The following is a 57,671-nucleotide window of genomic DNA, read 5'->3' as shown; positions in this document are numbered from 1 at the left end:
GCGAGGACGGCGAGCTGCAAGGGAGGGTGTGAGATGGATCTGGGCACAGTCGCAGTGATCGGCGGGGGCATCATCGGCTCCCTGGTGGCCAGGCAGATCATCCATCGGCACCCGGCCGGCACGGTGCTGCTCCTCGACCGGGACTCGGTCGGCTGCGGCGCCAGCAGGCGTTCGGCCGGACTGCACTTCCCGCGCGGCGCGAGCGAGCGGGTGCGCCGGATGTCGGGATACAGCCAGGAGTTCTACGAAAAACTCAAGGCCGACCGGCCCACTTCACCGATCTATCCCGTCGGTATGTCGGTGGTGTCGCAAGCCGGCCAGGGCGATCTGGAAAGGATCTACACCGAGCCGGTCCGCCGCGACGATTCCCCGATCGCGCTGGATGCCTGCGGCGTCGAGGTCCGTGTGCCGCCGCACCTGTCGGTGTGGGACGTCAAGGGCGCGCAGTACGCCGATGTGCACCGCCTGGTCCAGGCGCTCGTCACCGATCTGCGCCCGCGTGTCGGCGTACGTGAGGGAGTCCGTGTCACCGCGCTCGATCCGGGCGGCCCCGGGGTGGGGATCTCGCTGAGCACGGGTGAGCGGTTGACCGTCGACCGGGTGGTGCTCGCGCCGGGACCGTGGCTGAACGCGCCGGCATGGGCCGATCTGGTCGCGCCGATCGGAGCGCGCATCAAGAAGATCGTCGCGCTGCACATCGACCAGCCCGCGGACGAGACCGACCGGGCGCTCGTCTTCCACGACGAGGACGCCTTCCTGCTTCCCCTGGCTTACCGGGGGCACTGGCTGTTCAGCTACACCTGCCAGGACTGGGACGTCGACCCCGACCAGGTCGATGCCGATCTCGTCGCGCACGACGTGGAGCGGGCCCGCGCGTGCCTGAGCCGTTACGCGCCCTCGCTCGCGCTGCGCTGCACGTCCGGGCGGGTGTTCTGCGACGCCTACAGCGTTTCCGGGCAGCCGCTGGTGCGCCGGCTCGACCCGGATGGCCGGGTGGTGTTCGCGGGCGCGGCCAACGGATCCGGCTACCGCCTCGCCCCGGCCATCGCGGCCGAGGCCGTCCAGTTGTTGGGCACGAGCGTGAAAGGGAGTGTGTGATGAGGATCGACACCTTCGACCCCGCGTCGCTCAGTGACGCCTTCGGCATCGACATGAGCACGATCGATCTTCCCGGTGTCGTCGGGCTGGGGGCGGGCTGGGGCCGGGTGGCGCCGGGCAAGCGCTCCGACGCGCACCAGCACGACGAGATCGAGATGTTTGTCTTCGTGTCGGGCAGCGGCGAGGTCGTGGTGGACGGCGCGCGGCATCCGGTGGGGCCGGGCACGGTCATCAAGTTCGACCCGTTCGAGACGCATGTGATCGACAACACCGGTGATGCCGATGTCGTGTTCGTGACCTGCTACTGGCGTGAGCCCCGGCACGCCGGGGAGGTGGCCGTCCGTCCCGACCGGCGGCGCTTCGCCGAGCGGCCGGTGTTCGTGTTCTCCACCCCGCCGACCCCCAATGGCGACCTGCACCTCGGGCATCTGTCCGGGCCGTATCTCGGCGCGGACGCGTTCGTCCGGTTCCAGCGGATGAACGGGGTGCGGGCCTGGCACCTGACCGGCAGCGACGACCACCAGAGCTATGTGGTCGCCAGGGCGGCGCAGGAACAGAGCACGCCCGAGCAGGTCGCCGCGCACTACAGCGCCGAGATCGCCAGAACGCTTGAGCTGATGGACATCCGGCCCGACCAGTTCACCGTGACCAGCACGGATCCCCAATACCGCGAGGGCCTGCGCGACTTCTTCGCCGGCCTGGAGGCGTCGGGCAAGGTGGCCCGGCACGAACTGCCCGCGCTCTTCGACGAGGAGACCGGCCAGTACCTCTACGAGGTCGACGCGGCCGGCACCTGCCCCTCCTGTGCGGCCGCCACCAACGGCAACATCTGCGAGGAGTGCGGCGAGCCCAACATCGTCGCCGACCTCGTCGAGGCGCGCAGCAACATCTCGGGCTCGGCCCGTACGGGCAGCCTGGCGCGGCTCGCCCTGCCGCTGCACGAGTTCCGCGAGGCCGTCGCCACGCACCACCGGCTCGGCCGGGTGCCCGCGCGACTGCGTGAACTGGCCGAGCGGGTGTTCGCGCGGGAGACCTTCGAACTGCCGCTGAGCCACTGTGCGCAGTGGGGGGTGCCGCCGCGCGGCGTCGACGACCAGGTGATCTGGGTGTGGCCGGAGATGTCCTACGGCTTCCTGCACGGCATCGCCGAGCTCGGCGCCCGGATCGGCGAGACATGGCACGCGGACAAGCCGGAGCAGGACTGGAAGATCGTTCACTTCTTCGGCTACGACAACAGCTTCTACCACTCGATCCTCTACCCGGTGCTGTACGGGCTCGCGTTCCCGGACTGGGAGCCGGACATCGACTACCACGTCAACGAGTTCTACCTGCTGGACAACCAGAAGTTCTCCACCAGCCGACGGCACGCGGTGTGGGGCAAGGACATCCTCGCGCCGGAGACGGTGGACGCGGTGCGCTTCTACCTGTCCCGCACCCGCTCCGAGGGCGAGCGCACCAATTTCGAGCGGGAGGCCTACACCGCGACCGTGCGCGAGGTGCTGACCGACGGCTGGCAGGGCTGGCTCGACGGCCTCGGCCGCCGGCTGAACACACGGTTCGGCGGCGTGGTTCCGGACGCCGGAATCTGGACCCCCGAACACACCGCGTTCTATGCCCGGCTCGGCGGGCGGCTGGCGGCCGTGACCGGGCACCTCGGCCAGGACGGGTTCTCCTTACGGGCGGCCACCGCCGAACTGGAGGGCATCGTCACCGACGCGCGCGCGTTCGCCGAGCGCGAGGAGGTGCTCGCCGGCGCGACCGGGTGGCAGTCGGAGAGCCGGACGGCGCTGGCGCTGGAACTGGCAGCGGCCCGTTTGCTGTCCAGGGTCGCCACGCCGGTCATGCCGCGCTTCGCCGCCCGCCTCGCCGCCCTGCTCGGCGAGAGCGAGCCGGCCTGGCCGTCCACCGTGGACCTGGTGCCGGCCGGGACCAGGGTGGACCTGGCCGGCCAGGTGTTCTTCGCCTCCGAGCCGGCGGCCCACCGACCGCAGGAACCGGCGGCCCCCGAACCAGACGAAGCCGCGCCGGATCCGCTGCCCTGGCTTGCCGACCTGGTCCGCAGCACCCTCGGACTGCCGGCACAGGCGGCGGTGGCGGACAAGACACTGCGGGAGCTCGGCGCCTCCTCGTTGCAGGCGGTCGCGGTGCAGTACCAGATCCTGGAGCGGCTGGATCTCGACGTGCCGATGTCGGAGCTGCTCTCCGAGCGGAACGTCGCCGAGCTGAGCCGGCACCTGACCGAGGCGGTGGCCCGGTGACCAGTTACCTGACGGTGTTGGAAGAGATCAGCGCCCGGGGCCTGAGCATCGTCGCCGCCGGCGCGGATCTGCGGCTGCAGGGACCGCGCGAGCGCGTGGACGCCGAGCTGGTCGGCCGGATCAAGGCCGTCAAGTCCGAGCTCATCGCCCACCTCACCCCGGATCCCGGGATCGCGCTGACTCCGTTGCAGCAGGGCTATCTGGCCGGCCGGGACGAGGTGTTCGAGCTGGGCAACGTGGCCAGCTACGTCTACCACGAGATCGAGGGCCACTGGGACGTCGACCGGCTCCAGGCCGCGCTGAACGCCGTGGTCGCCCGGCACGACTGCCTGCGTACCCGGTTCACCCAGGCGCAGACCCAGGTACAGGAACCGCGGGTCGAGGTCCGGATCAACCGGGTCGACCTGCGGGACGACGACGGCACCGGGCTGGTCGCGCAACGCGCGCGCTGGACGCACCGGATGCTGCCGGCCGACCGGGCGCCGCTGCTGGCGGCCGAGGTGTCGCTGCTGGCCGGGGACCGGATGGTGCTGCACGTCGGTCATGACGGCCTGGTCATGGACGGGATCAGCATGTTCCTGTTCTTCCGTGACTGGTGGGCGCGGTACGCGGGAGAGCAGCAACCGGCCGCTGAGGAGGCCTCGTTCGAGTCGTACGTGGCCAGTCTTGAGGTCGCCCGCACCCGTAAGCCGTACGCCCGGGCCAAGGCGTACTGGCAGGAGCGGCTGGACAGCGGCAGCCTGTGGGGGCACCCTGAGCTGCCGCTGGCGAAGAGCCCGTCCGCGATCACCACACCACGCTTCTCCCAGCGCGTGGTCCGGGTGCCGGCACAGCGGTGGGCGGCGCTGAAGGAGCACGCCGCCGCGGCCGGTGTCACCCCGTCCGGCCTGCTGTTCGCCGCGTACGCCGAAACCCTCGCGTGCTGGGGCGCCGGCCCCCGGTTCACCCTGACCACCACGGTGGCCAACCGGCCGCCGATCCATCCGCGCATCCTGGAGTCGATCGGGCAGTACAGCGACCCGATGCTCGTCGCGGTCGACCTCGACCGCGGCGTGCCCTTCGCCGAGCGGGCCAAGGCGGTGCAGGAGCGGCTGCGGACCGACCTCGACAACCGGCATTTCTCCGGCATCGAGGTGCTGCGGGAACTCGGCCTGCGCAGCGGCGGGCAGCCGCGTATGCCCTTCACCTTCAACAGCGCCCTCGGCTATCCGCTCGCGGATGTGGACGGCTCCGCGCTGGAGCTGTTCGGACCCGAGGTGCACACGATCAGCCAGACACCGCAGACCTGGCTCAACGTGTTCGCCATGGAGCAGCACGGCGGCGTCGTCGTCCAGCTCGACGGCGTCGACGAACTGTTCCCGGACGGCCTGCTGGACGATCTGGCGCAGGGGTATCAGCGCCTGCTCGATCTGCTCACCGACGCGAGCGAGTGGCACAACCACCGGTTCGACCTGCTGCCCGCCGAGCAGCGGGACCGCAGGCGCGCCGCCAACGACACCGACCGGCCGCTGCCGCAACAGCTGTTGCAGGAACCGTTCGTGGCACAGGCGCGACGCAGTCCGGCGGCGCCGGCGGTGATCACCTCGACCGGTGAGCTGAGCTATGCCGAGCTGTACCGGCGGGCCCGCGTCGCGGCGAGCCGGCTGCGTGCCAATGGGGCCGGCCGCGACGAGCTCGTCGGGCTGGTCATGACCCGAGGCCCCGAGCAGATCGTCGGGATCATGGCCACACTTCTGGCGGGTGCGGCCTATCTGCCGGTCGACGCGGACCTGCCCGCCCGCCGGCAGCGGGAGCTGCTCGACGCCGGTGAGGTGCGGTGCGTACTCACCAACTCCGGCTGGAGCGACCCGGCCGGCCGGTGCACGGTGCTGGCGCTGGACTGCGGCACCGAACTCGACGGCGGTGGAGTCGACGAGGGGCCGGAGCCCGGGCCGATCGCCGGGGCGGACCCCGACGACCTCGCCTATGTGCTGCCCACCTCGGGCACGACCGGCACGCCGAAGGGCGTCATGGTCAGCCACCGCAGCGTGGCCAACGTCGTCGCGGACTGCACCCGCAGGTTCGGCGTCGGTCCGCACGACCGGCTGTTCGCGATCAGCGCGTTCAGCTTCGATCTCTCCGTCTACGACGTGTTCGGCGCGCTGTCCGTCGGTGCCGCGATCGTGCTGCCCGACCACGACAAGGCCGCCGACCCGGCGCACTGGCTCGAGATGTGCGCGCGCGGCGGGGTCACCGTTTGGAACTCGGTGCCGCAGATCGTGGCGCTGCTGCACGAACAGGCACGCGCGGACGGTCTTTCCCCGCTCGCCGACCTGCGGCTGGTGATGATGAGCGGCGACCGCATCCCGCCGGAACTGCCGGCGGCCCTGCGGGCGAGCCTGCCCGGGCTCGACGTGGTCTCGCTCGGCGGACCGACCGAGACGACGGTCTGGAACATCGTCCACCCGATCGGTCCGGACGAGGACGGCTCGCGGAGCATCCCGTACGGGCGGCCGAACGACAACAACAGGGCGTATGTGCTCGACGAGGACGGACTGGACCTGCCGGACTGGGTGACCGGCGAGATCTTCGCCTCGGGGACCGGCCTGGCCCGCGGGTACTGGAAGGACGAGCAGGCGACCGGAGAGAAGTTCCTCTTCGACCGCCGACGGGGCGTACGGCTCTGCCGAACCGGCGACCTCGGGCGCTACCTGCCGTCCGGGGAGATCGACATCCTCGGCCGGGCGGACTTCCAGATCAAGGTCAACGGCTACCGGATCGAAGCCGGCGAGGTGGAGACGCGGCTGGTCGCGCTGCCCGGCGTGCGGCAGGCAGCGGTGGTCCGCCGGCCGGGCAGCCGGGGCGACCGGCTGGTCGCGCACCTGGTTCCCGGCGAACGGGATCAGCCGGCACCGATGCCGGACGGCGAGCGGCGGCGCCTGGAGGACGAACTGCGTGCGGCGCTGCGCGACCAACTGCCGGAGTACATGGTTCCGTCCGTCGTGGTGTGGCACGACAGCCTGCCGTTGACCGCCAACGGCAAGGTCGACCGGTCGCGGCTGGCCTCGGACGAGGTGCCCGAGGCCGAGGCCGCCCCGTCCGGCGACGCCGTACCGGTGGAAGGCATCGAGCGGGAGCTCGCCGAGCTGTGGGCGAGTGTGCTCAAACTGCCCGATGTGGACGCCCTGACCCCGCTGACCGACATCGGCGCCGACTCGCTCGCCGCGGCGCGCATCCTGGCCGGAGTGCGCAAGCGGTACAAGGTCACCATCCCGTTGTCCGAGCTGGTCCGGGTGAACACGGTACGGGCGATGGCCGCCCGGATCGGTGGTGCGAAATGAGCGTGATCAACCGGGTGGTCAGCGGCCCGCCGCGGCCGGGCAACCGATTGTCCGTCGCCCGGCTGGGCGCGGCTGAATCGTGGGACCTCACCGAGGTCTGGGAGTTGTCGGGCCGGGTCGCCGGGCACCTGCTCGGCCTCGGCGTCCGGCCGGGTGACCGGATCGGCATCCTCGCGGCGAACTCGCTGGAGTGGGTGCTGCTCGATCTGGCCGCACTGCGGATCAAGGCGGTAACCGCGGGATTCGACCCCGGCAAGTTCGACGCCACCGGGGCGGAGCTCGTCTCCCGTTACGGCCTCGCGGTGCTCTTCACCGACCAGGACGAGACCGCCGACCGGGTGCGTCCGATCGCCGCCGTGCGCGAACTCCCGCCGTCCGACGCGGTGTTGCCGAACGTGGTGTGGGAACCCGGCGAGGCACCCGCGCTGAAGTTCACCTCGGGCAGCAGCGGCCCGGCCAAGTCGCTGCTGGCGAGCGCGGGAAGCATCGACAGTTCGCTCGCCGCGGTGCAGGAGATGTTCGCGCACGGCCCCGGTGACGACATCTTCGTGTTTCTGCCGCTCTCCCTGCTCCAGCAACGGTATTGGGTGTATTCGGCGCTGGTGTTCGGTCACGACGTCACGATCAGCACCTACGAGGCCGCGTTCGCCACCCTGCGCACGGCGCGGCCGACGGTGGTGATGGGCGTGCCCGGCTTCTACGAGACGACCGGCGCCCATCTGCAGGCCAGGGTCGCCCGTACCGGGGCCTCCCCGGCCGAGGTGGCCGTCGAGGTCTTCGGCGACCGGATCCGCTACCTGTGGACGGGCTCCGCGCCGGCGAACCCGGCCACATTGCGCTACTTCACCGATGCCGGCCTGCCGATCTTCGAAGGCTACGGGCTCAACGAAACCTGCATCGTGGCCAAGAACCACCCCGGCGCGCACCGGCCCGGCAGCGTCGGCCGGGTGCTGCCGGGAAAGGAGGTTCTCATCGACGCGGACGGCGTGATCAACGTCCGTAGCGAGCGTCCCGTGGCCACCCGCTATGAGCACGCGGAACCGGGCGAGTCGGAGGCGATGTTCCGGGCCGGGGGGATCGTGCGCACGGGTGACCTCGGCCATCTCGACGAGGACGGCTATCTGTTCGTGCGCGGCCGGGCCGACGACGTGATCGTGCTGGAGAACGGCAAGAAGATCATCGTGCGGCCGATCGAGGAACGTCTCAAGGCCTGTACGGCGATCGAGGACTGCGTGGTGACCAACCCGTCGCAGCGGCAACTCGTCGCCATCGTCTCGCCGGCGGCCAACCCGGTGGACACCGGGCTGATCGCGGCGGCCCTGCGGCAGGCCAATGCCGCCCTCGACCACGACGAGCAGGTCGCCAAGGTCGTCCTGGCGGACCGGTTCACCGTCGACAACGGGCTGCTCAGCTCCCAGTTCAAGCCCCGCCGCAAGCAGATCGAGGCACGCTACCGCCGCCTCGTCATCGACCCCGAGGAGGGAATCCGTGCCTGACACCATCGAGACAACGGCCCGCGCCGCGCTGGCCGAGGTCCTGCCGCAGAGCCTGCCACCGGAAGCCATCGACCCCGACGTGGAACTCGACCACCTCGGCCTCACATCGCTGAACAAGGTGCTGTTCCTGACGTCGGTGTGCGACCGGACCCAGGTCGGGCTGCACCACTTCACCGAACACGACCTCGCCGCGATGCGTACGCTCGGGCAGGTCGTCGAGGCGCTGTCCCGGCATGCGGAGGTGCGTTGAGATGAGCTGGTCCGAGCACGCCCCGGCCGTACTGGACAACGGCGTTGTCCGCCTGCGGCCCATCACCGCCACCGACCGGGAGCCGATCCGGTCGGTGGCGATGGACCCGGCCATCTGGCGCTACTTCGTGGCGCTGGTCAGCGACGAGGCATCCTTCAAGACCTTCTTCGACACGATGATCGCCGACCACGAAGCCGGTCGGCGGGTCGTCTTCCACATCACCGACCTGGCCACCGGCCGCACCGCCGGGTCGATGAGCTACGGCAACCTGTCCGAACCGGACGGCCGGCTGGAGATCGGCTGGTCCTGGCTCGGCCGGGACTTCCGCGGCGCGGGAGTCAACCGCCATGCCAAGTTGTTGTTGCTACGACACGCCTTCGAGCAACTCGGCGCCGAGCGCGTCGAGTTCAAGACCGACCGGCGCAACGAGCAGGCCCGCCGTGCGCTGCGCAACATCGGCGCGACCGAGGAAGGAATCCTGCGCAGCTTCAACCCGATGCCGGACGGTACCCGCCGCGACGCCGTGTACTACAGCATCCTGCGTGGCGAATGGCCCTCGGTACGCAAGCGGCTCACGGCCAAGGCGGACGCTGAGTGACAACGACCTTCGCGGTGGCGCACATGGTCGCCCATGGCGAACCGTACGACCTCGGCCTCGCGCATGGCACCGCCCTGAAGAAGCGGTTGCGCGCCTTCCTCGACGATGGCGTCGCCCGGCTGAACCACCTGCTGCCCACTGCCGTGTCGGTGGCCGGGCTGGCCGGCGACATCGCCGCCTACCGGGCGGAGATCACCCGGTCGACGCCGCGGCTGGCCGACGAGATCGCCGGACTCGCGGCCGGCGCGGGGCTGACCCTCGACGAGGCCACCCTGCTGCAGTTGCGCCGCGAGATCATGGGATATCAGCGGATCCCCACCAGGGGTGACTGCACCACCTACGCCCGGCCGGGCGTGCTGGCGCAAACCGTGGACCTGAACGGGAATCTGGACGACCAGATCGCGGTGCTCGAAGTCGGCCATGGCGACCGCAAGGCCCTGGTGCTGAGTTTCGCTGGACTGCTCGGCTACCTCGGCGTCAACTCCCGTGGCCTCGCGGTCGGTCTGAACCTGGTGCTCGGCGGGCACTGGGGTCCGGGCCTGCCGCCGTATCTGGCCATTCGTCATCTGCTCGACACCGCGACCTCGGTGGAATCGGCGATCGCCACGCTGCGCTCGCTGCCGCTCGCCAGCTCCCGCACGATCGTGCTCGCCGATGCCACCGGGACCGCCTGCGTGGAGGTCCTCGGCGACGAGCACCGGGTGACGACGACGCGGGAGTCGGTGCACACCAACCATTTTCTCGCCCCGGAGTTCACCGGTCGGGACGAGTTGAACGTCTTCGCCCGCAACTCCTCGCTGCGCCGCTTCCAGATGGCGAAATCCGCTCTGCGGGCGCTGCCCGCGGACGCGGATCCCGACGAGCACTTCGCGGTGTTGTCGCAGCCGCCGATCTGTGTCGCCGACGACGGTGATATCCGCAGGGAGCGCACCGTCGCCGCCGTAGTCCTCGATGCGAAGAACGGAGCGCTGCACCTGAGGCCGGGTGATCCCCGGCTGTCGAGAACCCAGTCTTTCCGCCTCTGATCTGTTTCACCGGTTCGAAATGGAGGTCAAGCCCGTGGAAGACCTGCCCATCCGTGCGACTCCGGACGATCTGGCCAGTGTGAACCTGGCGGACCCGCAGACGTTCGCGGATTACGACCTGACTGATTTCTGGCGCACGCTACGGGCGAACCGGCCGCTCTACCAACATCCGGCGGTCGGGAACAATCCCGGCTTCTGGGTGCTCAGCCGGTACGCCGACATCGTCGACCTTTACCGGGACAACACCACCTTCACCTCGGAGGGCGGCAACGTCCTGATCACGCTGCTCGGCGACGGTGACTCGGCGGCCGGAAAGATGGTCCCGGTGACCGACGGGCAGCGGCACAAGGAGTTGCGCAATGTGCTGTTGAAGGCGTTTTCACCGCGCGTGCTGAGCAGGATAGGCGAGCATGTCCGCCGGACCACCCGGACACTGCTGGCGGAAGCGATCGACCGTGGTGAATGCGACTTCGCGCTGGATGTCGCGAGCAAGATTCCGATGGCCACGATCTGTGACCTGCTCGGAGTTCCGGGCCAGGACCGGGAGTACATGCTCAGCCTGACCAAGTCCGCGATCAGTTCGGACGACCAGGGGGAGTACTCCGAGGCGGCCGACGCCGCCCGTAACGAGATCCTGCAGTACTTCGTCAGCATGGTCGAGGAACGCCGAGCCGCGCCACGGGACGACGTGGTCAGCGTGCTGGCCGGCAGCACGATCGACGGCGAGTTCCTCAGCGAGGACGAGATCGTGCTCAACTGCTACAGCCTGATCCTCGGCGGGGACGCGACCAGTCGCCTCGCGATGATCGACGCCGTGCACAGTTTCGGCGCCAATCCGGACCAGTGGGCGTCGTTCAAGCGCGGCGATGTGTCCGTCAAGCCGGCGACCGAAGAGGTGTTGCGCTGGGCCTCACCGACCATGCATTTCGGCCGCACCGTGGTGCGGGACGTGGAAATCCACGGCACCCGGATCAAGAAGGGTGAGGTGGTGACGGTGTGGAATGTCTCGGGAAACCGTGACGAGCGCGTCTTCGCCGACCCGGACCGGTTCCTCATCGACCGGTCGCCGAACAAGCACATAGCGTTCGGGCACGGTCCGCATTTCTGCATCGGCGCGTATCTGGCGAGGCTGGAGATTTCCGAGATGCTGCTCGCGCTTCGTGACTTCACCGCGGGGTTCGAGATCGTCGGACCCGTCCAGCGGATCTATTCCAATCTCCTCACCGGGATCAGCAGCCTGCCGGTGCGTTTCGAACCGGTGTCGGCCGAGTTGGAGGAACTGGTGCTCTGAGACGTGTGTGACGTCCCCGATCTCGCCGCTGTGGTCGGCGGCGAGATCCGGGGCGCTCAGGGAACGACGTCCTCTCGACGCTCCGCCGCCGCGTGGGCCGGTGCGAGGAGGAGCCCGAGACCGATCAGCGCGAAAATGACCGTCAGCACCGATTCGCCCGCGATGCCGACGAAAATTGCAAGAACAAAGGCGCGCATGGCGAATGCCCGCAGAAGCCGGGCCACGTCGGATGATGATGCGTCCACGTTTCTCCCCTCAGTGTTCCCCGTGCCCCCGCCGGACCAGGCCGCCGGACACCGGCGCGGTGCCGAGGTCGCTGTCCCCGTCCTCGTGGCGCAGTACCCAGTCGTCGAGGTCGAGCGCTGCCTCCAGCGGTTCCCTGGCCATATAGGACCGCCACCAGCTCACCTCGCCGTCGGCTCCGGTGGAGCCGGTCACCTCGGGGGAGAGCAGTTCCTCCCGGAAGCGGGTCTCGGCCATCGCGAAGCGCACCCGCGCGGTTTGCGGCGCTATGTCCAGGGCGTCGCCGATGAGTTGCCAGCTCGCGCCGCCCAGTCGCTCGAACACGGCGGCGGCTTCGAAGAACCGGTGCGCGGCCCTGAGCACCCGGGCGGCGTCGGCCAGCACGGAGCCCGGGGAATGGACGGTGCCATCGGGACGGAGCTCGTGCTCGCCGATCGGGACGGCGGCGCGCGCCAGGTCGGCCAGCTCGTATGCCTCGTAGGCCGTCACCAGTCGCGCTCGGGTCGCCTCCGTGTACGGTGCGGCGGCTCCGGTGTCACCTTCGGTCATGTCGGTCAGCCTTGGCTCCGATGCTTGATGGAAGATCACTGCGGCTCTCCTGCGTGGTCAGCTGCGGAGGAAATAGAGGACGGTCATGGTCACGGCGGTGGTCAGGATGATGCCCCGCAGCAGCCTCGCGGAGAGACGGCGTGCGAGGTGGGCGCCGGCGAAGCCGCCGGCCACCGCGCCGGCCAGCATGCCGGCGAGGACCAGCGGAGCGTTCAGTGCGTCCGAAGCGATGAGGAACAGCGCGGTCGCGCTGAGATAGATGGCCGCGAGCTGGGTGACCCGCATCGGGTTGCTGATCGCGGTGTCGAGGCCAAGGCCGACGCTCCACAGGGCGAGCATCATGATGCCTACGGCACCGCCGAAGTATCCGCCGTACATGGCGAGGAAGAACTGGCCGATAAGGACGGTGCGCGAGCTCATGCTGAGCTGGCGGCCCAGCGCGGTGCTCAACGCACGGGAGAGGCGGCGCCCGAAGGCGAGGATCACCGTGGCGAAAGCGAGCAGCCACGGCACCGCGGCGTCGAAGGACGCTGCCGGCAGCGCCAGCAGCAAGCCGGCGCCGACTCCGCCCCCGGCCACGCTGATCGTGGTCAGCGCCGTCGTGGACACCGTCCCGACCGGGGTGAGTTCGCGTCGGTAGACCCATCCGCTGGCCACGGCGCCGGGGACGAGGGCGATGGTCGATGACGCGTTCGCCGTCACGGGGGACAGGCCGACCGCGACCAGAGCGGGCAGCGCCACGAACGTGCCTCCACCGCCGAAGGCGTTCAACACTCCGGCGGCAGCACCGGCCAGCAGGACAAGCAATATCTCGGACACCTGCCGAGCATCACCCCGTGTCCGGTGGGCCCACAATGCGTAATCGGTGTACCCAGCCTAAGGGTGTGCCATAGGCTTATGAGGGTGCGCTATGACCTGGACGATCTGCGGCTCTTCCTCGACATCGTGGCGGAGGGATCGATCACGGCGGGCGCTCGCCGGATGCATCTGAGCCTGCCTTCGGCCAGCGCCAGGGTGCGCTCGCTGGAGCACCACGCCGGCGTGGCACTGCTGATCCGCGGCCGGCGGGGAGTGCGGCCCACCCCGGCGGGGACGACACTGGCCCGGCACGCACGCGAGGTCCTCGCCCAGACAGCGCGGCTCGAAAGCGCCGTCGCGAGCTACACCCGGTCCCCGACCGCTCCACTGACCTTGCTGGGCGGCGGTTCCGCGATGCACCGGCTCGTGCCACAAGCCCTGGTCTCGTTCCTCCGGGCGCACCCGGACGTCGACGTCACGGCTTCCGAAAGCCGCACCCCACAGACCGTGCGGATGCTCGCCGACGGAGAGGCGGACCTGGGGGTCGTTCTCGACGACGAGGCCCGCGACTGCGGCCTCGACATGGAACCCCTCGGCGACGACTCCCTCGTGGTGATCGGCCAGGCCGGGGGGATTCTCGCCGGCCGAACCGCGTTGACCTACAGCGAGGTCGCCGAGCACCCTCTCGTCGGGCTCGACGCCGACTCCTCGCTGCGACGCTGGATCGAGAAGCACCTCGGTCCACACGCTCCGGTCGTGCGCTACCGCACCAGCGTTGCCAACCTCAACGTCCTCGTCGCCCTCGCGGCCGCCGGCGTCGGGCTCGCCCTCGTACCGCGCCGCGCCATCGACCCCGGCCGGCCACTCGATGTGTGTGAACTACAGGATCCCTGGGCACGCCGTCACCATCTGCTGGCCTGGGGTGTCAAGGACCGGACCTCGTCGACGGCCACCGCGGCGCTCGCCGAACACCTGCGGCAAGCGGCACTGTCCGAGCCGGCCTTCCCCGGTGGTATCGGGGATGCCACGTACCGCTGACGGTCACACTGGAGGTGTGGTGATGGCAGGCGACCCCGGGCTTTTCGGGCCCCGTTCGGTGACCTGGCAGATGCACGGCGACCCGATGATGTGGATCGCGGGCATTCGCGCGCTGTATCTCCAGGCGCTGCACCCCCGCGCGGTGCGCGGTGTCATCCAGAACTCGGACTTCCGTAAGGACGCCTGGGGCCGGCTGATGCGGACCGCCAACTTCGTCGGCACCCTCACCTACGGCACGACCGGGGCCGCCGAAGCGGCCGGCGCCAAAGTCCGTGGCATCCACCGCCGGCTGACCGCCACCGACCCGGCCACCGGCGAGCGCTACGGCATCGACGAGCCGGCGCTGCTGCTGTGGGTGCACTGCGCCGAGGTCGACTCCTACCTGCACGTACTGCGCCGCTCCGGCTACCCCGTCAGCGACGCCCAGGCCGACGCCTACCTCCACGAACAACGCGAAAGCGCCCGGCTCGTCGGCCTCGACACGGCCGACGTCCCCGGCGACCGGGCCGCGCTCGCCGCCTACTTCACCCGCGTACGGCCCGAACTGGCGCTCACCCGCGAGGCCCGGGAGGTGGACGACTTCCTGCGCCGGCCACCGACCCCCGCCCCGCTCGTCCCCGCCCGCGCACTGCTCTGGCAGCAAGTGGCACGGCTCGCCTACGGCGCGCTCCCGGCGTACGCACACCAGCTCTACGGCCGCGGCGCGCCCCCGCCCGCCACCGTCACCCGCAGACTCCGCGCCACCGGCCGTCTCCTTCGCGCCATTCCGCCCACGGTCCGCTGGCAGCTGCCACCCCGGCACATCCTGCGCGCCGTCGAGCGACTCGGCCCCGGCACCCGCCCAGCGCCCTACAAGCTCCGCCGTTCCGCCGCCATACTGGACCAGCAGAAGAGCACGCAGGAGGACACGCAGGGGGAGCTGCGCGGCTGACCGCGGCAACGGGGACGGGGGCGGCGATACACAATGCCGGAAAACAGACTGATCCAGGGGCGCTACCGGCTGCTCGACACCATCGGGCGGGGCGGCATGGGCGAGGTGTGGCGGGCCCGCGACGAATCACTGGGACGGCAGGTCGCCGTCAAATGCCTCAAGCCGCTGGGGCCCCGGCACGAACCGTCGTTCCTCCAGGTGCTGCGCGAACGTTTCCGCCGCGAGGCCCGGGTCGCGGCCGCCCTCCAGCACCGCGGTATCACCGTCGTCCATGACTTCGGCGAGGACGACGGCACCCTCTTCATCGTCATGGAGCTGCTCAGCGGCCGTAACCTCAGCCAGCTGCTGGACGACAACCGACGCCAGCCGCTGCCCGTCCCGGACGTCATCGAGATCGCCGAGCAGGTCACCGCCGCACTCGCCTACACCCACGAACAATCCATCGTGCACCGCGATCTGAAACCGGCGAACATCGTCCGGACCACCGACGGCACGGTCAAGATCTGCGACTTCGGCATCGCCCGCCTCGGCCACGACATCGGCTTCACCGCCCGCCTCACCGGCACCGGCATCGCCATGGGCAGCCCGCACTACATGTCGCCCGAACAGATCGGCGCACACGCCATAGACCACCGCAGCGACCTCTATTCGCTCGGCTGTGTGCTCTACGAGCTTGCCACCGGCGTCCCGCCGTTCGACCTCGGCGACGCCTGGGCGGTGCTCATCGGCCACCGCGACACCGCACCGACCCCGCCGCGTACGCTCCGCCCCGACCTGCCCGAGGCCTACGAGCGGATCATGCTCGAACTGCTCGCCAAGGAGCCCGACAACCGCCCCCGAGACGCCGACGAGCTGGCCAAACGCCTCGCCGACGCCCGCCATCCGCACCCCGGCCGGGGCTCCGCGATCGGCCCCGGCGTGATGACCGCCCCCGCCCGGCGGCTGCCCTCCTGGACCCAGGGCATGACCCTCGGCTCCCCCGCAGGCCTCGACCGGCCGCGCCGCTACGCCTCGGACCGGGCCGCCACGGTCCTCACCGACGCCTGGACCAGCGGCGGCGATCCGCAGCGCGGCGACGCCTCCCCGGCAGCCGGTATCGCCGGCCCGGCACTTCCGGACGACCGCCGCGCCGCCCTCGCCGCGCTGGCCGGCCGGCACACCGCCGCGCTGAACCTCGGCCGGCTCGGCCGTTGGGAGGAGGCGGGCGAGGCCCACCGCGCGCTCGCCGTCGAACGCGAGCGGCTCCTCGGCCCCGACCACCCCGACACCCTCACCAGCCGCCTGGAGGCCGGTCATGCGCTGGGCCGCCTGGGCCGGCACTTCGAGGCACACCAGACCTACGCCGAGGTACTGGCCGGCCGGGAACGCGCGCTGGGCCCCGACCACCCCGACACCCTGAGCTGCCGCCACCATGTCGCGCTCAACCTCGGCCGGCTGGGACGGCTGGAGGACTGCCGTGCCATGGCCCGCGAGGTGGCCGGGGCACGCGCCCGGGTGCTCGGAACGAACCACCCCGACACCCTCACCACCCGCTACGAACTCGCCTACATACTCGGTAAGTTGGGCAAGTGGGCGGCCGCTCTGCAGACGTACCAGGAGGTCGCGGCGGCGCGCGCCGAGACGCTCGGCCCCGACCATCCCGACACCCTCGCCGCCCGCTACGAGGTCGGTATCGGCCTCGGCAGGCTCGGCCGCAGCGCGGAGGCCCTGGCCCTCTACCGGGACCTGGTGGCGGCCCGTACCCGCGCCCAGGGCACCGACGACCCGGACACGCTGCGCGCCCGGCACGGTCTGGGCGTCAACCTCGGGCGGCAGAACCGCTGGCAGGAGGCGCTCGTGGAGGCCCGTGAGGTGGCCGCGGCGCGCGAGCGGGTGCTCGGCCCCGACCACCCCGACACCCTGGTCAGCCGCCGGGAGAGTGCCGTGGCCCTCGGCTGGCTCGGCCGCTGGAGCGAGGCGGAGGACATCTACCGCCAGGTCGCCGACGCCCGCGAACGGATCCTGGGCGCGGCGCATCTCGACGTACTGGCCAGCCACACCGACCTCGCCCAGTGCCTGGAGCAGCTGGGCCGCGCGGGCGAGGCGGCCACCCTGCACCGCCGGGTCGCCGCACTGCGCCAGGAGCGCGCCGAACGCCGGCGGTAGCGGGGACGGCCCGTCGTTTACCGCATCAGCTCGGAGTGACCCGGTAGAGCACCGTGCCGTGCGGCGGCACATCCCTCGCCACGATGTCGCCGTCGCTGTGCCCACGGTGACCGGTGACCAGGTCGCGCAGCCGGTAGGAGTCGGCCTCCGGCAGTCCGGCCGCGCCCGCCGTGACGGACAGCGTGCGCGGCGAGTCGCCCGAGTTGAACAGGGCGATCGCCCGGTCGCCGTTCCTCAGGGGCTTGGCCAGCACCGTGGAGCGCGCGTCCTGCCGCACGATATGCCCCTGGACACCCAGGGAATCCTGATCGACGGCGATGACCTCCTTGTTCCCGAGGATCTCGCGGGCCGCCGGGGACAGCTTGCCGAGATCCGTGCTGGAGATCAGGGGGGCCGCCATCATGGCCCACAGCGACATCTGGCTCTGCATCTCGTGCCGCGTCAGGCCCGAGTCACCGGCCAGCAGAAAGTCCGGGTCGTTCCAGCGTCCGGGCCGCTGGAGGTCGGCCAGATGCGCGTTGTAGCGGAAGTTGTAGACGATCGACTTCCACTTCGCGGCCGGTGTGCTCTGTTGCAGCGCCACATCCCGCCCGCCCCGCCACAGATTGCCGAGCTCGGCCGACCAGCCGATGACCCGGTGCCAGACGCTGTCGCCGTCGAACTGGAAGTAGGCCGGCGCGGACACCGAGAAGGTCATCGGACGGCCGGTGGCCCGCAGGGCGCTGCTCATCTGCCCGTACAGACCGCGGTAGGTCTCCTCCTTGCTGCGCCCGGGGGTGGTGGGCACATTGCAGCCGTCCGCCTTGACGTAGTCCACCTTCCAGCGCGCGAACAGCTCCGCGTCCTGCTTGAAGTGGCCGAGACTGCCCGGATACTTCTCACAGGTGAGCGTCCCGACATCCTCGTAGATGCCGAACTTCAGCCCCATCCGGTGCAGCTGCTGTCCGATGTACGCCATGCCGTGCGGGAACTTCGTCCGGTCCGGCACCAGCTCGCCCTGGGGACCGCGCTGCCTGCTCATCCAGCAGTCGTCGACCGTGACGGTGTCATAGCCGCTGTGCGCCAGCCCCGTACGGACCAACGCCCGCGCATTGTCGAGCACCACCTTCTCGTTGATGTTGCACATGTAGTACGACCAGTTGTTCCAGCCCATCGGCGGTGTCGGGGCCAGATCCGGATACCGCGCCGCGGTGCGCGGGGCGCCGGGCGCGCGGGCCGGGTCGGGGGCGGCGGAGGCGGGCGCGGGGGCCGCGAGCAGTCCGGCCGAGCAGGCGGCGACGGCGGTCAGTCCGGCGAAAGTGCGGCCGATGCGGGGTACCGACGGGTGGGACACGAGTCACCTCACGAGTGGGCGGGACGGCCTGGGAGGAGGCAAGCGGGGGCGGCGCCGGGGCGGAGCACGGCCGGACGCTAGGAGCAGCCCAGGGCCCGGTCAAGAAGCCGCACCGCCCGGGCAGGAGGTTTCAGCCGCCTGTACCTGGCGACCGAGATCACCGCGTGCTACCAAGGGGCATGCCGGAACGGACTTCGTATGACGCGGTCATCGTCGGCGGCGGGCACAACGGGCTGGTCGCCGCCGCTTATCTCGCACGCGCCGGGCGCAGCGTGCTGGTGCTGGAGCGGCTGGACCACACCGGTGGTGCGGCCGTGTCGACCCGGGCTTTCTCCGGGGTCGACGCCCGGCTGTCCCGCTACTCCTACCTCGTCAGCCTGCTGCCGCCGAAGATCGTGCGGGATCTCGGGCTGCGCTTCGCGGTCCGCAAACGCACCGTCTCCTCCTACACCCCCGCCGTACGCGACGGCAGCCCCACCGGCCTGCTGGTAGCCGGCGGCGAGGACCGCACCCGTGCCTCGTTCGCCCAACTCACCGGCTCCGAACGGGAATTCGATGCCTGGCAGCGTTTCTACGCCGGCACCGGGCGCCTGGCCGAACGCGTCTTCCCCACCCTCACCGAGCCGCTCCCCACCCGCGCCGCACTGCGCGCCGCGATCGACGACGACGCCACCTGGCACGCCCTGTTCGAACGCCCCCTGGGCGAGGTGGTCGAGGAGACCTTCACCGACGACCTGGTCCGTGGAGTGGTCCTCACCGACGCCCTCATCGGCACCTTCGCCACCGCCCACGACCCGTCCCTGCGCCAGAACCGCTGCTTCCTCTACCACGTCATCGGCGGCGGCACCGGCGACTGGGACGTCCCCATCGGCGGCATGGGCGCACTCACCGACGCACTGGCCGACGCCGCCCGCCGCGCCGGTGCGGAGATCGTCACCAACTGCCCGGTGACCGCCCTCGCGACGGACGGCCGGACCGCGGAGGTGACCTGCGACCAGGGCACGATCGGCGCCCGCCGGGTCCTCGTCAACGCCGCACCCCGGGAACTGGCCCACCTGCTGGGCGAGACCCCGCCCCCACCCGCCGAGGGCGCCCAGCTCAAGGTGAACATGCTACTCACCCGGCTGCCGCGGCTACGGGACAGCCGGGTGGACCCGCGGGAGGCCTTCTCCGGCACCTTCCACGTCGCCGAGGGCTACGACCAGCTGGAGCAGGCCTACCACCAGGCCGCCTCCGGCCGGCCGCCCGCCGCCCCGCCCTCCGAGATCTACTGCCACTCCCTCACCGACCCCTCCATCCTCGGCGCCGATCTGGTCCGCCAGGGCTACCAGACGCTCACCCTCTTCGGCCTGCACACCCCGGCGAGACTCTTCACCGCCGACAACGACGCCACCCGCGAGCAGCTGCTCGCCGCCACCCTCGCCGAACTGGACACCCACCTCGCCGAGCCGCTCGCCGACTGTCTGGCCCATGACGCCGACGGCCGTCCCTGCATCGAGGCCAAATCCCCCCTGGACCTGGACCGCGAACTGGGCCTGCCGGGCGGCAACATCTTCCATCGCGACCTGGCCTTTCCATACGCGGATCCCGAGGGTTCCGACGACGCCGCGACCGCCCCCGCCCGCTGGGGCGTGGCCACCACCCACCCCAATGTCCTCCTGTGCGGCGCGGGCGCCCTGCGCGGCGGGGGAGTCAGCGGCATCCCGGGGCACAACGCGGCGATGGCGGTGCTGGAGGAGGGGTGAGGGAGCAGGGGCGGCAGGGGGAGCAAGGGCGGTAACTGTGGAGAGGACAAAAAGGGCCGCCGCCCCGCCGCGCAAGTTTCTGACGTAGCATCAGAAAATCTCTTCCCTCGTACGGCCCGCTGCGGCATCCTGCGCCCATGCAGACGGAGCTGAGCAACACGCTGGGAGTCGAGCACGCCGTCTTCGGGTTCACTCCCTTCCCCGCGGTCGCCGCGGCGATCACCCGGGCCGGCGGGTTCGGGGTGCTCGGCGCGGTCCGCTACACCGCGCCGGACGCGCTGGCGCGCGACCTCGACTGGATGCAGGAGCACACCGAAGGGCTGCCCTACGGGCTCGATGTGGTGATGCCCGCCAAAAAGGTGGAAGGCGTCAGCGAGGCCGATGTCGAGGCGATGATCCCGCAGGGGCACCGGCGGTTCGTCACCGAGCTTCTTGAGAAATACCAGGTGCCGCGGCTCGCGGAGGGGGAGACGTCCGGCTGGCGGATCACCGGCTGGATGGAGCAGGTCGCCCGCACCCAGCTCGATGTGGCCTTCGACTATCCGATCAAGCTGCTGGCCAACGCCCTCGGCCCGCCGCCCCCCGACATCATCCAACGCGCCCACGACCACGGCATTCTCGTCGCCGCGCTCGCCGGCAGCCCCCGGCACGCACGGCACCACAAGGCGGCCGGCATCGATATCGTCGTCGCCCAGGGCTACGAGGCCGGCGGACACACCGGCGAGATCGCCACCATGGTCCTGACCCCGGAGGTGGTCGCCGCCGTCGACCCGCTGCCGGTGCTCGCCGCGGGCGGCATCGGCACCGGCGAGCAGATCGCCGCCGGACTCGCCCTCGGCGCACAGGGCGTCTGGCTGGGCTCGATCTGGCTGACCACCGAGGAGGCCGATCTGCACTCCCGGCGGCTGACCGCCAAACTGCTCGCCGCGGGCCCGGCCGACACCGTCCGCTCCCGTGCCCTGACCGGCAAACCCGCCCGCCAGCTGCGCACCGACTGGACCGACGCCTGGGACGACCCGAGCGGCCCCGGCCCCCTTCCGATGCCGCTGCAGGGCCTGCTGGTCGCCGAGGCCAACTCCCGTATCCAGCGGCACGAGGTCGAACCGCTGTTGGGCACCCCCGTCGGCCAGATCGTCGGCCGGATGAACAGCGAACGCAGCGTCCAGGCCGTCTTCGACGACCTCACCCGCGGCTTCGAGCGGGCCATCGACCGCATCAACCGCATCGCCGGACGCGCATGAACCCGAGGAGGACAGCGGAATGACCCATGGTTCCCCACCACCCAACGGCTTCTGGGCGCAGGCCGCGGCCGACCCGGACCGTACGGTCCTGATCGCCCCGGACGGCGAGGAGTGGACCGCGGGCCGGCTGCACGCCGCGAGCAACCAACTGGTCCACGGGCTGCGGGCGGCGGGCCTGGAGCGCGGCGACGCATTCGCCGCGGTCCTCCCCAACGGCGTCGAGTTCTTCACCGCCTACCTGGCCGCGTCGCAGGCCGGCTTCTATCTCGTCCCGGTCAACCACCACCTGGTCGGCCCGGAGATCGCCTGGATCGTCGCCGACTCCGGCGCGAAGGTGCTGATCGCGCACGAGCGGTTCGCGGACGCGGCCCGGCACGCCGCGGACGAGGCGGAACTGCCGGCCGCCCGGCGCTACGCCATCGGCGCTGTCGACGGCTTCCGCCCCTACGCCCAACTCCTCGACGGACAGCCGGAGTCCGCGCCCGACGGCCGCACCCTGGGCTGGGTCATGAACTACACCTCGGGCACCACCGGACGCCCGCGCGGCATCCGCCGTCCGCTGCCCGGCACCCCGCCCGAGGACGCCTACCTGGGCGGCTTCCTCGCCATCTTCGGCATCCAGCCCTTCGACGACAACGTCCACCTGGTCTGCTCGCCGCTCTACCACACCGCCGTACTGCAATTCGCCGGCGCTTCCCTGCACATCGGCCACCGCATCGTCCTGATGGACAAATGGACGCCGCGGAACATGCTCGCTCAGATCGACACACACCGCTGCACCCACACCCATATGGTGCCCACCCAGTTCCACCGGCTGCTCGCACTGCCCGAGGAGACCCGGGCGGCCTACGACGTGAGCTCGATGCGGCATGCGATCCACGGCGCCGCGCCCTGCCCCGACCACGTCAAACGCGCGATGATCGACTGGTGGGGCGGCTGCGTCGAGGAGTACTACGCGGCGAGCGAGGGCGGCGGTGCGTTCGCGACCGCCGAGGACTGGCTCAAGAAGCCCGGAACGGTCGGCAAGGCCTGGCCGATCAGCGAGCTTGCCGTCTTCGACGACGACGGCAACCGGCTGCCCGCGGGTCAACTCGGCACCGTCTACATGAAGATGAGGACCGGCGGCTTCAGCTACCACAAGGACGAGGGCAAGACGAACAAGAACCGGATCGGTGACTTCTTCACCGTAGGTGACCTCGGCTATCTGGACGAGGACGGCTATCTCTTCCTCCGCGACCGCAAGATCGACATGATCATCTCGGGCGGGGTGAACATCTACCCCGCCGAGATCGAGTCGGCTCTGCTCGGCCACCCGGCCGTCGCCGACGCGGCCGCCTTCGGCATCCCGCACGACGACTGGGGCGAGGAGGTCAAGGCCGTCGTGGAACCGGCCGAGGGCCGGCGGCCGGGCCCCGAGCTGGCCGCCGAGATCCTGGCGTACTGCGAACGGCAGCTGGCCGGCTACAAACGGCCCAGGTCCGTCGACTTCATCGCCGTCATGCCGCGCGATCCCAACGGCAAGCTCTACAAGCGGCGGCTGCGCGACCCGTACTGGGAGGGCCGGGAGCGCGCCATGTAGGGGCCGTGTGCCCTGTGGGCCCGCCCGCCGACGGCGGCCGGTTCACCGGTCGGGTGCCTTGACCCGGGGTGGGGTGCGGTCGAGGATCGCGCCATGACGCGAGCGCGGAGCAATACGGTCGACGGGGTCCTGCGGCGCAGTGCCCGGCGGGTGCCCGAGCGGACCGCGGTGCGGTACGGGGACCGGAGCTGGACCTATCGAGAGCTGGACGACGCGGTGACCGCCGCGGCGCGGGTGCTGCTGGCCGACGGCCTCCGGCCCGGCGACCGGGTCGCTTCCTACGGCCACAACTCCGATGCGTATCTGATCGGCTTCCTGGCCTGCGCCCGGGCCGGGCTGGTGCATGTGCCGGTCAACCACAGCCTCACCGGCACGGATCTTGCCTACATCCTCGACCAGTCGGGCAGCGCGCTGGTGCTCACCGATGTCGCGCTTGCGCACCGGCTGCCGGAGTCCGTCCGCAGCATGCCGCTCCACGACGCGCCCGACGGGTTGGTGGAGCGGCTCGTGGCCCATGAGGCTGCCGGTGACGCCGATGCGGCGGGTGATGCGACGGGCCGGTTGGCGGAGGTGTCCGACGACACCCTCGTCCAGCTGCTCTACACCTCGGGAACGACCGCGCTGCCCAAGGGCGCGATGATGACGCACCGCGCCCTGGTGCACGAATACACCAGCGCCATCGTCGCCCTCGACCTGAAGGAGACGGACCGGCCGCTGCACTCGCTGCCGCTCTACCACTCCGCGCAGCTGCATGTGTTCCTGCTGCCCTACCTGGCGGTGGGCGCCGAGAACACCATCCTGGACGGGCCCGATCCGGACCGGATCTTCGCACTGGTGGAAGCGGGCCTGGCCGACAGCCTGTTCGCGCCGCCGACCGTGTGGATCGGGCTGTCCCACCGCCCCGACTTCGCCACCCGGGAGCTGAGCGGGCTGCGCAAGGCGTACTACGGCGCCTCGATCATGCCGGTGCCGGTCCTTGCGCGGCTGCGCGCCCGGCTGCCCGGGCTCGCGTTCTACAACTGCTTCGGGCAGAGCGAGATCGGGCCGCTGGCCACCGTCCTCGGCCCGGACGAACACGAGGGCCGGATGGACTCCTGCGGGCGCCCGGTGTTGTTCGTCGAGGCGCGGGTGGTGGACGAGGCGGGCCGGGAGGTGCCGGACGGCACCCGGGGCGAGGTCGTCTACCGGTCGCCGCAACTGTGCACCGGCTACTGGGACAAGCCCGACGAGACCGCCGAGGCGTTCCGGGACGGCTGGTTCCACTCCGGAGACCTCGCCGTCCGCGATGCGGAGGGCTATTTCACGGTGGTCGACCGGGTCAAGGACGTCATCAACTCCGGTGGTGTCCTGGTCGCCTCGCGCCAGGTGGAGGAGGTGCTCTACGAGCATCCGCAGGTGGCCGAGGTCGCGGTCATCGGGCTGCCGGACGAGCGCTGGATCGAGGCGGTGACCGCGGTGGTCGTCCGGCGCACGGACGGCGCGGACGGTTCGGGCGGCGGCGACGGGGCGGCGGACGGTGGCGCCGTGGTGGGGGAGCAGGAGCTGATCGAGGCGGCCCGCGCCCGCCTTGCGCCGTTCAAGGCGCCCAAACGGGTGATGTTCGTGGACGCGCTGCCGCGCAACGCCAGCGGCAAGGTCCTCAAGCGGGAGCTGCGCGAACGGTTCGGCACGCCCTGAGGGCCGCGTGGAGGGCGACTGTCAGTGCCCCCTGCCATGCTGAGAAGCGGCGGGAGAACAGCAGTGCACGTCACCATCCGCACAACGGAGGACCACCCATGCTGACCACCAACTACGTCCCGGGCACACCGAACTGGCTCGACCTCGGGGCCCCCGACATCGACGCCGCCGTCGCCTTCTACTCCGCCGTCTTCGGCTGGAGCTTCCAGTCGGCCGGGCCGCAGGCCGGCGGGTACGGCATGTTCCAGCTCGACGGCAAGACCGTCGGCGCCGTCGGTCCGCTGATGGAGGAGGGCGCGAGCTCCGCCTGGACGGCGTACTTCCAGACCTCCGACGCGGATGCCACGGTCAAGGCGGTGGAGCAGGCCGGCGGCGCCGTGCGGGTCCCGCCGATGGACGTCTTCACCGCGGGCCGCCTGGCAGCCTTCACCGACCCGACGGGCGCCGACTTCGCCGTGTGGCAGCCGGGCGACACCAAGGGCCTGGAAACGGTCATGGAGCCGAACACCCTCTGTTGGACGGAGCTGTACACCACCGACGCGGCCGCGGCGAGGGACTTCTACCGCTCGGTCTTCTCCTGGAGCTATCAGGACATGCCGATGGGTGGCGGCCTGGTCTACTCGGTCGCCTCCGCACCGGGCGGCGGCAAGGGTGACGACACGGGGCATGGCGGCATCATGCAGCTGCAGAAGGAGCATCTGGCGGCCGGTTCGACATCGGAGTGGCACCCGTATTTCGGTGTCACCGACTGCGACGCCACCTTCGCCGCGGCCACCGACCACGGCGCCACGGTCCTGATCCCGCCGACCGACGCTCCGGGCGTCGGCCGGCTGGCGATGCTGAAGGACCCGGCGGGCGCCCCGTTCGCCCTGATCAAGGGGGACCCGACGATGAGCTGAGCGACGACGGCCGTGGTGCAGGGCCGGGCCGGTCGTCAGACAGCCGGAGACCGACGTCCCGAGAAGACGCCGGCCTCCGGCATCGGGCCAGCAGGCCGCTATTCCGCCGTGGCCAGTTCGGCGAACACCACCACGTTGTCCGGGTAGTAGTGCTGCGACTGGTCGTAGTCGCCACCACAGGTGATCAGACGGAGCCCCGCGTGGTCGATGTTCTTGTAGACCTCGATGGTGGGGAACTTGTTCTTCGGGTACTGCGCGACGCGGCTGACGGTGAACTTCGAGGTCTTCCCGTCGGCCCGCGCGACCTCGATCGCGGCACCGGCCTTCAGGGAGGACAGCCGCTGGAACACCGACGGCTTGCCGTTCCAGCTGACATGGCCCGCGATGACGGCCGGACCCTTGTCGCCGGGTGCCGGGCCGGGCGTGTACCAGCCCGCCTTGTCGGGGTCGACGGGCGTTTCCATCGTTCCGTCCTTCTTCCGCCCCAGCGACTCGAGCGTGGAGGAGACGTTGAGCGACGGAATGGAGAGCCGCTCCGGAGCCACCTTCCGCGCGTTCCCCGTCTTCTGCTCACCCCCTTGACCGTTCTCGGTTCTCGATCCGGGAGGAGCGGCCTGGCCTCCCTGCGCGGGCTGCTGTCCGGCGGGAGCCGACTGCGACGCCGACTTCTCGCCCCCGCAGCCGCCGAGCAGGAGAATCGCTCCCACCGCGGCGCAGGACGCGGCTTCGCGCTTCCAGCGGGCTGTCGTCCTGCGGGCCGTCATGCGGCGCCCTGTCCGGTCGGCTCGGCGGAGGCGGAGGCGGTGGCGTGCCTCCTGCGGCGCACGACCAGCGCTCCGGTCGCCGCCACGAGGGCGAGACCGCCGGCGCCCACCAGCGCGGCGGGCAGTTCGCTGCTGTCGTCCGTTCCGCCACCCGTCTCCACGCCACCCACCGGAATGGAACCGACCGCCGCGCCCTCGACGATCCCGCAGACCGCGGGCGCGGTGGCCTCCTGGGGCAGTTTGGGATCGAGTTCGCTCTTGCCCGCGCCGAAGTCGTACTTCTTGTTGCCGTTCGGGTCGATGCCGTGCTGCACCACGTGGAGGTCCTTGATGTGATCGACCACGTCCTGGGACACGGGGATGGTGCGCTCGTAGGAGAGGTTCCCCTGGGCGTCCGCCTTGGGCATACGGTCGACGGCGAGCCCGCTGTCCGGGCTGGTGTCACCGTCGGTGGTGAGCGTGATGTTGATATCGCCGTAATGCACCGTGGCTTCGGTGTTGTTGACGATCCCGTCGCCGTCCGTGTCGGCGCTCGCGTCCGGGCACGTGAAGTCATGGCCGTCGGTGGAGCCGTGGATGTGCTGGGCGTGCGGCTGCCCCGGGACGAGTCCCTTCGACTCGATCTTCACGGTCAGTTGGTTGCCGTTGAGACTGAGCATCGCCGTACCGCTGCCCCCCGAGCTGTTCAGCTGTTTCAGGTTGATCTGGAATGCCGTCTCCGCGGCGACAGCCGGAGCGGCGGCCGCCGAGAGGGCCAGGGCGACGGGCAGAGCGAGGAGGGCGGCGAGGCGAGTGCTGCGCTGGGCTGTCACAGTCGTTCGTTCCCTTCGGGCGGTCCCCGTAGGGATCGCCGCGGTCTCGTCCGGAGGGCCCGTGCGACTTCTTCACGCGGCCTGAGCGGCCGCCGGTCGTTGCCCGGGCGCAAGTAGCAAGTAGCCAGTAATACGAAGCGGACTGACGCGATGTTCATCCTGTGCGCGAAGTCCCGCTTCCCACCGGTCGAACCCGACTCGCCCCGCCCCCCCCGCGCACCAGCTCGGGGCAGGCGGGGCGGGCCCAGGCAGGACGAAAGTTATCCCTGGTCCCGCGGCCGGGCGTCCACGATGCGCTTGATCTTCCCGACCGAGCGCTCCAGCGTCTCCGGATCGACGATCTCCACGGCGACCGAGACCCCGATGCCGTCCTTGACGCCGCGCGCGATCAGCCCGACCGCCGCCGTGCGCTCCTCGGGCGTCGCGTCCGGCCGGGCCTCGGCGCGCACGGTCAGCTGGTCCATCCGGCCCTCGCGGGTCAGCTTGAGCTGGAAGTGCGGGGCCACGCCCGGCGTACGCAGCACGATCTCCTCGATCTGCGCGGGGAAGAGATTGACCCCGCGCAGAATGATCATGTCGTCGCTGCGCCCGGTGATCTTCTCCATCCGGCGGAAGGCGGGGCGCGCGGTGCCGGGCAGCAGCCGGGTCAGATCCCGGGTGCGATAGCGGATGACCGGCATCGCCTCCTTGGTGAGCGAGGTGAAGACCAGCTCGCCGTGCTCACCGTCCGGCAGTACCTCGCCGGTGATCGGGTCGACCACCTCCGGGTAGAAGTGGTCCTCCCAGATGTGCAGCCCGTCCTTGGTCTCCACACACTCCTGGGCGACGCCGGGACCCATGACCTCCGACAGCCCGTATATGTCCACGGCATCGATCGCGAACCGCTCCTCGATCTCGCGGCGCATCGCCTGCGTCCATGGCTCGGCGCCGAAGACGCCCACCTTGAGCGAGGTCTTGCGGGGATCGATGCCCTGCCGCTCGAACTCGTCCAGCAGGGTGAGCAGGTACGACGGCGTCACCATGATGATCTCGGGGCGGAAGTCCTGGATGATCTGCACCTGCCGGCCGGTCATCCCACCGGACGCCGGCACGACCGTGCAGCCCAGCCGCTCCGCGCCGTAGTGCGCTCCCAGACCGCCGGTGAACAGCCCGTATCCGTAAGCGATATGAACGGTGTGACCGGGCCGTCCGCCGGCCGCGTGGAGGGAGCGGGCGACCACATCCGCCCAGTGCGACAGATCGCGTTCGGTGTAGCCGACGACCGTCGGACGGCCCGTGGTGCCGCTGGACGCATGAATGCGGCGCACCTTCTCCTTAGGGACGGCGAACATCCCGAAGGGGTAGTGGGCGCGCAGATCATCCTTGACCGTGAACGGGAAGCGCGCGAGGTCGCCGAGCGAGCGGCAGTCCTCGGGATGCACCCCGGCCCGGTCGAAGGACTCGCGGTAGAACGGGACGTGGTCATAGGCATGCCGCAACGAGGCGCGCAGCCGTGTGAGTTGCAGCTCGCGCAACGCGTCCTTGGAGAGCCGTTCCGCCTCGTCGAACGTCTCGCCGCCCGTAGCCCCGCCCGCAGCCGCTTCCGGCATGGAGTGTCACCGCCTCGTGTCCCTACCGATCATTCGGTAGCTGCATGCGGGTCCAAGTAATCAGCGCGCGGCGAACACGTCAAGGGGCGTGACGCAGACGGCCCCCGGGTAGCGTCCAGCGCATGAGTGACGTCCGGAAAGTGCAGGTCGGCGAGGTCCAGCTGGCATACCGGGTGTGGGGTGAGGAGGACGCGCCCCCGGCCGTGCTGCTGCACTGTCTCGGGGAGGACGGTGAGGACTGGCGCGGTGTGGTCGGCCGGCTCGCCGGCACCCACCGTGTCTTCGCCCTCGACCAGCGGGGCCACGGGCTGAGCGACTGGCCCGGCGAGTACGGCTTCGAGCGGTGGCGGGACGACGCGATCGGATTCCTGGAGGCGCTCGGCCTGGCGCGGGTGACCCTCATCGGGCACTCGCTGGGCGCGGTGGCCGCGCTGCTGCTGGCCGCGGACCGGCCCGATCTGGTGGCCCACCTGGTCCTGGAAGAGGCCACCCCGCCGCTGCCCGCCGACCCGCCGCAGGAGCTGCCCGAGCGGCCGGCGGGTCCGCAGTCGTTCGACTGGCGCGCCAAGATCGCGGTGGTGGCGGAGCGCAACGCCCCCGACCCCCTGTGGTGGGACGCCCTGGAGAAGATCACCGCCCCCACCCTCGTCATCGGCGGCGGCCCCACCAGCCATGTCCCGCAGGCGCACCTCGCCGAGATGGCCGACCGGATCCCCGACGCCCGTCTGGTGACGGTCGAGGGCGCCGGCCATCTTGTCCACGAGGAGCGCCCGGGCGCATTCCTCGCCGCGGTCAACTCGTTCCTGGCACCGCGCCCGTAGCCCGCGGCGCCCCCGGGGCCCGGTTCCCCCAGGCAGTGTCCGACGGGTCGCGTGACGGGAAGGTGATCACGTCGTTGCGGCCGGTGCGGGCCGGGGAGATCTGTCGGATCGGGAGTAGGCGCGTCTGGAGCCGCACCCGCCGAAGAACGTGGGAAGGGGAGGGCATTGGAAGAGCCACCGCAGAGTGGGACCATCCGGCGGTGACGGCCCCGACGCCACAGGGAGTCGAGGCCGTCACGCGCGGCATCCCGGAATGCAGGCAGCAGGCCGAGAGAACCTGCAGCGTCAGGAAGCGGGCTTGTCCCAGATGATCAGGACGTAGCCATTGCCACCGCGCTGCCCGTCTGTGCCGAACAGTCCGCCATGCCCGGCCTGCCCACTGCCCTCGGGGCGGCGGTTGATCCCCACCCCGCCGCGCCCACCCTTGCCGCCGTCGCCGCCCGTACCACCCATACCACCGGCGCCGCCCAGGCCCACGTTCGCCGGGGGTGCGATGTCGGTGTATTGGGGCTTGCCGCCCTGGCCGCCCGCGCCGCCGGCGGCACCCTTGCCGGGTTCACCGGCCTCTCCGCCCGGCTGACCCTGCAGGCCGATGCTGCCGTCGCCGCCGTGTGTGCCGACCGTGCCCTGGCTGCCGTTCTGGCCCTGACCGCCGACCCTGGAGTCGTAGCAGGCGCCCGTGACTCCCTCGCCGACGGTCCCGCAGGCCGCTCCGCCATCTGCGGGCTGGGCTTCGCCGCCACCGCCGGGCGCACCGGCGTCACCACCGCGGTAGCGGTAGGGGGGCTCCCAGACGCAGTTGCGCAAGGTATGGCCGGCGCAGCCGCCCTTGCCGCCGTGTCCGCCGGCGCCGGGATGGCCGGCGGAGCTGCCGTCGACGGAGAGCAGCCAGCGGCGGGACTCGATGTCGGTGATCTGGGAGCCGCCGCCGATGCCGCCCGCGCCGGGGCGGTAGGCGTCCTGCCCGGCCGTCCCGTTGTTGTCCTCGGAGCCCGCCCCGCCATGGCTGCCCACCCGGGCGGCGGTGCCGGCCTCTCCGCCCGTGCCAACAGCCACCTTCAGCTTCTGCCCGGGGTGCACCTTGACCCGGCCGACGGCGTAGCCGCCGCTGGAGCCGCCGTTGCCGCCCGCACCGCCGCCGCCCCCGCCACCGCCACCACCACCGGGATGCCGGGCGTTGGTGGCGAGGCTCACCTCGGTGCCGCCGCCACCGCCGCCACCACCGCCGGTGGAACCACCGGCGCCACCGGCGCCGGCACCCCACACGTACATGGTGATGGACTTGACACCGGCCGGCACGGTGAACTCGTGGTACCCCCAGTCGTTTGTGAACTCCGCACGGCAGGTCTTCTCCCCGCACGTCGTGCTGTCCGCCTGAGCGGGCGGCGACGCGGTGCACAGGCTGCCCGCCACCAAGGGCGCGACGAGCAAGGTTCGAAGCACATGACGAATCATGACCAACTACCTCGTTCCGTAGGCGAGTTCACTCCAGTCCAGCCAGTCAACAGCCAAGTGCGAGCCCCGCAGATCTCCTCCGCGCATCAACCACCCGAACGAGCGATGTGCACCACAAAGTGCTGGTCCTGGCGCGCCCGAGACCACGACCCGGGCACAGCCGTGCGTCCCGATGGCCGGTACGGGACCACACCGAAGTCAGCTCGAGTTCCGCCACGCGACCCGTCGGACAGGCCCTAGGCTCACGGCCGTACGCCGTCCCGGCAACTCCCCTCGGCAGTCCCGAGATTCACGAAAGGCCGCCCGTGCAGCCGACCACCTCGATACGCCGCGCGCTGATCGCCGCCGCCACCGCGACCGCCCTGTTCACCGGAGCCGGCGGGGCCGTCGCGGCGCCGGCCACCCCGCCTGCCGCGGCCACCGCCACCGCGCACTCCCCGTACGGCCAACTCCACCCGCTCGCCGCGCTGTCCGCGGAGCGGCTGGCCACCGGTGATCTGGTGGCCGCGGCGAAATGGGGCACCGGCAGTCCGATCGACGATCCGGCCCGTGAGCAGGAGGTGCTGAACGCGGTGGCGGAACAGGCCCGGCAGCTGGGCGCCGACCCGGAGGCGACGGTGCGGATCTTCCGGGACCAGATCGAGGCCAGCAAGATCGTTCAGCGTGGGCTGCACCGCGCCTGGGACGCGGACCCCGGCCGGGCGCCGACCGAGCGCCCCGATCTCGGCGAGGTGCGCAAGGAGATCAACCGCATCAACGGCGAGCTGGTGCGGGCCATCGCCGACTCCCCGGCCGCCCGCTCCGCGCCGTACTGCGCCCCGCTGCTGGCCGCGGCCGCCGCGCACGTACGGCACGAGCGGCACCTGGACGGCCTGCACACGGTGGCGCTGGCCCGCTCCCTGCGGTCGGTCTGCGCCGAAGCCTGACCCGGGGGCGCCCCGGCACCCCGCCCGTCCCGCGTGCCCGGCCCGCCGCCCGGCCCGTCCCGCGTGCCCGGCCCGTCCCGCCGCCCGGCCCGTCCCGCCGCCGGGCACGCGGGACCGGCTCACGCCTCCCGCTCGCCCGCCGCCACCGCCTTCGCCCAGCGGTAGTCCGCCTTGCCGCTGGGCGAACGCTGGATACGGTCGGTGAAGACGACGGCGCGCGGCACCTTGTAGCCCGCCAGGCGGGTCCGGCAGTGGACCTGGATGCCCTCCAGGTCCAACGGCCCGGCACCGGACCGCAGTTGGACCACGGCCGCGACGTGATGGCCCCACCGCTCGTCCGGCACCCCGGCCACCAGCGCGTCATACACATCCGGATGGGCCTTCAGCGCCTGCTCGACCTCCTCCGGATAGACCTTCTCCCCACCGGAGTTGATGCACTGCGAGCCCCGGCCGAGGACGGTGACGATGCCCTCCTCGTCGACGGTGGCCATATCGCCGAGCAGCACCCAACGGTCACCGTGCGCCTCGAAGAAGGTCTCGGCGGTCTTCTTCGGGTCGTTGTAGTAGCCCAGCGGGACGTGTCCGCGCAGTGCGAGACGGCCCACCTCGCCGGCCGGCACCAGCTCGTGCGTCACCGGATCCGCCACGGCCATACGGGAGTTGACGCGCAGCCGGAAGCCGTTGTCCGGGCCCGAGTCGTCGGTGGCGGTGCCGTTGAAGCCGGACTCGGAGGAGCCGAAGTTGTTGAGCAGCATGGCATGCGGCACCAGCGCGCTGAACTGGTCGCGTACGGTCTCGGAGAGGATCGCCCCGGAGCTGCTGACGCTGAACAGCGAGGAGCAGTCGGTGCCCTTGAGTGGCCCGCCGAGCGCATCGACGAGCGGGCGCAGCATCGCATCGCCGACCAGCGAGACGCTGGTGACCCGCTCCCGCTCGATGGTCCGCAGCACCTCCTCGGGCACGTACTTGCGGTGGATGACGACCTTCTGGCCGAAGTGGAAGGCGATGAACGCGGTGAGGGTGGAGGTGCCGTGCATCAGCGGGGGTGTGGGGAAGAAGACGATCCCCTCGCCGCCGGCCGCGACCCGCTCGGCCAGTTCCCGCGGCCGCTCCACCGGCTCGCCGGTCGGTGCGCCGCCGCCCATCCCGGAGAAGAAGAGGTCCTCGTGGCGCCACATCACGCCCTTGGGCATGCCGGTGGTGCCGCCGGTGTAGATGACGATCTGGTCGTCGGCGGAGCGCGGGCCGAATCCGCGCGCGGGTGACCCGGCGGCCTCGGCGTCCGCGAGCGCGACGGGCGCGATCCGCGGTTCGGGGGCGCCGGCGGGCGGGGTGCCGACCCGTACGAGATGACGCAGCCCGGGCGTGTGGGGGAGGGCGGCGGCCACCCGCGCGGTGAACTCCGCGTCGTAGATCAGCGCCACCAGGTCGGCGTCCCGGTAGAGGTAGACCAACTCCTCTTCCACATAGCGGTAGTTGACATTGACCGGTACGGCGCGGATCTTCAGGCAGGCGTAGAGGGCCTGGAGATATTCGATGCCGTTGTAGAGGTGCAGTCCGACGTGGTGGCCGGGGCCGATACCGCGCTCGCCGAGGTGATGGGCGAGGCGGTTGGCGGCGCGGTCCAGTTCGGCGTAGGTCAGCCGCCGTTCGGCGCCGGAGCCCGGGTGGTCGAGGTACACCAGCGCCTCGCGGTCGGGAACCGTGTCGACGATCGACTCGAAGAGGTCGGCAAGGTTGTACTCCACGTCTCCTCCAGACCGGGCGGGCGTCGGCTTGGCGGTCATTAGAGCGCCGTGGCGAGGAGCAGGGAAGGGCCACGGCCAAGAAATCTGACTGTCTGTCAGAAAAGCCTTGAAGTCGCTGTGCGGCTACTGCAACCTGTTCTACGTCTTGAGACGGGAGGACGGAATGGGTGGTACGGAACATCTGACCGTGGAGCGCGTCGGCGCGACACTGGTGCTCACCCTCAACCGGCCGGAGGCGAAGAACGCGCTCTCGCTGCCGATGCTGGTGGGCCTGTACGACGGCTGGGTCGCCGCCGACGAGGACGATGGGATCCGCTCCATCGTCCTCACCGGCGCCGGCGGCACCTTCTGCGCCGGAATGGACCTCAAGGCCCTCGCGGGCGACGGGATGGCCGGCGAGCGGTACCGCGACCGGCTGCGCGCCGACCCCGACCTGCACTGGAAGGCGATGCTGCGGCACCACCGCCCCCGCAAGCCCGTGATCGCCGCCGTCGAGGGCCACTGCGTCGCCGGCGGTACGGAGATCCTCCAGGGCGCCGACATCCGCGTCGCCGGCGAGAGCGCCACCTTCGGGCTCTTCGAGGTCAGACGCGGGCTGTTCCCGATCGGCGGTTCCACCGTCCGCCTCGCCCGCCAGATCCCGCGCACCCACGCCCTGGAAATGCTGCTCACCGGCCGGCCCTACCCGGCGCCCGAGGCAGCGCGCATCGGACTGATCGGCCATGTCGTGCCCGACGGCGGCGCGCTGGAGAAGGCCCTGGAGATCGCCGAACAGATCAACGGCTGCGGACCGCTCGCCGTCGAGGCCGTCAAGGCCTCCGTCTACGAGACCGCCGAGATGACCGAGGCCGACGGGCTCAAGGCCGAACTCGCCCGCGGCTGGCCCGTCTTCGACACCGCCGACGCCAAAGAGGGCTCCCGGGCCTTCGCGGAGAAGCGCCCACCCGTCTACCGGCGCGCCTGACCCAAGGAGTCCCGCATGCCAGAGGTCCGCACGGCGCCCCTCGTCGTGGAATTCCCCTTCACCCGCTCGCTCGGCCCCGTCCAGAGCGCCTTCCTCACCGGGCTGCGCGAGCGCACCGTCCTCGGGGTCCGGGGGAGCGACGGCCGAGTGGTGGTCCCGCCCGCCGAATACGACCCGGTCACCGCCGAGGAGATCCGCGAGCTGGTCCGGGTCGGCGCGAGCGGCACCGTCACCACCTGGGCCTGGAACCCGGCGCCACGCCGCGGCCAGCCGCTCGCCACCCCCTTCGCCTGGGTGCTGGTCCGCCTCGACGGCGCCGACACCGCACTGCTGCACGCACTGGACGCACCCGGCGCCGACGCCGTACACACCGGTATGCGGGTCCGTGTCCGCTGGGCCGCGGAGCGCACCGGCGCGATCACCGACATCGCCTGCTTCGAACCGGAGCGGAGCGAACCGGAGCGCAGCACCGGCAACGGCCACCAACCCGCTCCGCACAGCGGCGAGTTCGCCGACGCGGTCACCGGTATCACCGCCCCCGCCCGGCTCGACTACACCTACTCGCCCGGCCGCGCCCAGTCCCGCTATATCGACGCGCTCGCCGACCGCAGGACCATCGGCGAGCGCTGCCCGTCCTGCCGCAAGGTGTATGTCCCGCCCCGCGGCGCCTGCCCCACCTGCGGCGTCGCCACCGACGCCCAGGTCGAGGTCGGCCCCCGCGGCACCGTCACCACCTTCTGCATCGTCAACATCAAGGCGCGGCATACGGCGAATCTCGATATCGAGGTCCCCTACGTCTACGCCCATATCGCCCTGGACGGCGCCGACCTGGCCCTGCACGCACGCATCGGCGGCATCCCGTACGACCAGGTCCGGATGGGCCTGCGCGTCGAACCCGTATGGACCGACGACGGCCGCTTCCCCGACCACTACCGCCCCACCGGCGAACCCGACGCCGACTACGACAGCTACAAGGAGCTGATCTGATGCGCGAGGTCGCCATCGTCGCCTTCGGGCAGAGCGATCACGTCCGCGACAGCGCGGAGACCTCCGAGGTCGAGATGCTGATGCCGGTACTCCACGACGTCCTGGCACAGACCGGCCTCAAGGCCCGGGACATCGATTTCACCTGCTCCGGCTCCTCCGACTACCTCGCAGGCCGCGCCTTCTCCTTCACCATGGCCCTGGACGGCGTCGGCGCCTGGCCGCCGATCTCCGAATCCCATGTCGAGATGGACGGCGCCTGGGCGCTGTACGAGGCCTGGGTGAAGATCCTCACCGGCGAGGCGGAGACCGCACTGGTCTACGCGTACGGCAAATCCTCGCCCGGTGACGTCCGCGAGGTCCTCACCCGCCAGCTCGACCCGTACTACGTGGCCCCGCTGTGGCCCGACTCCGTCGCGCTCGCCGCCCTCCAGGCCCGCGCCCTGATCGACGCCGGCCTGACCGACGAGCGCGAACTGGCCGGTATCGCGTCCCGCAGCCGCACCGCCGCCGAAGCCAATCCGCACGCCCAACTGCGCGGCCCCGTGCCGGCCGGCGAGCACCTCGTCGCCCCGCTGCGCACCGGTGACTGCCCGCCCGTCGGCGACGGCGCGGCCGCCGTCATCCTCGCCGCCGGCGACACCGCCCGCCGGCTGACCGCCCGCCCCGCCTGGATCCGCGGCCTCGACCACCGCATCGAGGCCCACAGCCTGGGCGTCCGCGACCTCACCGACTCACCGTCCACCCGGCTCGCCGCGGAACGCGCCGGAGCCTTCGAACGGCCCCTGGACATTGCCGAGTTGCACGCCCCCTTCACCTCCCAGGAGGTCGTACTGCGCCGCGCACTGAAACTCGACGCCCCGGGCAGCACGGTCCGGATCAACCCGTCCGGCGGCGCACTGGCCGCCAACCCCGTCATGGCCGCCGGACTGATCCGGCTCGGCGAGGCCGCCGCCCGTATCCAGCGGGGCGCATCGGACCGCGCCCTCGCGCACGCCACCTCGGGGCCGTGCCTGCAGCAGAACCTGGTCGCCGTCCTGGAGGGGGAGTCATGAACAAGGCTGCGACAGCGAAGGAGTGCGTGGCCGTCGTCGGCATCGGCCAGACCAAACACGTCGCCGCCCGCCACGATGTCTCCATCGCCGGACTCGTCCGCGAGGCGGCCCGACGAGCCCTGGACGACGCCCAGTTGACCTGGGCGGACATCGACGCCGTGGTGATCGGCAAGGCCCCCGACTTCTTCGAGGGCGTGATGATGCCCGAGCTGTACCTCGCCGACGCCCTGGGCGCCGTCGGCAAACCGATGCTGCGGGTGCACACCGCAGGCTCGGTCGGCGGCTCCACCGCCCTGGTCGCCACCAACCTGGTCGCCGCCCGGGTCCACCGCACCGTCCTCACCCTCGCCTTCGAGAAGCAGTCCGAGTCCAACGCCATGTGGGGCCTGTCCCTGCCGATCCCCTTCCAGCAGCCCCTGCTCGCCGGCGCCGGCGGCTTCTTCGCCCCGCACGTCCGCGCGTACATGCGCCGCACCGGCGCCCCCGACACCGTCGGCTCCCTCGTCGCCTACAAGGACCGCCGCAACGCCCTCAGGAACCCCTATGCGCACCTCCACGAGAAGGACATCACCCTGGAAAAGGTCCAGGCCTCACCGATGCTCTGGGACCCGATCCGCTACTCCGAGACCTGCCCCTCCTCCGACGGCGCCTGCGCGATGATCCTCACCGACCGCGCCGGGGCCGCGCGCTCGCCGCACCCGCCGGCCTGGGTGCACGGCGGGGCGATGCGCAGCGAACCCACCCTCTTCGCCGGCAAGGACTTCGTCTCCCCGCAGGCCGGCAAGGACTGCGCCGCCGATGTCTACCGGCAGGCGGGCATCACCGACCCGCGCCGGCAGATCGACGCGGTGGAGATGTATGTCCCCTTCAGCTGGTACGAGCCGATGTGGCTGGAGAACCTGGGCTTCGCCGACGAGGGCGAGGGCTGGAAGCTCACCGAGGCCGGCGTCACCGAACTCGACGGCGACCTCCCGGTCAACCCGTCGGGCGGGGTGCTGTCCACCAACCCCATCGGCGCCTCCGGCATGATCCGCTTCGCGGAGGCCGCCCTCCAGGTACGCGGCCGAGCCGGCGACCACCAGATCGACGGAGCCCGCCGGGCCCTGGGGCACGCCTACGGCGGCGGCGCCCAGTTCTTCTCGATGTGGCTGGTCGGCGCCGACTCCCCGGCCGCCTGACACCCCTCGGGGGCGGGTGCGCCCGGGCGGCGCGCCCCTCCCCGAGCCACCACTCCACCGCCTCGCCACGTCCTCTGTCCGTCCCCGGACACAGTGGTTAGGCTGACCGCGGACGACGAACCGGGAGGAGCGGGGAACGTGGCCGACAGCATGACCGAGGAGCGGCTCGCGGGCGGGCCCAGGCCCGAACTCGACCTGACGCAGGCCGAGTGGCAGTCGAGCAGCCAGGGCGTGGGCGACGTCCAGATCGCCTTCGTCGAGGGCTATATCGCCATGCGCAACCGCCGCAGCCCGGAGATCCCGGCGGTGATCTTCTCCCCGGCGGAGTGGCGCGCGTTCGTGCTGGATGCCCGGGACGGCGAGTTCGACCTTACGTAGCCGAGTCCGGCAGCGGTCGGCCGGTGCCGCAGGGCCCGCCGCTCGCCTGCGCCCGCGGCACGCCGACCGGTGTGCTCGTGGCCGGAGCCGAGGTGGCCGGCGGATCCGCTCCGCCGGTCACGTGAGCACGACACACCCCCTCTCCCGCAGCTCCCGGACCGTCGCCGCCGTGTCCTCCACGGTGTTCCAGCGCAGGTCCAGCTTCTCCAGCGACGGCAGCCGCACGATCCACGGCGGCACCTCCTCGATCCGGTTGCCGCGCAGATCGATCCGGCGCAGCAGCGGCAGCGCGCGCAGCGCCTCGGGGACGTGGGGCAGGGCGTTCTCCCGCAGCTCCAGCACCCGCAGCTCGCACAGCGCCCCGGCGCTCTCGGGCAGCCCGGTCAGCGCATTGCCGCCCAGCCACAGCTCCCGCAGCCGGCCGAGCCGCCCGATGGACTCCGGCAGCGCGGTCAACTCCGCTTTCTGCGCCCGCAGTTCGACCAGCCCTGCCATCTTGCCGAGCGCCGCCGGCAGTCGGCCGAGCGGATTCTCGCCGACGTTGAGATAGCCCAGCCGGTCCAGCCTGCCGAGCGTGTCCGGCAGCTCGGTGAGCCGGTTGTCGTGCAGATAGAGATAGCGGGTCAGCCCCGCGAGCCCGCCGATCTCGTCGGGCACCGATGCCAGAGCGTTGTGGCCGAGGTCCAGAGTGTGCACCGCGCGCAGCCGGCCGAGCGCCGCCGGGATCTCGGTCAGGGCGTTGTCGGCGAGGATCAGCACCTCCCAGTCCTCGCGCCGCCAGATCTCGGGCGGCAGTGAACTCAGGCCCGCCTTCCAGAAGTTGAGGGTACGAGGCGTGGTGAGCACGGGTGCGGTGTCCTTCCGTGAGCGGTGTCGGAGGCCGGCGGGGTTCGCTACGGCCAGTCGAGCAGCTCGGGCAGCGGGGCCTTCGCCCCCGACCGACGGCAGTCGAGTGGCTGGTGCGGCGCACGCCCGGCCATCCAGGCGGCGAGATCGGTGAGCGGGCCGCGGACGGTCACCGCCTGCGCGGCACCGGATCCGTAGTGCCGCGTGAGCGTGCCGTCGGTGGCCTCCAGCGCGAGGTGCAGATCCTTCGGTGCGCGCGGCGCCAGGTGGTCCAGGAGGTGGCGGCACAGCTCCCGCGGCCAGTCCCGTGGTCCGTGGCCGATCTTGGCGTCCGCCGTATGGATCTCCAACTCCCGCCACCAGCACAGCAACGCGGTGCGCAGATCACCGTCGCGGTAGCGCACCGGGCGCGACCAGTCGGCCGGACCGACCGCCGCCCAGGCCGCCGACGCCTCGGTCAGCGCGGCCCGTACGGCGTGCCCGAGCGCCGCCGCATCGCGCACCGCACCGGCCTCGATCCCGGCCGCGCGCGCCGGGCGGCCGCCGTCGTACGGCTCGATCAGCTCACCGCGCAGCGCATAGCGGGCCTGCCGGGCCATGGCCAGCCCGATGCCCTCGATATGGGAGAGGACATGGGCGCGCGACCAGCCGGGCAGCGCGCTCGGCTCACGCACCTGGGCGTCGGTGAGCGCGGGCAGCAGGGCACGCAGCCGCCGCTGACCCGCCTCGACCTCGGCCCGTACCTCCTCGACAGGCAGTGCCCGCTCCGTCGTCATGCCCACAGCAACCCCTTCGTCCGGTGATCGATGGCGCGGCGGTGGGCCGGCCGGGTGTGTTGGATCGAACGTGGGCGGCTCGCCCGCGAAGACCGGGAGGCCGCACGGCAGTTGACGTGGCTCGGCCATGCCGCCCCCGGAGGTGTTAATGGCTAATCGCGACGTTACCATTAGCTCCATGACCGCAACACGGCTCGCACTGGATCTCGCCGTCACCATCCGCCACGACGGCCACGGCGGCGTCGCCGACGACCTCGCCGATACGGCCGGCCTCGCGGTATGGCTGCACGAGCGGGCCGCCCTGCTGGACTGCGCCACCGACCCGGTCATCCCGGACCAGGCGCTGCACACCGCAGTACGGGAGCTGCGGGCCGCCGTCCGGTCGCTGTTCGCGCGCGCCGTCCGGCCGGGACCACCCAGCTCCGCCGACGCCCACCGGCTGCTCCCGGAGGGCGAGGCGATCCGCCGGCTGAACGCCGCCGCGGCCCTGGCCCCCACCGCACCGCAGCTCAGCTGGGACCCCGGTGCGCCGCCCGAGCTGCGGCTGCACCCGGCCGGCTCCCCACCCGCCGCCGACCGGATCGTCGCCGCGCTGGCCCGCGCCGCCATCGCCTTCCTCGACGGCCCCGACCGCGCGCTGCTGCGGGCCTGCCCGGCCCCGCGCTGTGTGCGCTACTTCGTCAAGGACCACGCCCGCCAGGAGTGGTGCACCCCCTCCTGCGGCAACCGCGCCCGGGTCGCCCGCCACCACGAACGACGCCGGGAAGGGCGGGACGGCGCACCGTAGGGTGGGCCGCATGACGGGCGAACGCGATCTTCAGGTCCTGCTGAGCGACATGCGACCCGAGCTGAACGAGGGCCGCTATGTGTTTACGACCGTGCCCGGGGCTCTCCCCGAGGGCCTGACGCCGGTCGTCACCGTCGCCGAGCCCGAAGGCCACACCCTCGTCGTCCGTCAGGAAGAGGCCGACCGGGCGGGCCTGGCGTACGACTATGTCGCCGGCTGGATCACCCTGCGGGTGCACTCCGCGCTGGACGCCGTCGGGCTGACCGCCGCCGTCGCCACCGCACTCGCACAGGCCGGCCTCAGCTGCAATGTCGTCGCCGGCTTCCACCACGATCACCTCTTCGTGCCGTACGACGCCGCCGACGAGGCGCTGCGCCTCCTCGGTGCGCCGGCCGGCCGGGCCTGAGAAGCGGCAACAGGGCGGCCGGCGGCTTCGCCCACCGGGTGACGCTTACCTCGACGTCCGCGCGGCGAGCCCGGCCGGGCCACGTACGATGGCGGCATGTCCTTCCTCCGCCGCCGCAGCGCAGCCACGCCCGCCGGGCCTGACTTCGACGTCCTCGCCATGGACCCGGGGGACTGGCCGGGCAATCTCGGAGCCGGGCTGCTGCCCGCGCCCGACGGGAGCTGCCAGGGCGTCTTCCTCCGCTACGACCTCTTCGGCGGCCGCGGCCCCGCGATGATCATCGGCAATCTGCCGGAGGGCTCCCCGGCCCGTGACCTCGACGACGACGAGGTGCCCTTCGAGGTGGCCCAGCTGCTCGCGGCGCTCGGCAACGACGAGCCGGTGACGGTCGTCGAGAGCGAGGACACCCCGGTGATGCACGACGACAACCTGCTGATCGTCAAGCGCATCAAGTGCTCCGAGGGCCGGATCTCCTGCGCCCAGTTCGACCGCAACGACGGCGTGCTGGTCACCATCGCCAGCTGGGACCGGCCGATCACCGACGACCTCTACGCCCTGCTCAAGCCGCTGCCGGCGGAGCTCTTCCAGCAGGGCTGAGCCCGGAGCAGACGCCGGAGCGGACATGCCTCGCGCCCGGTGGACGGATCGCCGTCCACCGGGCGCGAGGTGTTCACCCGACCGCCGGGCGAGCGGAGCCAGGGCCCGCCCTACGAATCCGATTGCCGTACGTCGACGTCGGCCGCCCGCACAAAGCCGACCCGGTGCCCGAGCTGGACCTCGTAGTAGACGTCCGCGCCGCGCACGATCGCATGCTTGGAGACGTCGAAGGTCGGGGCGTAGAAGAACTCGCCCGTCATCCGGCCCCCGACGGCGTACGCCTGGCCGGCGGTGAGCTTGTACGGCAGCGGGGAGACCGTCTGGTACGGCACACCGGCCGGATAGGCCTCCTTCTCCGGGTACGCGCGGCCGTAGACCGGGATCTCCTCCCGGCCCGCCTTCGGGGTGGCGATCAGCCCCTTGGCGTTCACCGCCGTCGGTTCGTCGTGCGGATTGTGGAACCACGCCATCTGGCCGAGGTACCAGATCGCCGTCCAGTCGCCGGACCGGCCCGCCACCGCGAACCGCTGGCCCGTCGTGGCGCGGGCACCGGTGTCGTTCACGCCGTCCGTCGAGTCACTGCCGTTCGGATGCAGCCCGACGTCCTTGACCAGTGGTGCGTTCTCATCCGGCGCGCTGTACAGCCGCACCGCCGTGGAACCGTGCGGCGCGCAGGTGTCACCGGCCTTCTCACAGCTGGTGTAGAGCGGCTTGTTCTCGTCGTAGTCGGGGAGGATGGTGACCAGCCCGCCGTGCGACCCCGCCGTGCGGTGGAACGGCTTGCCCAGCAGGGAGAAGTAGTGCGCCCAGTCCCAGAACGGGCCGGGGTCGGTGTGCATACCGGGGATCGTGGGCGTCGTCGTGCCGGGCACATTGTCGTGGCCCAGGATGTGCTGCCGGTCCAGCGGCACGTCGTACTTGCGGCTCAGATACTTCACCAGGCGGGCCGAAGTGCGGTACATCGCCTCCGTGTACCAGGCGTCCGGTGCGGCGAGGAAGCCCTCGTGCTCGATGCCGATGGAGTGCGAGTTGATGTACCAGTTGCCGGCGTGCCAGGCGACGTCCTTGGTCGGCACATGCTGGGCGATCAAGCCGTCCGAGGAGCGGATCGTGTAGTGCCAGGACACATACTTCGGGTCCTTGATCAGCTTCAGGGTGACGTCCCAGGACCCCTCGGTGTCATGGATGATGATGGCGTTGACCTTCTGGTCCTTGGGGCGGTCCGCCAGATCGTGGTTGCCGTAGTCGTTGCCGTCGAACTCCTCGTACGGCGCCGGGACCGACTCGCAGGCGACGTTCCAGGGGCACTCCAGCGCGCGCCCGGCGCCCGGCGCGGCCGCCCGGGTGGCGGGACCGCCGAGACGTTTCTGCTGTGCGGTGTCGGGAGCCGGCGTGGGCGTGGCGGCCAGCGTGACCCGCTGCCCCGCGTCGGTCGTGCGCGCCTGGCCCTGGCGCATCACCGCAAACACCTCGTCCGCGAACGCCTTACCGCCGCGCGCACTGTCCTGGCCGCCGTAGCGCGCCACCGCCGCGTACCACTTGGCCGGATCCGCGTCGGCGGCCAGCCCCAGCTCGCGCTGCTCCGCCGCGAGCAGCGCCGCCCCACCGAGCACATTCGCCGCCGGGTCCGTGCGCAGCTTCTCGGCCGGCAGACCGGTCAGCCGCGCGGCCGTGTCCAACGTACGCAGCCGGGCGGGGAGTTCGGCCGGCAGCGCGGCCCGCTCCGCCGCGTCGGCCGGCACCCGCTTACGGGCGCGTGCGCCGTCACCGCGGGCATCCTCGTGGCCCTCGCTGAACTCCGGCGCCCGCGCCAGGGCCGTGCGGGCGTCGGTCAGATGCATCGGACCGTAGCCCCCGGAGACGCTGGGCGCGCCGCCGTGGCCGTCCCAGCGGGACTCCAGATACGAGACGCCGAGCAGCACACTGCGCGGCACATGGAAACGGGCGGCGGCATCGGTGAAGGCGCGCTGCAGATCGTCCGTCCGGGGCTGCCCGGCGCTCGCGGACGGTGCTCCCGCGAGCGGCAGCAGCAGCACCGCCGCCGCGACGGCGGTGGCGGATCTGCGCAGGGCGGGGCGGTGGATTCTCTTCTCGTCTTCCGGGGCGGATCCTCGCAAAACAACCTCCTCGAACCGGCCCGAGCCGGAGCGGTGTGACGGTTGGTGCGCAAACGGCCGTACGGGGGCGGGAACCGAAAGACTAGAGCCCCTGCGACCCTAGAGCTATACGTTTGCCGACGGTCCGTCAATCACCATCTCGGGTCGGGATTTCGCATGTCAGGGCATCTCGAGAGGAGCCTTCCCGGAGCGGTTGCCGGGCCTGCGAGGCGTCAGTGGAATGGACCAATGGCCAGGGCTCGGACGGCGGTGGCCACGGACGGGCCGGCGACGGAGTCGAGCGGGGGCAGGACGGTGCACATGGGTGAGCGGCGCGCCCCGTACCCGGGCGCGCCGCTCACAATTCCCCCTCGGCGGTCAGCGGGTGCCGACCGCCGCCCGTACCGCACGCCGCGCCATCTGGCAGTCGTCGTGCAGCCGGCGCAGGAGCAGCCGCTGCTCCTCGCCCGCCGCGGGGACCCCGGGTTGTCCCGGACCCGGTGTCCCCGTCGGCGTGGGCTCGCGCATGGTCCGTTGGACCGCGGTTTCGTAACGTCGGATCTCGCGGGTGAGCACCAGCATCAGATTCACCAGGAAGGCGTCCCGCGAGGCCGGCCCGGCATTCTGGGCGAGCTGGCTGATCTGCCGGCGGGCCACCGGGGCGTCACCGAGCACCGACCACAGCGTCGCCAGGTCGTAGCCCGGCAGATACCAGCCCGCGTTGTCCCAGTCCAGCAGCACCGGACCCGCGGGGGACAGCAGCACATTGTTCAGCAGTGCGTCACCGTGGCAGAACTGGCCCTGGGTGTGCGAGAGGCCGTGCAGCAGCTTCTGCAGATCGCCCAGGTCCCGGTCGGTGAGCAGCCCCAGGTCGTGATAGCGGCCGATCCGGCCCGCGTAGTCCAGCGGCGCGTCGAACAGACCCGCCGGCGGGCGCCAGACATTGATCCGGCAGATCGCGCCGAGCGCGGCCCGTACGTCCGCGCGGGGAGGCGCCTCGGACGGATGCCGGGTCATGGCGGCGACCCGGCCGGGCATCCGCTCCACGATCAGCGTGCAGTTGTCGGGGTCGGCCGCCACGAGCCGCGGCACCCGTACCGGCGGGCGATGCCGGACGAATGCGCGGTATGCACTTATTTCCTGCCGGAACCTTTCCGCCCACGCGGGGGAGTGGTCCAGTAAACACTTGGCGACCGCGGTCATACGGCCTGTGGTGCCTACCAGGAGGACGGACTTACCGCTGCGCCGCAGCACCTGGACCGGATTGAACTCCGGACAGATGCGGTGCACCGAGGCAACGGCGGCGCGCAGCTGAGCGCCCTGGGGGCCGGACAAGTCGAGTCTCCCGCTGAGCGGTTGGGTGCCCGTCCCCTGTGCCCGCCGGGTACGGCCGCCGGGGAGTCCGGTCACCGCCCCCGCGGAAGGAGAGGGAGCAAGATACGGCCCGCTTCCGGTGGGGTGCGGGCGGTACGGCCGGGTGGGGGCGGTCACGGAGGACGATGCTGCATACATGGGTGAGACAGATCCCTTCGTGCGCCGACGAGTTGCGTGCGCTCCCCGGCCCGGTGGAGGGAACCCGTGAACGGGCCCCGTGCAGGAGGCCGATCCAGGGTCCCTGTGAAGGGCGCGCACCCTGGGGAATGCGGTCCCGCCACCGGGCCGGGGGCGGCATATCTACAGAACACGCGGCTGCGGGTGGCAGACCATCTGGCGCACCCTGGCGAACCCTGGCGAATGGTCGCAGCCCATGTCACGGCCGGTTACTGTCAACTCAGTCGAGGAACCTGGGGGCTTGACGTGGACAGAGAGCCGAACACCCGTCTCGCGGACCTTTTCGGCCTGGCCGGCTGGTCCAAAGGAGAACTGGCGAGACTGGTCAACCGGCAGGCGGCGGCCATGGGCCATCCGCAGCTGGCGACCGACACCTCGCGCGTGCGGCGCTGGATCGATATGGGGGAGAGTCCCCGGGATCCGGTGCCCAAGGTCCTGGCTTCCCTGTTCACCGAGCGCCTCGGCCGTGTCGTAACCATCGAGGACCTCGGGTTCGCAAGAACCGGTCGCTCGGGGAAGCGGCAGGCCATGGACGGTCTGCCGTGGGCTCCCGAACGGACCGCTGCGGTCCTCACGGAATTCACGGGAATGGACCTCATGCTCAACCGACGCGGCTTGGTGGGTGCGGGCGCTGCGCTCGCCGCGGGCTCCGCACTCACCGGCGCCATGCACGACTGGCTGCACACCGACCCGGCCCCCGCCCCACGCCACGACAACCCGTTCGCTTCCGACGACTCCTTCGACGAATTCGACCAGATCGGCCTCGACCGCTACGAGGCGGCCCCCGTGGGGTCGCAGGAGATCGATGCGCTGGAGCGCTCGGTCGAGGTGTTCCGCGCCTGGGACGCGGCCCGCGGCGGCGGGCTGCAGCGCAAGGCCGTGGTGGGCCAGCTCAACGAGGTGGGTGGCATGCTCGCCTATCGCCACCCCGACCATCTGCAGCGCAGGCTGTGGGGGGTGGCCGCCAATCTGGCGGTGCTGGCCGGCTGGATGTCCCATGACGTGGGCCTGGAGCCGACCGCCCAGAAGTACTTCATCATCGCCGCCCATGCGGCGCGCGAGGGCGGCGACCGCCCGCGCGCCGGGGAGGCGCTCTCCCGCGCCGCCCGTCAGATGGTCCATCTGGGCCGCCCCGACGACGCGCTGGACCTGATGACGCTGGCCAAGTCCGGCTCCGGCGAGGAAACCCTGCCGCGCACCCGCGCCATGCTGCACACCATCGAGGCCTGGGCGCAGGCGTCCAAGGGCCATGGCCAGGCGATGCGCCGGACCCTGGGCGAGGCGGAGGAGCTCTTCATCTCGGACAAGGGCGATGTACCGCCGCCGTGCTGGATGCAGATGTTCGACGAGGCGGATCTGCACGGTATGCAGGCGCTGGCCTTCCGTACCCTGGCCGACCACGACCCAGCGGCTGCCAGGATCGCCCAGCACCACGCCAAACAGGCGCTGAGACTGCGGGAGAACGGCCGCCAGCGGTCGCAGATCTTCGACTACATCTCGATGGCGTCGGCCTGCTTCATCGGCGACGACCCCGAACAGGCCGACCGCTACGCCAGGCTGGCGCTGGTGTCCATCGGTGAGAACTCCTCCCATCGCACCTGGGACCGGCTCCGTGAAATGTTCCGGCTCACCGGGCAGTACGCGAACTACGCCAAGATCCAGGACCTGCGCGAGGAGATCCAGCATGTCCTGCCGAAGGCGAAGCCCAAGGCCAAGGGGGTACGGCTCAGCCCAGGGCTCGGATCGGGACTCGGGGACACTTTCTCGGTCTGACCTGACGTCCGGCCTGGCGTCTGATCGGGCTGACCGGTCTGATGCCGATCCGGTTTCGAGGTCTGGTTTCGACGCCCTGCTTCGCGGTCCAACTACCGGGCCTGAAGCGGGATGTGGCACCTATATGACGGTGCGTCATTCGGTCCGCACGAGGCAACGTGTGCCTGGCCAGGCGTCATGGCCAGATCTGCCGTCTCATCTATTGACTGACGATCCCTCACCCGATGCCATCGGGGCGACCGGCTTCGGAATCGCCGGTCCGCCCTCAGCTGCCGCGGTGTGTGTCAGTCGCCGACCCTGGCGATCAGCACACATGCGTCGTCCTCGCGCTCGGCGCTGCCGAACTCCTCGACGACGATACGGACGCTGTCCTGCGCACTGCGGGCCGCGGCGAACCGCGGTGCCAGGGCGAGGAGCCGCTCGGCACCCTCGTGGGCGGTGTCCGCGCCCTGCGTACGGCGTGGCACCAGTCCGTCGGTGTACAGCACGAGCAGGTCACCGGCTTCCAGTTGCTCGGTGCGCTGGGTGTATGCCGCACCCGAAGTCGCCCCGAGGAGTACGCCCTCGGGCGGGTCCAGCGCGCGCCCCGTGCCGCCGCGGAAGAGCAGCGGTGCGGGGTGCCCCGCCTGGGCCCACTCCAGCATGCGGGTATCGGGGTCGAACCGGCCGCACACCGCGCTGCCGAGCGCCGGCTGGGCGGCGGTGTCCAGCAGCTGGTTGAGGAAGCCCATCAGGGGAGCGGGCCGCTGTCCCGCGACCGCCATACCGCGCAGCGCGCCGAGCACCATCGCCATGCCCGAGGTCGCGGTGACGCCGTGTCCGGTGAGATCGCCGACGCTCAACAGCGTGCTGCCGTCAGGGAGTTGCAGCGCGTCGTACCAGTCGCCGCCGATCAGTGCGCGGGTGCCGGACGGCAGATAGCGCCCGGCGAGATCGAGGGCGACCCTGCCACCCTGCGGGAACCGCAGGGAGCCGCGCCACGGCGGTAGCACGGCCTCCTGCAGCTCGACCGCAAGCCGGTGCTCGGTCTGCGCGATCTGCCGCTCGCGGTGCAGCGAGTCACGGGTCTCGCGTACCGTCTGCTGGCTGCGGCGCAGCTCGCTGACGTCCCGCAGCACGGCCCACATGCATGCGGTGCTGCCGTCGGCGTCGAGCACCGGCTCGCCCACCATGTGCACCGTGCGCAGACTCGCGTCCGGACGCACGATGCGGAACTCGCCGTCGATCGGCCGGCCGTCCACCAGGCAGTCGGTGACCATCGTGGCCAGACCCTCCTGGTCCTCGGCGTGGACCAGGGACGGCAGCTCGTCAAGGGTCAGCGGGTCGTCGGCGGGGGACCGGCCGAACATCGCGAAGAGTTCGTCGGACCAGCTGACCTCGTCGGTGAGCAGATTCCACTCGGCGCTGCCGACCCGGCGCAGCAGCGCACCGCGCTCGCGCGGCTCGGGCTCCGGCGGGGCGGCCGGCAGCTCGGCCTCCGGCGCGAGGTCGTCCTCGCTCTGGGCGGGCAGGCCCTCTCTCAGCTGGTCGAGATGGCCCCCGAGGTCGTCGAGGTGGTGCACGGCGAGATCGCACAGCGCCCGCTGCCAGCGCAGCTGCGGGTCGATGGCGAGGTCGGTGTCCACCGCGGACTCCCGGCGCACCGCGTCGAGACCGCCGCGCAGGCGGCGAGCCTGCGTGATGAGTGCCTCGACCGTGTCGCGCTCGGGGGGCCGGTCGGCTGGGTGATCCGCGAAGAGAGGGGACGGCATGACGTACTCCGTGATCAGGCGGCGCCGGGCTGAAGGGCCGGTAACGACTGTTGCACAGGCTGCGACCGTCCGTAAGGGATTTGGCACTACCCGATACGGTGGTGCATCCGGCATATGCCAGCGGCCTTCGGTGGCAACCCCGGGGCGAATCTGCGGAATGACAGCTTCCAGGCTAGGCTTCGGCCGCCGTACAGCAGGCGTTTCCGCCGATCCATGGTGGGAACGAGGCATACGGCCCGCAGTCACCGGCAAGAATGCCGGTCAGCGGAAATCCCGTTGCCAGCCCGTCCCCCGCACCGGATGCTGACCTCATGTTCGATCCAGACATAGCGCCCAGTGGCACCCTGCTCGGCCTCCTTCAGCGAGGCCGCGGCGACGGGACGCTGCATGCCCTCGCGGCGCCGCGGGCCGAGGCGCTCGCGGCACTCAACGACAGTGTGCTGCGCGACCCCCGACGCGACTGGCAGGTCGAGAACCGCTCGCTCTACTACGCGCGCCTCTACATGCAGCTCGACGGCGGGCTCGAGGAGATCGAACGCCACCTCTTCCACCCCGACGACCTCGTCGACGCGGGGGAGGAGCGCACCGGCCTCGCGCTCGCGGTGCTGGGCCACCTCGCCGCGTACGGCAGGGACGCCGCCCGGCTGCTGCTGCGCAGCTACGCCGCGGCGGGCAGCAACTGGCGCTGGGCCCTGGACGAGCTCGCTCTGCGTGACGACGACGCCGGGCTGATGAGCCTCGCCCCCGCCGTCCTGGCCCGCTTCCCCGAGACCGAGCAGGGCGATGCCGAGCTGGCCGCCGCCGTCCGTGACGCCTTCGAGCCGCGGCCCTGGCGGCTGTGGGCCGAGGACGCCCGTTACGGCGCACGACTGGCTGCCGCCGGTGAGCAGGGCTCCTTCGACCGCTGGCAGCGACAGCTGCGGCCGCGCGGGCCGCGCCCCGGCTGGAGCGTGGCCGAGGTCCTGGAGTGGGCCCAGCAGGGCCTGGACCTGGAGCCCGCGGAGCACCGGCACCTCGCCGCCGCCCGCTGCCTGGCCGCCGTCGTCGGCCCCGAGGACCGCCCCGAGCTGCTGCGCGCCGCGCGCAGCGGACCGGACGCGGCGCGCGCCGCCGTGCTCCACCACCTCGCCGAGCGCGGCGATCCGGACGTCCTCGACCTGATCGAGGCCGCGGCCGTCGACCCCTTCTCCTCCGAGCAGCTGGCCTCCGCCGCGCTCGCCTCCTTCGAACGGATGCGCAGTGTGGCCGCCGTCGAGCGGGCCCGTGTCTGGGCGCGTCGCACGGACCGGCTGGGCGTGTCCGCCGCCGCGGTGCTCGCCCGCCGCGGTGGTCGGCGCGATGCCGAGCTGGTGCTGGCCGCGCTGCGCAGAACCGTCCGCGAGGACGGTCCGGACGCGGACGGCCTGTGGGAGCTGGTCGACGGCGCCGGCCGCCTCGGCGTCGCCTGCGCCGCCCCCGTCCTGCGGCACATCTACCGCGAGACGTCCTCCTCCCAGCTCCGCGGCCGGGCCGCCGGTGCGCTCGCCGCCACCGACCCCGGTTTCGCGGCCGGCTTCGCCGTCGAGTGCCTGTGGGACTGTGAGGAGACCACCCGGGAACTGGCCGCCCGGCACGCCGCCACCGGCGACGACCGGGTCGTCGAGCAGCTCCGCCGGCTGGCCGCCGACCCGGCCGAGGAGGACGAGGTCCAGACGGCCGTGCGCAGCAGATTCGGGCCGGACGCCTCGGCGGTGTGAGACCGGGGCGTCAAGGGGCGGCCGGTCCGCTCACTCCTCGGCGAACGACATCCCCTGGGCCGCCAGCGCATCACGCAGGAGGCCCAGCGCCTTGGGTCCCATCCCGTGCAGCTGCCGCAGCTCCGCCTCGCTGGCCCCGGCCAGCTGCGACAGCCGCAGATAGCCCGCCCGCTCCAGTGCCCTGCGTGCCGGGGCGCCGATCTGCGGGGGAATGCCGTCCGAGGGCTCGCCCGTCTCCGCGTCGTCCGCCGTCACTGGGCTCTCCTCGTCGTCCGCTCGCCGTCAGGTCCGTTTCCAGCGTGACATCCGGGCGCCCGGGCCGCCCGGGCACGCCGTACGCGGGGGCGCCCCACGCCAGGCGCAGGGGAACGCTCATGGGACGTTCGCCGGCTGGAAAGATCCCCTTGGCCCCCTCCACGCACGGCGCGCCGACAACAGCCGTATGCGTGTCGTCATCGTCACCGAATCCTTCCCGCCCGATGTCAACGGCGTCGCCCACTGCGCCCTGGAAACCGCCCGGCACCTCGTCCGGCGCGGGCACGATCCACTGGTCATCACGCCGCTCGGTGGCTATGCACCGGCCGCCGGTACGTACGAGAGCCCCTGCCCCGTCGTCCGGGTGCCCTCGGTGCCGCTGCCCGGCTATCCGCAGGTACGTATCGCGCTCCCCGGGCGCCGGCTGTCCGCCGCGCTCGCCGACCACCGGCCCGACCTGGTGCACCTCGCCAGCCCCTTCGTCCTCGGCGCCCGGGGGATGGCGGCCGCCGCCCGGCGGCGGGTCCCCGCCATCGCCGTCTACCAGACCGACCTGGGCCGCTACGCCCGTACCTACCTCGGTGGCGGCGCGGCCACGGCCTGGCGGCGCATCCGGGCGGTGCACGCCGCCGCCGACCGTACGCTGGCGCCCTCCAGTGCGGCGCTGCTGGATCTGACGGAGCACGGCGTACCGCGGGTCCACCTGTGGCCGCGCGGCGTCGATTCCCGGCGGTTCCACCCCGGGCGGCGCGACGCGGTGCTGCGCAGCTCGCTGGCCGCGGGGCGGGAGCTACTGGTGGGGTACGTGGGACGGCTCGCGCCGGAGAAGGACGTCCGGCTGCTGGCCGAGACCTCGCGGCTGCCGGGCGTACGCACCGTCGTCATCGGCGAGGGCCCCAGCGCCGCCGGGCTGCGGGCCGCGCTGCCCGAGGTCCGCTTCCTGGGCCGCCGCACCGGCGATGAACTCGCCCGGCTCTACGCCTCCTTGGACGTCTTCGTCCACACCGGGCCGTACGAGACCTTCTGCCAGACCGTGCAGGAGGCGATGGCCTCCGGTCTGCCGGTGGTGGCGCCGCGCGCGGGCGGACCGCTCGACCTGGTCGACCACGGCCGTACGGGGCTGCTGGTGACCCCGGGCGACGGGGGCGCGTTCCGGGACGCGGTGCGCTTCCTCGGGGGCAGCGCCGAGCTGCGCGTACGGTACGGCGCCGCGGCCCGCAGAGCCGTCGCCGACCGCACCTGGGAGGCGGTGGGCGACCAGCTCCTGGGCCACTACGAGGCCGTGCTCGCCGACCGGACGGCGGTGGCGGCATGAACCCGCGGCGTACGACCGGGAGCGGTCTGCGGATCGTCCGGATCGCCAACTTCGTCACCCCGGCCTCCGGCGGGCTGCGCACCGCACTGCGCGAACTCGGCGCGGGCTACCGGGCCGCCGGGCACGAGCCGGTGCTCATCGTGCCCGGACCACCCGGCGCTTCGCGCGGCGCGGACGGCACCGGCGGCATACGGGACGAACTCACCGGACAGGGGCGGGTGATCACCCTGCCGGGACCGGAGCTGCCCGGCAGCGGCGGCTACCGCATGCTGACCGACCGCCGCCGGCTACAGCGTCTGCTGCACGCGCTGGCCCCCGACCGGCTGGAGGTCTCCGACCGTACGACGCTGCGCTGGACGGGGGAGTGGGCGCGCCGGGCCCGGGTCCCCGCGGTGATGGTCTCGCACGAGAGCGTGGACGGGGTGCTGCGCACCTGGGGCGTACCGCGCCCGCTCGCCCGCACCGCGGCCGACCGGCTCAACCGCCGTACGGCGCACGCCTACAGTCGGGTGGTGTGCACCACCGAGTGGGCGGCGGCGGAGTTCACCCGGGCCGGCGCCCGCAATGTGGTGCGCGCGCCGCTGGGTGTCGACCTCGCCGCCTGGCACCCGGACTGCCGCAGCGCGGAGCTGCGGCGGCGCTGTGCCGGACGGGCCGAGGTTCTGCTGCTGCTCTGCTCCCGGCTGTCGCAGGAGAAGCGGCCGGGCCGGGCGCTGGACGCGTTGGCGGAGCTGCGGCGCCGCGGGGTCGATGCGGCGCTGGTGGTGGTCGGTGACGGGCCGCTGCGGGCGCGGCTGGAGTCCCGGGTGCGGGCCGAGCGGCTGCCGGTGGCGTTCCTCGGGCATCTCGCCGACCGGTCCCGGGTGGCCGCGCTGCAGGCCGGTGCCGATCTGGCGCTGGCGCCCGGACCTGCCGAGACGTTCGGGCTGGCCGCCCTGGAGGCGCTCGCCTGCGGCACACCGGTGGTCGCCAGCGCGGCCTCGGCGCTGGCCGGTCTCGTCGGCAACGGGGGCGATACGGCGCTCGACGACGGGCCGTCCTTCGCCGATGCCGTCCAGCGGGTGCTGGCCCGGCCCGAGGCCGCCCGGCGTACCGCCGCCCGCCAACGGGCCGAGGGGTACGGCTGGCAGCCCGCCATCGACGCCTTCCTGGCGGCGCACGACGCGCCCGCGCCGGTGGGCCGGCCGCTCACCGCGCCGGTGGCCCCGCACCCGACCGGACCGCGGGGCGGGTGGTGACGGTGAGACCTGAGGGGGTGCCGATACCGGTGCAGACGCCGGGCGGCGGCGATCGTCGCGCGGCCCCGGCCCGCTTTGTGGCGCTCGGCGATTCGCTGACCGAGGGGCTGGGCGATCCCGTGCCGGGCGGCGGCTGGCGCGGCTGGGCCGCACTGCTCGCCGCGGCCCTGGGCGAGCGGCCGGGGACCGTACAGCTGGTCAACCTGGCGCAGAGCGGGGCGCTGGCGGCGGATGTCGCCGAGCGGCAACTGCCCGCCGCGCGCGAACTCACACCCCGGTTCGCGTCGCTGGTCGTCGGGGCGAACGACACCCTGCGCGGCGCCTTCGCCATCGAGCGGGTGGCCGCCGCACTGGACCTGGCACACCGCGCGCTGAGCGCCGACGGGGCCGTGGTGCTGACGGCGTGTCTGCCCGACCCGGGCCGGATGCTGGGGCTGCCCGGACCGCTGTCCCGTCCGCTGGCCCGCCGGATGCGCGCCGTGAACACCGTCGTCCATGCGGTGTCCGCCCGCTACGGCGGCGTCCATCTGCATCTGGCCGACCATGCGTGGGTCGCCGAGCGCGCCTCCTGGAGCGTGGACCGGCTGCACCCCAGCGAGCGCGGCCACCGGCTGCTGGCCCGCGGCTTCCACACGGCGCTCGCCGACACCGGCCGGCCCGTCGGACCGCCGCCCCCGCTCACGCTCGACGGCCCGCCGCCGACCCGCATCGCCTCCGCCCTCTGGATGGCGACCCGCGGGACCCGCTGGGTCGCCGACCGGTGCACCGATCTGCTGCCCGGTCTGCTCGCCCTGGCGCTCCAGGAGTGCCGGCACGGCCTGGCCGGGTCCGGGCGGCTGCTGGACGCCGCCGCCGAGCACACCACGCGGACGGCGCTGGCCGCGCTGTCCGAGCCGAAAGCCGCTGCCACCGTGAAGGGCGCTGCGACAATGGCGGGATGACCGGACGCTGGGAGTTCTGGATCGACCGCGGTGGCACGTTCACGGACGTCGTCGGCAGGCGACCGGACGGGCGGCTGGTCACCGGCAAGCTGCTCTCGCACCACCCCGAGCGCTATCGGGACGCCGCGGTGGCCGGCATCCGGATGATGCTGGGTCTCGGCCCGGACGAGCCGGTGCCCGCCGAGCGGGTCTCCGTCGTCAAGATGGGCACCACCGTCGCCACCAACGCCCTGCTGGAGCGCACGGGCGAGCCGACGGTGCTGCTGACCACCGAAGGCTTCCGGGACGCGCTGCGGATCGCCTACCAGAACCGGCCGCGGATCTTCGACCGCCGGATCGTGCTGCCGCAGGCGCTCTACGGCCGGGTGATCGAGGTGCCGGAGCGGGTCGGCGCGCACGGCGAGCTCGTCCGGCCGCTGGACACCGACGCGGTCCGCCGGGCGCTGATCAGGGCCCGCGCGGACGGCCTGCGCAGCGCCGCCGTGGTGCTGCTGCACGGCTACCGGTACGCCGACCACGAGGAGGCCGTCGCCGAGCTGGCCAGACGGGCCGGCTTCGCGCAGGTCAGCTGCTCGCACGAGGTCAGTCCGCTGATGAAGCTGGTGCCGCGCGGCGACACCACCGTCGTCGACGCCTATCTCTCCCCGATCCTGGGCCGCTACGTCGATGAGATCGCCGCCCAACTCCCCGGCATCCGGCTGATGTTCATGCAGTCCAACGGCGGACTGCGCAAGGCGGCGCACTTCCGTGGCAAGGACGCGGTGTTGTCCGGCCCGGCGGGCGGCGTCGTCGGGATGGTCCGTACGGCCGCCGAGGCCGGCGACGGCCACGACCGGGTGATCGGCTTCGACATGGGCGGCACCTCCACCGATGTATCGCACTACGCCGGCGAGTTCGAGCGGGTCTTCGGCAACGAGGTCGCGGGCGTACGGATGCGCGCGCCCATGATGAACATCCATACCGTCGCGGCCGGCGGCGGCTCCGTACTGCACTTCGACGGGCGCCGCTACCGGGTCGGCCCCGACTCGGCCGGCGCGGACCCCGGACCGGCCTGCTACCGGCGCGGCGGCCCGCTCGCCGTCACCGACGCCAATGTGATGCTCGGACGCATCCAGCCCGGCCATTTCCCCGCCGTGTTCGGGCCGGACGGCGATCAGCCGCTGGACGCCGAGGTGGTCCGCACCCGCTTCGCCGAGCTGGCCCGGCGGGCCGCCGCCGAGAGCGGGGACGACCGCGGCCCCGAGGAAGTCGCCGCCGGATTCCTGGAGATCGCCGTACTCAACATGGCGAACGCCGTCAAGAAGATCTCCGTCCAGCGCGGCCATGACATCACCCGATACGCCCTCACCAGCTTCGGCGGCGCCGGCGGCCAGCACGCCTGCGCGGTCGCCGACGCGCTGGGTGTCAACACGGTCCTCGTCCCGCCGCTGGCCGGCGTGCTCTCCGCGTACGGCATCGGGGTCGCCGACGCCACCGCGATGCGCGAACAGGCCGTCGAGGCCGAGTTCACCGACGCCGCGGCGCTCGACCACGTACACGAGGTGTGCGAGACGCTCGCCGGGCAGACCCGGCGCGAACTCCTCGACGACGGGGTGCCGGACGCGTCGATCGCCACCCGCGCCCGGGTGCTCATCCGCTACGCCGGGACCGACTCCACCATCGGCGTCCCCCTGGCCGACGCCGGCACCATGGCCGCGGAATTCGTCCGGGCACACCGCGAGCGCTACGCCTTCACCATGGACAAACCACTGGTGGCCGAGGCGGTCTCGGTCGAGGCGCTGGGCGAGGCCGGCGGCGCACGCGGCTACGAGGTGCAAACCGGGGGCAGGGAAGGCGAGTTGACGCCCGCCGCCACGGTCCGGATGTACGTGGGTGGGAGCTGGCGGGACACCGCCCTCCACCGGCGCACCGACCTGCGCCCCGGCGACACCCTCACCGGCCCGGCGATCATCGCCGAGGAGGACGCGACCACGGTCCTCGACCCGGACTGGCAGGCCGCCATGGGCGACCGCGGCCACCTCCTGCTGACCCGGACCCGGCCGCGCACCGACCGGGTCGCGGTCGGCACCGAAGCCGACCCGGTGATGCTGGAGGTCTTCAACAGCCTCTTCATGGCCATCGCCGAGCAGATGGGCGTCCGACTGGAGAACACCGCGCACTCCGTCAACATCAAGGAGCGCCTCGACTTCTCCTGCGCGCTCTTCGACGCCGAGGGCAATCTGATCGCCAACGCCCCGCACATTCCGGTGCACCTGGGTTCGATGGGGGAGTCCATCAAGGAGGTGCTCAGGCGCCGTGGCGACGAGATGCGGCCGGGCGACGTGTATGCGATCAACGACCCGTACCACGGCGGCACCCACCTCCCCGACGTCACGGTCGTCACCCCCGTCTTCTCCGGGACACCGGCGGCCGACGCCGCGGGTGACGGGCCCGAGCTGCTGTTCCTGGTGGCCTCCCGCGGCCATCACGCCGAGATCGGCGGCATCACCCCGGGGTCGATGCCCGCCTTCAGCAGCACCATCCAGGAGGAGGGCATCCTCTTCGACAACTGGCTGCTGGTACGCGACGGCGAGCTGCGCGAGCGCGAGACCCGCCAACTGCTCACCGCCGGCCCGTACCCCTCGCGCGCACCGGACGCCAACCTCGCCGATCTGCGCGCCCAGATCGCCGCCAACGAGAAGGGCATCCATGAACTGCGGCGGATGACCGAACAGTTCGGGCTGGACGTCGTACAGGCCTACATGGGGCACGTCCAGGACAACGCCGAGGAATCGGTGCGGCGGATCATCGCGGGCCTGTCGGACGGCAGCTGCCGCTACGAGACCGACAGCGGGGCCGAGATCCATGTCGCGCTGACCGTCGACCGCGCCGCCCGCAGCGCGGTGCTGGACTTCGCCGGCACCTCACCCCAGCAGCCCGGCAACGCCAACGCGCCCAGCTCGGTGGTGATGGCGGCCGTCCTGTACGTCTTCCGCACCCTGGTCGCCGACGACATCCCGCTCAACAGCGGCTGCCTCAAGCCCGTCCAGGTCCGGATCCCGGAGGGCTCGATGCTCGCCCCCGTCTTCCCGGCGGCCACCGTCGCCGGCAATGTGGAGACCTCCCAGGCGGTCACCGGCGCGCTCTACGCCGCGCTCGGCGTCCAGGCCGAGGGCTCGGGCACGATGAACAACCTCACCTTCGGCAACAACCGCGTGCAGTACTACGAGACCGTCGCCAGCGGTTCGGGCGCGGGCGACGGCTTCGACGGCGCGGACGCGGTACAGACCCATATGACCAACTCCCGGCTGACCGACCCCGAAGTGCTGGAGTGGCGCTACCCCGTGCGCGTCGACAGCTTCGCCATCCGCTCCGGCAGCGGCGGCGCGGGCCGCTGGCACGGCGGCTGCGGGGTCGAGCGCCGGCTGCGCTTCCT

48 protein-coding genes (2 of these 48 only partly in view) are annotated in these 57,671 nt (G+C 71.8%); 33 read left to right on the top strand and 15 right to left on the bottom strand.

The features are described 5' to 3' along the window. The 9 genes in view from KI385_RS07755 to KI385_RS07715 are tightly spaced (at most 34 nt apart) and all read left to right on the top strand, a layout consistent with a single transcriptional unit that may run on beyond the window. On the top strand, positions 1-32 hold the 3' portion of the coding sequence (locus KI385_RS07755; RefSeq protein ID WP_238571474.1) for a lysine N(6)-hydroxylase/L-ornithine N(5)-oxygenase family protein. It extends 1,270 nt beyond the left edge of the window; 32 of the gene's 1,302 nt are visible here — the last part of the coding sequence; its start codon lies beyond the left edge, outside the window; it ends in the stop codon at positions 30-32. A gap of 1 nt (position 33) precedes the next feature. Continuing rightward, positions 34-1,098 carry an NAD(P)/FAD-dependent oxidoreductase gene (locus tag KI385_RS07750; RefSeq protein WP_238571473.1) on the top strand — a complete coding sequence of 355 codons (1,065 nt, stop codon included), beginning with the start codon at positions 34-36 and terminating at the stop codon, positions 1,096-1,098. After that, positions 1,098-3,356 (top strand): class I tRNA ligase family protein, encoded by a 2,259-nt coding sequence (locus tag KI385_RS07745; protein WP_238571472.1) that lies wholly within the window; start codon positions 1,098-1,100, stop codon positions 3,354-3,356. The genes KI385_RS07750 and KI385_RS07745 overlap by 1 nt, the downstream gene beginning before the upstream one ends. Further along, positions 3,353-6,676, top strand: coding sequence for a non-ribosomal peptide synthetase (locus KI385_RS07740; RefSeq protein WP_238571471.1), 3,324 nt, complete (start codon positions 3,353-3,355; stop codon positions 6,674-6,676). The genes KI385_RS07745 and KI385_RS07740 overlap by 4 nt, the downstream gene beginning before the upstream one ends. Beyond that, on the top strand, positions 6,673-8,172 hold the full coding sequence (locus tag KI385_RS07735) for an AMP-binding protein (RefSeq protein ID WP_238571470.1): 1,500 nt from the start codon (positions 6,673-6,675) through the stop codon (positions 8,170-8,172). The genes KI385_RS07740 and KI385_RS07735 overlap by 4 nt, the downstream gene beginning before the upstream one ends. Continuing rightward, on the top strand, positions 8,165-8,422 hold the full coding sequence (locus KI385_RS07730) for an acyl carrier protein (RefSeq protein WP_128509437.1): 258 nt from the start codon (positions 8,165-8,167) through the stop codon (positions 8,420-8,422). Before KI385_RS07735 ends, KI385_RS07730 begins: the two co-directional genes overlap by 8 nt. Position 8,423: 1 nt before the next feature. Beyond that, complete coding sequence (locus KI385_RS07725) at positions 8,424-9,020, top strand: GNAT family N-acetyltransferase (RefSeq protein WP_238571469.1); 597 nt, start codon at positions 8,424-8,426, stop codon at positions 9,018-9,020. Continuing rightward, a complete protein-coding gene (locus KI385_RS07720; protein WP_238571468.1) occupies positions 9,017-10,045 on the top strand; it encodes a C45 family autoproteolytic acyltransferase/hydrolase in 1,029 nt (342 codons plus the stop codon). The genes KI385_RS07725 and KI385_RS07720 overlap by 4 nt, the downstream gene beginning before the upstream one ends. Positions 10,046-10,079: 34 nt before the next feature. Beyond that, a complete protein-coding gene (locus KI385_RS07715) occupies positions 10,080-11,336 on the top strand; it encodes a cytochrome P450 (RefSeq protein WP_238571467.1) in 1,257 nt (418 codons plus the stop codon). Positions 11,337-11,392: 56 nt separating this feature from the next. Here KI385_RS07715 and KI385_RS07710 read toward each other — a convergent pair whose 3' ends face one another. From KI385_RS07710 to KI385_RS07700, 3 genes are read right to left on the bottom strand one after another with little or no spacing between them, the layout of a single operon-like run. Further along, positions 11,393-11,581, bottom strand: coding sequence for a hypothetical protein (locus KI385_RS07710; RefSeq protein WP_238571466.1), 189 nt, complete (start codon positions 11,579-11,581; stop codon positions 11,393-11,395). A gap of 10 nt (positions 11,582-11,591) precedes the next feature. Next, positions 11,592-12,128, bottom strand: coding sequence for a hypothetical protein (locus KI385_RS07705; protein WP_238571465.1), 537 nt, complete (start codon positions 12,126-12,128; stop codon positions 11,592-11,594). Positions 12,129-12,185: 57 nt separating this feature from the next. Further along, positions 12,186-12,947: a sulfite exporter TauE/SafE family protein gene (locus KI385_RS07700; protein ID WP_238571464.1), complete on the bottom strand. Its 762-nt coding sequence runs from the start codon at positions 12,945-12,947 to the stop codon at positions 12,186-12,188. An 84-nt stretch (positions 12,948-13,031) separates the two neighbouring features. On the opposite strand from KI385_RS07700, the gene KI385_RS07695 reads away from it, so the two are divergent. From KI385_RS07695 to KI385_RS07685, 3 genes are read left to right on the top strand one after another with little or no spacing between them, the layout of a single operon-like run. Continuing rightward, complete coding sequence (locus KI385_RS07695; RefSeq protein WP_238571463.1) at positions 13,032-13,964, top strand: LysR family transcriptional regulator; 933 nt, start codon at positions 13,032-13,034, stop codon at positions 13,962-13,964. A 22-nt stretch (positions 13,965-13,986) separates the two neighbouring features. Next, positions 13,987-14,895, top strand: coding sequence for an oxygenase MpaB family protein (locus tag KI385_RS07690; RefSeq protein WP_238571462.1), 909 nt, complete (start codon positions 13,987-13,989; stop codon positions 14,893-14,895). Positions 14,896-14,928: 33 nt separating this feature from the next. Then, entirely contained in the window at positions 14,929-17,040 is a 2,112-nt protein-coding gene (locus KI385_RS07685; RefSeq protein ID WP_238571461.1) for a serine/threonine-protein kinase, read from the top strand. A gap of 25 nt (positions 17,041-17,065) precedes the next feature. Here the strand turns inward: KI385_RS07685 and KI385_RS07680 are convergent, their stop codons facing one another. Then, positions 17,066-18,373, bottom strand: a complete 1,308-nt coding sequence (locus KI385_RS07680; protein ID WP_238571460.1) for a glycoside hydrolase family 27 protein — start codon at positions 18,371-18,373, stop codon at positions 17,066-17,068. Positions 18,374-18,552: 179 nt separating this feature from the next. Here KI385_RS07680 and KI385_RS07675 point away from each other — a divergent pair, with 179 nt between their 5' ends. The 5 genes from KI385_RS07675 to KI385_RS07655 all read left to right on the top strand — a co-directional run bounded on the left by KI385_RS07675 (position 18,553) and on the right by KI385_RS07655 (position 25,514). Next, positions 18,553-20,118: a phytoene desaturase family protein gene (locus tag KI385_RS07675; RefSeq protein WP_238571459.1), complete on the top strand. Its 1,566-nt coding sequence runs from the start codon at positions 18,553-18,555 to the stop codon at positions 20,116-20,118. A 137-nt stretch (positions 20,119-20,255) separates the two neighbouring features. Continuing rightward, positions 20,256-21,359 carry an NAD(P)H-dependent flavin oxidoreductase gene (locus KI385_RS07670; RefSeq protein WP_238571458.1) on the top strand — a complete coding sequence of 368 codons (1,104 nt, stop codon included), beginning with the start codon at positions 20,256-20,258 and terminating at the stop codon, positions 21,357-21,359. Between the two features lie 19 nt (positions 21,360-21,378). Next, positions 21,379-22,938 (top strand): acyl-CoA synthetase, encoded by a 1,560-nt coding sequence (locus KI385_RS07665; protein ID WP_238571457.1) that lies wholly within the window; start codon positions 21,379-21,381, stop codon positions 22,936-22,938. A 93-nt stretch (positions 22,939-23,031) separates the two neighbouring features. Further along, complete coding sequence (locus tag KI385_RS07660; protein ID WP_238571456.1) at positions 23,032-24,615, top strand: acyl-CoA synthetase; 1,584 nt, start codon at positions 23,032-23,034, stop codon at positions 24,613-24,615. 98 nt (positions 24,616-24,713) lie between these two features. Next, the gene (locus KI385_RS07655) at positions 24,714-25,514 is read left to right on the top strand and encodes a VOC family protein (protein WP_238571455.1); all 801 of its coding nucleotides are present in this window, start codon (positions 24,714-24,716) and stop codon (positions 25,512-25,514) included. Positions 25,515-25,612: 98 nt separating this feature from the next. On the opposite strand, the gene KI385_RS07650 is transcribed toward KI385_RS07655, so the two are convergent. The 3 genes from KI385_RS07650 to paaK all read right to left on the bottom strand — a co-directional run bounded on the left by KI385_RS07650 (position 25,613) and on the right by paaK (position 28,679). Further along, positions 25,613-26,278, bottom strand: a complete 666-nt coding sequence (locus KI385_RS07650) for a class F sortase (protein WP_238571454.1) — start codon at positions 26,276-26,278, stop codon at positions 25,613-25,615. Then, positions 26,275-27,090, bottom strand: a complete 816-nt coding sequence (locus KI385_RS07645) for a hypothetical protein (RefSeq protein WP_238571453.1) — start codon at positions 27,088-27,090, stop codon at positions 26,275-26,277. The genes KI385_RS07650 and KI385_RS07645 overlap by 4 nt, the downstream gene beginning before the upstream one ends. Positions 27,091-27,350: 260 nt before the next feature. Next, positions 27,351-28,679, bottom strand: a complete 1,329-nt coding sequence (gene paaK, locus KI385_RS07640) for a phenylacetate--CoA ligase PaaK (protein ID WP_238571452.1) — start codon at positions 28,677-28,679, stop codon at positions 27,351-27,353. 122 nt (positions 28,680-28,801) lie between these two features. On the opposite strand from paaK, the gene KI385_RS07635 reads away from it, so the two are divergent. Further along, positions 28,802-29,500 (top strand): alpha/beta fold hydrolase, encoded by a 699-nt coding sequence (locus KI385_RS07635; RefSeq protein WP_238571451.1) that lies wholly within the window; start codon positions 28,802-28,804, stop codon positions 29,498-29,500. A 285-nt stretch (positions 29,501-29,785) separates the two neighbouring features. On the opposite strand, the gene KI385_RS07630 is transcribed toward KI385_RS07635, so the two are convergent. Further along, entirely contained in the window at positions 29,786-30,943 is a 1,158-nt protein-coding gene (locus KI385_RS07630; protein ID WP_238571450.1) for a hypothetical protein, read from the bottom strand. A 317-nt stretch (positions 30,944-31,260) separates the two neighbouring features. Between KI385_RS07630 and KI385_RS07625 the strand changes: the two genes are divergently transcribed. Further along, the gene (locus KI385_RS07625) at positions 31,261-31,881 is read left to right on the top strand and encodes a chorismate mutase (protein WP_238571449.1); all 621 of its coding nucleotides are present in this window, start codon (positions 31,261-31,263) and stop codon (positions 31,879-31,881) included. Between the two features lie 119 nt (positions 31,882-32,000). Here KI385_RS07625 and KI385_RS07620 read toward each other — a convergent pair whose 3' ends face one another. After that, positions 32,001-33,629, bottom strand: a complete 1,629-nt coding sequence (locus KI385_RS07620) for an acyl-CoA synthetase (protein ID WP_238571448.1) — start codon at positions 33,627-33,629, stop codon at positions 32,001-32,003. A 163-nt stretch (positions 33,630-33,792) separates the two neighbouring features. Here KI385_RS07620 and KI385_RS07615 point away from each other — a divergent pair, with 163 nt between their 5' ends. The 5 genes from KI385_RS07615 to KI385_RS07595 all read left to right on the top strand — a co-directional run bounded on the left by KI385_RS07615 (position 33,793) and on the right by KI385_RS07595 (position 38,188). After that, a complete protein-coding gene (locus tag KI385_RS07615; protein WP_238571447.1) occupies positions 33,793-34,593 on the top strand; it encodes a crotonase/enoyl-CoA hydratase family protein in 801 nt (266 codons plus the stop codon). A gap of 15 nt (positions 34,594-34,608) precedes the next feature. After that, entirely contained in the window at positions 34,609-35,580 is a 972-nt protein-coding gene (locus KI385_RS07610) for a Zn-ribbon domain-containing OB-fold protein (protein WP_238571446.1), read from the top strand. Further along, entirely contained in the window at positions 35,580-36,632 is a 1,053-nt protein-coding gene (locus KI385_RS07605; RefSeq protein ID WP_238571445.1) for a thiolase domain-containing protein, read from the top strand. Before KI385_RS07610 ends, KI385_RS07605 begins: the two co-directional genes overlap by 1 nt. Next, the gene (locus tag KI385_RS07600; protein WP_238571444.1) at positions 36,629-37,810 is read left to right on the top strand and encodes a thiolase domain-containing protein; all 1,182 of its coding nucleotides are present in this window, start codon (positions 36,629-36,631) and stop codon (positions 37,808-37,810) included. Before KI385_RS07605 ends, KI385_RS07600 begins: the two co-directional genes overlap by 4 nt. Before the next feature lie 138 nt (positions 37,811-37,948). Next, positions 37,949-38,188, top strand: a complete 240-nt coding sequence (locus tag KI385_RS07595; protein ID WP_128508322.1) for a DUF397 domain-containing protein — start codon at positions 37,949-37,951, stop codon at positions 38,186-38,188. A 117-nt stretch (positions 38,189-38,305) separates the two neighbouring features. Here the strand turns inward: KI385_RS07595 and KI385_RS07590 are convergent, their stop codons facing one another. Further along, complete coding sequence (locus KI385_RS07590) at positions 38,306-39,034, bottom strand: leucine-rich repeat domain-containing protein (RefSeq protein ID WP_238571443.1); 729 nt, start codon at positions 39,032-39,034, stop codon at positions 38,306-38,308. Between the two features lie 47 nt (positions 39,035-39,081). Continuing rightward, the gene (locus tag KI385_RS07585; protein ID WP_238571442.1) at positions 39,082-39,810 is read right to left on the bottom strand and encodes a maleylpyruvate isomerase family mycothiol-dependent enzyme; all 729 of its coding nucleotides are present in this window, start codon (positions 39,808-39,810) and stop codon (positions 39,082-39,084) included. Positions 39,811-39,988: 178 nt separating this feature from the next. Here KI385_RS07585 and KI385_RS07580 point away from each other — a divergent pair, with 178 nt between their 5' ends. The 3 genes from KI385_RS07580 (at position 39,989) to KI385_RS07570 (ending at position 41,600) form a co-directional block, all read left to right on the top strand. After that, positions 39,989-40,597, top strand: a complete 609-nt coding sequence (locus KI385_RS07580; RefSeq protein WP_238571441.1) for a CGNR zinc finger domain-containing protein — start codon at positions 39,989-39,991, stop codon at positions 40,595-40,597. Positions 40,598-40,607: 10 nt separating this feature from the next. After that, on the top strand, positions 40,608-41,003 hold the full coding sequence (locus tag KI385_RS07575; RefSeq protein WP_238571440.1) for an ACT domain-containing protein: 396 nt from the start codon (positions 40,608-40,610) through the stop codon (positions 41,001-41,003). 96 nt (positions 41,004-41,099) lie between these two features. After that, complete coding sequence (locus KI385_RS07570; RefSeq protein ID WP_128508318.1) at positions 41,100-41,600, top strand: hypothetical protein; 501 nt, start codon at positions 41,100-41,102, stop codon at positions 41,598-41,600. A gap of 110 nt (positions 41,601-41,710) precedes the next feature. Here the strand turns inward: KI385_RS07570 and KI385_RS07565 are convergent, their stop codons facing one another. Next, positions 41,711-43,717: an N-acetylmuramoyl-L-alanine amidase gene (locus KI385_RS07565; protein ID WP_238571439.1), complete on the bottom strand. Its 2,007-nt coding sequence runs from the start codon at positions 43,715-43,717 to the stop codon at positions 41,711-41,713. Positions 43,718-44,074: 357 nt separating this feature from the next. Continuing rightward, positions 44,075-45,208: an aminoglycoside phosphotransferase family protein gene (locus tag KI385_RS07560; protein WP_238571438.1), complete on the bottom strand. Its 1,134-nt coding sequence runs from the start codon at positions 45,206-45,208 to the stop codon at positions 44,075-44,077. 285 nt (positions 45,209-45,493) lie between these two features. Here KI385_RS07560 and KI385_RS07555 point away from each other — a divergent pair, with 285 nt between their 5' ends. Continuing rightward, positions 45,494-47,020 carry a DNA-binding protein NsdB gene (locus KI385_RS07555; protein WP_238571437.1) on the top strand — a complete coding sequence of 509 codons (1,527 nt, stop codon included), beginning with the start codon at positions 45,494-45,496 and terminating at the stop codon, positions 47,018-47,020. Between the two features lie 284 nt (positions 47,021-47,304). On the opposite strand, the gene KI385_RS07550 is transcribed toward KI385_RS07555, so the two are convergent. Beyond that, positions 47,305-48,771 (bottom strand): PP2C family protein-serine/threonine phosphatase, encoded by a 1,467-nt coding sequence (locus KI385_RS07550; RefSeq protein ID WP_238571436.1) that lies wholly within the window; start codon positions 48,769-48,771, stop codon positions 47,305-47,307. Between the two features lie 311 nt (positions 48,772-49,082). Between KI385_RS07550 and KI385_RS07545 the strand changes: the two genes are divergently transcribed. After that, positions 49,083-50,507 carry a HEAT repeat domain-containing protein gene (locus KI385_RS07545; RefSeq protein WP_238571435.1) on the top strand — a complete coding sequence of 475 codons (1,425 nt, stop codon included), beginning with the start codon at positions 49,083-49,085 and terminating at the stop codon, positions 50,505-50,507. Between the two features lie 30 nt (positions 50,508-50,537). Here the strand turns inward: KI385_RS07545 and KI385_RS07540 are convergent, their stop codons facing one another. After that, the gene (locus KI385_RS07540) at positions 50,538-50,762 is read right to left on the bottom strand and encodes a helix-hairpin-helix domain-containing protein (protein ID WP_238571434.1); all 225 of its coding nucleotides are present in this window, start codon (positions 50,760-50,762) and stop codon (positions 50,538-50,540) included. A 187-nt stretch (positions 50,763-50,949) separates the two neighbouring features. On the opposite strand from KI385_RS07540, the gene KI385_RS07535 reads away from it, so the two are divergent. The 4 genes in view from KI385_RS07535 to KI385_RS07520 are tightly spaced (at most 23 nt apart) and all read left to right on the top strand, a layout consistent with a single transcriptional unit that may run on beyond the window. Next, positions 50,950-52,077, top strand: coding sequence for a glycosyltransferase family 4 protein (locus KI385_RS07535; RefSeq protein ID WP_238571433.1), 1,128 nt, complete (start codon positions 50,950-50,952; stop codon positions 52,075-52,077). After that, positions 52,074-53,315, top strand: coding sequence for a glycosyltransferase (locus KI385_RS07530; RefSeq protein ID WP_238571432.1), 1,242 nt, complete (start codon positions 52,074-52,076; stop codon positions 53,313-53,315). The genes KI385_RS07535 and KI385_RS07530 overlap by 4 nt, the downstream gene beginning before the upstream one ends. Positions 53,316-53,338: 23 nt before the next feature. Further along, a complete protein-coding gene (locus KI385_RS07525) occupies positions 53,339-54,256 on the top strand; it encodes an SGNH/GDSL hydrolase family protein (RefSeq protein ID WP_425357063.1) in 918 nt (305 codons plus the stop codon). Continuing rightward, positions 54,253-57,671, top strand: the 5' portion of a protein-coding gene (locus tag KI385_RS07520) for a hydantoinase B/oxoprolinase family protein (protein ID WP_238571431.1). 220 nt of this gene lie beyond the right edge of the window; 3,419 of the gene's 3,639 nt are visible here — the first part of the coding sequence; it begins with the start codon at positions 54,253-54,255; its stop codon lies off the right edge, out of view. Before KI385_RS07525 ends, KI385_RS07520 begins: the two co-directional genes overlap by 4 nt.

Origin of the sequence: Streptomyces inhibens, from assembly GCF_022221585.1 — a bacterium.
Taxonomy (GTDB): Bacteria; Actinomycetota; Actinomycetes; order Streptomycetales; family Streptomycetaceae; genus Streptomyces; species Streptomyces inhibens.
This window is presented reverse-complemented; position numbering and strand designations above follow the sequence as displayed.

Excerpts from the sequence above, each read along its gene's own strand:
- KI385_RS07750 (WP_238571473.1), top strand. The coding sequence starts at position 34 with ATGGATCTGGGCACAGTCGCAGTGATCGGCGGGGGCATCATCGGCTCC.
- KI385_RS07745 (WP_238571472.1), top strand. The coding sequence starts at position 1,098 with ATGAGGATCGACACCTTCGACCCCGCGTCGCTCAGTGACGCCTTCGGC.
- KI385_RS07735 (WP_238571470.1), top strand. The coding sequence starts at position 6,673 with ATGAGCGTGATCAACCGGGTGGTCAGCGGCCCGCCGCGGCCGGGCAAC.
- KI385_RS07725 (WP_238571469.1), top strand. The coding sequence starts at position 8,424 with ATGAGCTGGTCCGAGCACGCCCCGGCCGTACTGGACAACGGCGTTGTC.
- KI385_RS07705 (WP_238571465.1), bottom strand. The coding sequence starts at position 12,128 with ATGACCGAAGGTGACACCGGAGCCGCCGCACCGTACACGGAGGCGACC.
- KI385_RS07690 (WP_238571462.1), top strand. The coding sequence starts at position 13,987 with ATGGCAGGCGACCCCGGGCTTTTCGGGCCCCGTTCGGTGACCTGGCAG.
- KI385_RS07685 (WP_238571461.1), top strand. The coding sequence starts at position 14,929 with ATGCCGGAAAACAGACTGATCCAGGGGCGCTACCGGCTGCTCGACACC.
- KI385_RS07675 (WP_238571459.1), top strand. The coding sequence starts at position 18,553 with ATGCCGGAACGGACTTCGTATGACGCGGTCATCGTCGGCGGCGGGCAC.
- KI385_RS07670 (WP_238571458.1), top strand. The coding sequence starts at position 20,256 with ATGCAGACGGAGCTGAGCAACACGCTGGGAGTCGAGCACGCCGTCTTC.
- KI385_RS07665 (WP_238571457.1), top strand. The coding sequence starts at position 21,379 with ATGACCCATGGTTCCCCACCACCCAACGGCTTCTGGGCGCAGGCCGCG.
- KI385_RS07660 (WP_238571456.1), top strand. The coding sequence starts at position 23,032 with ATGACGCGAGCGCGGAGCAATACGGTCGACGGGGTCCTGCGGCGCAGT.
- KI385_RS07655 (WP_238571455.1), top strand. The coding sequence starts at position 24,714 with ATGCTGACCACCAACTACGTCCCGGGCACACCGAACTGGCTCGACCTC.
- KI385_RS07650 (WP_238571454.1), bottom strand. The coding sequence starts at position 26,278 with ATGACGGCCCGCAGGACGACAGCCCGCTGGAAGCGCGAAGCCGCGTCC.
- paaK (WP_238571452.1), bottom strand. The coding sequence starts at position 28,679 with ATGCCGGAAGCGGCTGCGGGCGGGGCTACGGGCGGCGAGACGTTCGAC.
- KI385_RS07635 (WP_238571451.1), top strand. The coding sequence starts at position 28,802 with ATGAGTGACGTCCGGAAAGTGCAGGTCGGCGAGGTCCAGCTGGCATAC.
- KI385_RS07615 (WP_238571447.1), top strand. The coding sequence starts at position 33,793 with ATGGGTGGTACGGAACATCTGACCGTGGAGCGCGTCGGCGCGACACTG.
- KI385_RS07610 (WP_238571446.1), top strand. The coding sequence starts at position 34,609 with ATGCCAGAGGTCCGCACGGCGCCCCTCGTCGTGGAATTCCCCTTCACC.
- KI385_RS07605 (WP_238571445.1), top strand. The coding sequence starts at position 35,580 with ATGCGCGAGGTCGCCATCGTCGCCTTCGGGCAGAGCGATCACGTCCGC.
- KI385_RS07600 (WP_238571444.1), top strand. The coding sequence starts at position 36,629 with ATGAACAAGGCTGCGACAGCGAAGGAGTGCGTGGCCGTCGTCGGCATC.
- KI385_RS07585 (WP_238571442.1), bottom strand. The coding sequence starts at position 39,810 with ATGACGACGGAGCGGGCACTGCCTGTCGAGGAGGTACGGGCCGAGGTC.
- KI385_RS07580 (WP_238571441.1), top strand. The coding sequence starts at position 39,989 with ATGACCGCAACACGGCTCGCACTGGATCTCGCCGTCACCATCCGCCAC.
- KI385_RS07575 (WP_238571440.1), top strand. The coding sequence starts at position 40,608 with ATGACGGGCGAACGCGATCTTCAGGTCCTGCTGAGCGACATGCGACCC.
- KI385_RS07570 (WP_128508318.1), top strand. The coding sequence starts at position 41,100 with ATGTCCTTCCTCCGCCGCCGCAGCGCAGCCACGCCCGCCGGGCCTGAC.
- KI385_RS07560 (WP_238571438.1), bottom strand. The coding sequence starts at position 45,208 with ATGTATGCAGCATCGTCCTCCGTGACCGCCCCCACCCGGCCGTACCGC.
- KI385_RS07550 (WP_238571436.1), bottom strand. The coding sequence starts at position 48,771 with ATGCCGTCCCCTCTCTTCGCGGATCACCCAGCCGACCGGCCCCCCGAG.
- KI385_RS07545 (WP_238571435.1), top strand. The coding sequence starts at position 49,083 with ATGTTCGATCCAGACATAGCGCCCAGTGGCACCCTGCTCGGCCTCCTT.
- KI385_RS07535 (WP_238571433.1), top strand. The coding sequence starts at position 50,950 with ATGCGTGTCGTCATCGTCACCGAATCCTTCCCGCCCGATGTCAACGGC.
- KI385_RS07530 (WP_238571432.1), top strand. The coding sequence starts at position 52,074 with ATGAACCCGCGGCGTACGACCGGGAGCGGTCTGCGGATCGTCCGGATC.